We start from the raw sequence: 57,671 nt of genomic DNA on the forward strand, positions 1-57,671 counted from the left end.
GCCATCTTTCAACATGGTTTCATGCGAAACCATGTATTATCCGGTATTAGCCCCGGTTTCCCGGGGTTATCCCAGTCTTACAGGCAGGTTGCCCACGTGTTACTCACCCGTCCGCCGCTCGTTCCACGAACTTCCTCCCGAAGGATTCCGTTCGCTTCCCGCGCTCGACTTGCATGTATTAGGCACGCCGCCAGCGTTCGTCCTGAGCCAAGATCAAACTCTCAATAAAAGTTGTCTTGCGCACAGTTGTTAAACTGGCTTGTTTCATGTTTTTATCATACTGGTTGTTTTGTTCAGTTTTCAAAGATCAATGTCATTAAAGCGACAAATGAATTATATCAAATTCATCTATTATTGTCAATAACAATTCAACTCGTATAACGAGTCAACTTTTCATATGTTACAGACTTTTTTATAAAAAGTCAAGATAAAATTAAATTTTCATAATTCAATTAGTATTGTTCTTCAAACTTATATATTCTATACACTACTATAATTAACAAAAGCCATCCTATTCACGGATGGCTTTTGTAGGCTTTTAGTTAGCTACAACATTCACTAGTTTCCCAGGAACAACGATTATCTTTCGAACCGTTTTCCCTTCAATGCGTTCTTTTATAGCATCTAACTCTAAAGCTTTTTGTTCTATTTGATCTTTCGAAGCATTTTTATCAATCATCATTTTAGCACGGACTTTCCCCATAATTTGAATGACAATTTCCACTTCATCTTGTACTAATTTAGTTTCATCATATATCGGCCAAGGTTCATAGGATAGTGTTCCGTCATGACCTAGTAACTGCCAAATCTCTTCTGTTAAGTGTGGAGCTACTGGAGATAATAACTTCACAAAACCTTCCACATAATTTCTAGGTATCTCTTTTGCTTTGTATGCTTCATTAATAAACACCATCATTTGTGAAATACCTGTATTAAAACGTAAATCCTCAAAATTTTGCGTTACTACTTTTACAGTTTCATGATAGACTTTTTCTAAATCATCTGATCGATCCTGCTCAGTAACTTTCTCTGTTAATTGATTAATATCTGTTACAAGCAATCTCCATACTCGATCCAAAAACCTTCTAGCGCCATCCAATCCGTTTGTTGACCATGCAACAGAAGCATCTAATGGTCCCATAAACATTTCATATAAACGTAGAGTATCTGCACCATGAGTTTCTACAATTTCATCGGGATTCACTACATTACCTTTTGATTTACTCATTTTTTCATTATTTTCACCAAGGATCATTCCTTGGTTATACAATTTTTGGAATGGTTCCTTTGTTGGTACTACACCGATATCATACAAAAACTTATGCCAAAATCTAGCATATAGCAAGTGTAATACCGCATGCTCGGCTCCGCCAATATATACATCAATCGGTAACCATTCTTTTAATGTGTCAAAATCCGCTAGTTCTTCCGAGTTATCCGGATCGACATAACGCAAGAAATACCAGCAACTTCCTGCCCACTGTGGCATGGTGTTGGTTTCACGACGTCCAGCCATTCCAGTCTTGGGGTCAGTTACGTTTACCCAATCTTCAATATTGGCTAACGGTGATTCACCGGTTCCTGAAGGTTTAATCTCATCTGTTTTCGGAAGAACGATTGGTAAATCACTTTCAGGAACAGCAGACATTGAACCATCTTCCCAATGGATAACCGGGATTGGTTCACCCCAATATCGTTGGCGACTAAATAACCAGTCGCGTAGTCGATAGGTTACTTTACGTTCACCAACTCCATTTGACTCAAGCCATTCAATCGCTTTTGCAATACCGTCCTCTTTGTTTAGTCCGTTCAAGAAGTCTGAATTAATATGGGGACCATCACCTGTAAAAGCTTCTTTCTCTACATTGCCACCTTCTAAGACAGGCACAATTTCTAATTGAAACTTTTGAGCAAATTCATAATCTCGTTCATCATGTGCAGGTACTGCCATAATAGCTCCTGATCCATAAGTCATTAACACATAGTCCGCTACCCAAATAGGCAGTTTTTTCCCATTAATTGGATTAATGGCATATGCACCAGTGAAGACACCTGATTTATCTTTAGCTAAATCGGTTCTTTCTAGATCACTCTTTGTTTTTACATTATCAATATAGTCTTCCACTATTTGTTGTTGTTCATTGGTAACAACTTTTTCTACTAATGGATGTTCCGGAGCTAAAACAGCATATGTCGCCCCAAACAGTGTATCAGGTCTAGTAGTAAATACCGTAAAAGAGTCTGAATGGCTTTCAATCTTAAAAGTTACTTCTGCACCTTCTGATCGTCCAATCCAATTACGTTGCATATCCTTAATGCTCTCTGGCCAATCTAACTCATTTAAATCTTCTAGTAAGCGATCTGCATATGCAGTAATTTTTAACATCCATTGTTTCATAGGCTTTCTTTCAACCGGGTGTCCGCCTCTCTCACTTTTTCCATCAATAACCTCTTCATTGGCTAAAACTGTCCCTAAGGCAGGACACCAGTTGACAGGTACTTCGTCAATATAAGCTAAGCCCTTCTCATATAACTTTAAAAATATCCATTGCGTCCATTTGTAATAATCAGGATCCGTTGTATTTACTTCGCGGTCCCAGTCATAAGAGAAACCTAAGTCTTGAATCTGACGTCGAAAAGTGTTGATATTTTTTTCAGTGAATGCTGCTGGATCATTTCCAGTATCTAAAGCATACTGTTCAGCTGGTAAACCGAAAGCATCCCACCCAATCGGATGCAATACTTCATAGCCTTGCATTCTTTTCATTCTTGATAAGATATCTGTAGCTGTATACCCTTCTGGGTGCCCAACATGTAAACCAGCACCTGATGGATAAGGAAACATGTCTAGTGCATAAAATTTTTCCTTATCCGATTGAGTATTTGTTTTAAATGTTTTATTTTCTATCCAATATTTGCGCCATTTTTCTTCAATTTTAATATGATCAAACGACATTTCTCGCATCCTCCTTCAAACCAATAAATAAGCTTTATATTACGCAAAACTGAAACATATGTTCTTGAACGCAAAAAAATCCCCCTAATCCCATAATGGGACGAGAGAGATTCCCGCGGTACCACCCAACATTAGTGTTATCAGACTAACACTCACTTCATTTCCTTAACGCGGAAAACGACAAAAGCTACTAGATTTCACTTCTATAACATCTGAGGCGAGTTCGTAATGTATAGGAGTGACTCTCACCAACCGTCACCTCTCTTCACCTATACCATTTACTACTATTCCTCTTCATCGTTATTTATATAATGTATATAGTTAATCGGCTTTACTTTCTGATAGTGTAAAGAATAGTCTCGAATTTGTCAAGAAGACGCCTTACCATTCCATATCAAGCAAAGTTCGCTTAACATCCCGCAGGAGTGAAAGTGGTCGCGCTCGCTCTAAATGGATTCTACAACTGCTGTTACAGCTATCATTTTGATCTTTTTATAAGTATTTCGTTTACATAATACGGTAGTAACCTTTATTTAAGCTCTTGCATCTATTGTAGATTTTTAACTAGCGTAGACATTCGCATCCACTCCTATGGAATTCGTTTTTCCTGAAGATCCACTTTTCCATGCCATGTAAATAAATAAACCGACACCCTATGAAAAGGTGTCGACAGATTGTCGAGAATGCTTTTTTACTGTAAAAAAACCATTCCTAGTGCTCACATCTTAATAGAGAACCCCTATTCTGACACTACTCTCTATTGTAACGAACATAATGATGCATTAATCATCTTCATTATTTTCCTAAAAACTAATTAACCCAGGGAACCACACAAATATAAAACACAGAATGAAACATACACCTAAAATGATCATCGTGTACCTCTTTATCTTTTTATCGAGTGAATTAGTATTATATTTGTACAAAACAGGTACTAATGCTACACCTATAATAGAAGAAAGAACGATACCAAAACCAATAATGCCATAGGTCATCCCTTCCCAACCATTATCTGTGCTTAGTAACCCATACCCAGTACAAAGGATCGCTAACAAAAAGACGATGATGGGGGGTATAAATAAAAAATTTGTTTTATTGATTTTCAGATAACTGTAAAACAAAACATTTAACCCCAGAAAAAAACCAAATAAAATATAAACGAACAACATATACGTACCCTCCTTATATGAAATAAGAAATAAATTGACTACCAAACAAAAGAACGCCAACGTCAAACACTAGAAAGCCTACAAAGATTTTGGGTTTTAAAAAAATATACGTGAGTAGCAACAGAAAAATGGCGGACGGAAGATAAAATATCGTAATGCTCGCTTGTAACACATCTTCAAATAAAGAAGGATACGTTTCAAAAGAATTTCCAAAGACGATATACAAAAGAACACCGATCCTTACAAGTATCGTAAAGACCAATACCCCTATATTTAATTTTCTTAAACTTTTCAAAGGCGTAATATGGGCCTTACTCGAACTGTTATCAATAGTTGGTATTTCGGTTTTTTTAATGTCTGTGCGTAAATGACGGCATTCCTCACAAGTATTCACATGGTCATGAATAATACCTTTTACGGTCTCATCTACCTCTTCCTCCAAAAACAGTAATTCTTGAACAAGTGTATGAATTTTTTCTTCACCGTTCATTTTTTCACCTCCATTTTTACCAGTCGCTTTTTGATACGAAATACTTTTGATTTAAGGTTTGGTGTCGTTAAATTGAAAAGGTGTTCCATTTCTAAATAACTATAACCATAATATTCTTTCGCCAATATAATCGCCTTGTCAATCGGATCTAATGTATTCAATAATGTCTCTAATTGATGGTTCACTAATACTTCTTTTTCTGTCGATGTTGGTTCTATAAGTAATTGCTCGATTAATTCTTCATCGTTTAATAAAACGGATTTCTTTTTTTTGTGATAATCGAGGAATGCATTTTTAGCACATGTGAGCAACCAGCTTCTGGTATACGTCACCTTAAAAATATTTTCAGGATTAAATAGAATACGAGTGAATAGATCTTGAAGAATATCTTCTGCAACATTTTCATTTTTGGTTAAACCTATAAGAAAATTCCGTAAAAATAAATAATTTTCGTGATAAACTTTCTCAATATAATCGAATGGTTTTTCCCATCGCATAATGAAACCCCTCTATTCTCCCTCTAATAATAAGACGATTAACTCCAATTAACGTTGCAATTTTTTAAAAACATCAAATATAATTTAAGTATAACAGTTAATTTTTTACATAAAACATGTTTTCTGTTTATTGCATTTTAATACAAAAAAAAGAGGTATTCGCTTGAATACCTCTTTCCGATCTAACAGTTATTCACATTTCCAAACCTTCCAATTACAGCAGACGCATTGGTTGGATAGGTCGATCGGAGAAGGAGATCCAGGCATATTTTCATTTGACGCACTAGTATTCTCTGCATCGCTATATGCAATACACAATGGCATTTCATGATTAAATATAATCAACAAAACGATTACAATCCTTGCTATCACAGTAATTCATAATAAAAAACAAAGGAGATAAACGGTAATATATGGTATAATAGAGAATAGGTACTCATTCGACAACTTGTACCAAACGAATAGGGTGGTTGGTGTTATCCCCAAAGGGGGTGATGCCATGACGACGTTTCAGGCTTTGACACTCATGATCTCGTTTACGACGATGATCATTGCGCTAATTGCTGTCGTTGTCGCTATTTTAAACGCAAAAAAATAGCCCCCTATTCTAGTCAAATGGGTAAGGGCTATTTTCTAGTCACATACTAGATAACGCCAATCCCCTATTCAAAGGATGGGTATCTAGGGACCGCAGTTACCGCTGCGGCCTTTTTTAATATGTCTTTTCTTATTACTTAGTATACCACATTTCCACGAAAAAGAAACCCGTTATTTATCACGCACAGATAACGTCCGGTATTCATCGATGTGCTTTGCATGATGGTGTAGCAATGTCTTAAAGTCTTTTGCTAAATGTCCCCGAATCGACACATGGGCCATCTCCGGTGTACCGAGATGAAACGCATGCCGGTGATAAACGTCGGTGCGCCTTCGAAGATAATTTCTGTGATCGGATTATCACTATACGCTTCGACTTGTGATTCTTGGGTGTTTACTTGAAAAATTAATCTTGTGAGATTATTGTGACAAAATCCCACATGTAGAATCGAAAACAGATTCTTCCCGATTCTTAATACTTCAATAAACGTAGCAACTCCTTATACGCAGAAAAATCCAAACGGTTCAATGTCAATTCGTTTGGATTTTTTACTTAAAAGTTGTTTTTATACCAGCTTCTTATGCTTTTTGTTTATCTTTTTTAATTTGTTTACTACGAAGTTGACCACAGGCAGCATCTATGTCTGTTCCGTGTTCAACTCTAACACCACAATTGATACCATTTTCTAATAGTACTTGATAAAAGTCTAAAATCGCTTTTTTCTCACTTCGATCATATTGATTATGTTCATCTACGGGATTATAAGGAATCAAATTCACATAAGATAAATGTCTCTTATCCTTTAACAAAGTTACAAGTTGCTTTGCCTCTTCCTTATGGTCATTAACATCTTTCAATAAAATATATTCAAACGTAATTCGACGATTTGTTTTTTCCAAATAGTAATCAATAGCTGGCATCAGTTTCTCCAATGGAAAAGCCTTATTAATTTTCATGATTCTAGTCCGCAACTCATTATTGGGTGCATGTAACGATAAAGCTAGGTTCACTTGTAAATTCTCATCGGCAAAATCATATATTCGTTTAGCTAGTCCGCTAGTAGAAACGGTTATATGACGCGCGCCAATCGATAAACCATTCTGATCATTGACAATTCGCAAAAAGTCCATCGTATTATCATAGTTATCAAACGGTTCTCCTATTCCCATAACTACAATATGACTGACACGTTCTTCTTTACCTTTTGTATCAAGATGCTTCTGGACATTCATAATTTGCTCGACAATTTCTCCAGCATCCAGATCTCTATTTTTGGTAAGTAACCCACTAGCACAGAATGAACAACCTATATTACATCCAACTTGAGTTGTTACACAAACAGAGTAACCATAACTAAACTTCATTAAGACCGTCTCAATTAAGTTCCCGTCTGTTAACTTAAATAGAAACTTTATCGTGCCGTCTTTGGATTCCTGTTTTATTTCTTCTGTTAAAGACCCTAAATGAAAGTTTTCTTCTAATACTAGTTGACAATCTTTATTTAAATTATACATTTCTTCAAATCTGTCTACTCTTTTCTTATATAACCAATCCCAAACTTGCTTAGCACGAAATTTTTTTTGTCCATGTGTTACAAGCCAGTCTTTTAATTGATCGAATGTTAATGAATAAATAGAGCTTTTCATGTAAAATCCCTCATTTCAAATAGCTCGTTTTTTCCATCATATCATAATACTAAAAATCCAAATAACACGCAAGTTATTTTTTCAAAAGAAGGAAAGTAAAAGATTAAACCAATAGTAAGATTCGTGATAAAAATCACTGCTGAATACTCTAAATCACCTTACAATAAGTAAGGCATCAACAGTGACGACGATTACACCGTGCCAAAGAAGGAGAATGTACAAAGGGGGATGATTTATAGTGCAAAGAGTACAAAATACTTTTCAAAACCAATGCGGTCAGCTATTTATTGAATCATTCAAGAACGAAAATTGTGACACCGTGTTTGGCTCTGTTTACCAATCGATATTTCTGAACAAAGAAAAAGGTTTTCATCATCAACAACTAACACATGAACAATCTATAATACATGCGGCAGATGGATATGCTCGTGCGACTGGAAAAGCAGGAGTGGCTTTTGTTACCACTGATTTCGGAATTACTAACGCTGTGACAGGTATTTCAACTGCCCAAATAGATGGGATACCTCTGCTTGTTTTTATCCAAAAAAATCAATACACAGATGAATCTTTGGATGTTGAGACAATTACTAAACCTATTTGCAAGCATTATTTTCATCTTAAACGTCCTGAAAATATTTCTAGTATCATTGAAGAAGCAAACAAATTAGCCTTAAGTGGTCGTAAAGGCGTTGTTATTATTGAGTTCTCAAGTAGTTTATTTATGGAGGAAAGTGTAATTACCATTCAGTCTAAACAGCTTTCATCTATAGAGAGAGTGGAAGCACAAATTCCAATAAAACAGCTTGATAACATCATCCACCAAGTACACGAGGCAAAAAAACCTATTCTTTTAATTGGAGGAGGAGTCATCCGTTCAGGAGCGAGCAGTATTGTAAATGATTTTATTAAAAAAACACAAATACCTTTTACAAGTACATTAATGGGTTTAGGTGCCATCGGTGTTGAGAATCCGTTGCATTTAGGCATGGTTGGTATGCACGGAACATATGCTGCGAATAGAGCAGTCCATCAATGTGACTTACTAATTTGTCTGGGTATCCGCTTTAGTGATCGAATTACTGGAAAAACAAAAGGCTTTTCTCCTAATTCAATCAAGATACAGATAGAGATCGATCCGGCGGAAGTTAATAAAAATGTAACTGTGGACTTACCAGTTATTGGAGACATTCAGAAAGTCCTAACAATGGTTGTGGATAGACTAGCTGATTTTCATGCAAATCATTGGGGAAAGCAAGTTATCAAATGGAAAAAAACTTCTCCTCAATTTTCGAATTCTACCAATTTACTAAAACCAGATGAAATCATACGCGAAGTTCATCGTTTTTCTCCTGAAAATACAGTTATCGCAACAGATGTTGGACAGCACCAAATGTGGACTGCGCTTCATTATCCATTTAACCGTCCTCGTCAATTGTTAACCTCTGGTGGGTTTGGGACCATGGGGTACGGTTTACCTGCAGCAATAGGAGCAGCTGTTAGTGGTAAAAATCACCCGGTTGTTTGTTTTACAGGAGACGGCAGCATTCAGATGAATATTCAAGAGTTATATCATGTCGCTAAAAATAAATTAAATGTAAAAGTAATCATATTGCGTAATGGTTATCTTGGAATGGTTAGACAATGGCAACAGTTATTTTACAAAAACAAATATTCACAAGTCAAAATAACTTCACCCGATTTTCTTTCAGTTGCTGAAAGCTTTGGCATCAGTGGTTATCGTGCTACTAGTTATGAAGAAACGATAAAAATTATTCGAAAAGCTTTCTCTAACGATCAACCAGCACTATTAGATTTCGTTATCGAAGAAGAAGTAAATGTATATCCGATCGTTCCACCTGGCGGGAATAACACTGATGCCTTACAGAGTGAAGATCTTTCAACATTAAAATAAAGCTTTTCATATTCGGACGAGGTATATTGTAACGTTAAAAAGTTCTTCTATCGTATACATGAAGACAAATTTCAATAAAATAGTTTCATGAAATACAACAATTTTATGAATTTTTTTGTGCCTGCCCTTGCAATTTCATTATTCACTTGCTATAATAAATGTAGCTATTTTGTTCGATGACACCTTCAAGTATCGTAACGTTAAGTTTTCGTTTTGAGGCAAGAGCAAGAATAGTAATACATTTGTGTGATCGGTTCACACTAGGAGGAAAAGAATTATGGTACAAGGTACAGTAAAATGGTTTAACGCAGACAAAGGTTTTGGATTTATCGAAGTTGAAGGACAAGACGATGTATTCGTTCACTTCTCTGCTATCCAAGGCGAAGGCTTTAAAACACTTGAAGAAGGTCAAAGCGTAACTTTCGACATCGAAGAAGGTAACCGTGGACCACAAGCAGCTAACGTAGAAAAAAACTAATTTAGCTCTTTATAGAAAAGACGCTTATGCTTAGGCATAAGCGTTTTTTATTTAGTCAATAATTCCTTTAAGATAACTACATGATTATACTTTAACTCTTTCGTTGCAAATACTAACGTAATATCTCCATTTTGCTTTTGATAATAGTTCTTCAGCTGTTCTAAGGCTTCTTTTTTTTCTGAATCTGTTTGTAATTCTTCTACATACGCTTGCTTAAAGCTTTGAAATTTATCTGGATCATGGCCAAACCATTTTCTTAACTTTGTAGATGGACCAATCTCCTTTAACCATACATCTAATTGTGCATTCTCTTTGTAAACACCTCTTGGCCAAACACGATCCACCAAAATTCTACAACCATCTTTACTGCTTACTTCCTCATAGATTCTTTTTAATTGAATAATATCCCACCTTTAGAGAAGATTTTTACTTCATCGTGTTACTACAGTGCTGAAATTAAATGTTTTCCTTGCGCTCGAGCAAATTAGTAGACCTTTCTTATCTTGAAGCGTATCATTTCTTACATGCTCAAGTAAATTAAGGAGTGATTTTATGTCGAAACCATTTTCAAATGTAAAATTTTCTATATTAGATTTAGCACCTGTTTTAGCTAAAAAAAGTGCTTCGTTATCCTTTCAAAACAGTGCAGATTTAGCAATCCATGCTGAACACCTAGGTTATCACCGGTATTGGTTGGCTGAACATCATAATATGCCTGGGATTGCCAGTTCTGCTACATCACTTGTCATAAGTCATATCGCCAGTCATACAAAAAAAATACGAGTTGGTGCTGGTGGTATTATGTTACCCAACCATGCTCCCTTAGTTATCGCAGAACAATTTGGTACATTAGATGCGCTTTATCCAGACCGTATTGATCTAGGCTTAGGACGTGCTCCCGGAAGCGATCAGGCAACAGCATTTGCATTAAGACGAACATTAAATAGCAGTCCAGATGATTTTCCTAATCAAGTCGAAGAGTTAGAAACCTACTTCGAGGGAACTGCTAGAGTAAAAGCGGTACCTGGTAAAGGAGCTAATGTCCCTTTATGGTTGCTTGGATCTAGTGATTTTAGTGCACGTTTAGCTGCGGAAAAAGGTCTACCTTTTGCCTTTGCTAGTCACTTTTCACCAGATTATACGATACCTGCACTTCGAATTTACCGTGAACGTTTCACGCCATCAAATCAACTTAGTAAACCACTTGCAATGGTTGGTGTCAACATTATTGCCGCTGAATCTACCGAGAAAGCTAAATGGTTAGCAACGTCACAACAACAACAATTCTTGTCATTGATTCGTGGTGCACCGTCCGAACTGCAGCCACCAATCGACGATATTGATAACGAGTGGTCCATCTACGAAAAAGCCTCCGTTGAGAAGTCGGTTAATAGTAAAACTACGATCATTGGAGATAAAGATGCTGTACGTGAAAAATTAGCGGCCTTTATCGAAGAAACCGAAGCAGATGAAGTCATCATTAATTCGCAAATTTATGATCACGAGGCAAGAAAGAAATCGTATCAGATTGTTTCTGATATTGTGAACGAATAATTTTATGAAGAAAGAGGACAAACGCAATGAAAGAATTTGCATTTGTCCTCCTGCTTATTTTTACCGACTTCTTATCGGGAGCCAAGCAAGTACCTCTTGAATTTTTTCGTCCCAATAGCCCCACTCATGTGTTCCTTTTGTAAAAGTATGAGCTAATGGCAAGTCCATTTCTTCCGCATATTGATGAAACTTTTTATTATCTTCCCATAAAAAGTCTTCCGTTCCACAAGCCTGAAATAACTTAGGAATCGATTCACCAGTTTTTCGCAACTGACGGATTAAATAAAATAGATCTTCTTCCGTATTTTTTAAAGATGAATCACCATACACATGGAATAACGCTGCATTAACTGGGTTTTCTTCCTGTTGAACTGAATTCACATGATTAGCGATATCTAATACTCCAGATAAACTTGCTGCTGCTGCGAAATCCTGTGGCTTTCTTAGCGCCCATTTAAATGCACCATATCCTCCCATCGATAGACCTGCAACAAAATTGTCTTCTCTATTTGATGATAACGGAAAAAAAGACCTTGCAATTCTAGGGAGTTCTTCTGAAATAAATGTCCAATACTTCTTACCATATTCCATATCCGCATAAAAACTATGATCAACTTGTGGCATTACCACTGCAATTCCATACTCTGCTGCATACCTTTCAATCGAGGTTCTTCTTGTCCAGATCGTATGGTCATCACTAAAACCATGCAACAAGTATAGAGTGGGGATTTTACCTTCATTTCGATTGTTTTTTAGTCCGATCTGTGTAGATGTCTCTTCAGGTAAAATAACTGTCATTGATGTGCTAATTGTTAATACTTCAGAAAAAAAGTCGCATTTTATTAAAGCCATATTATCTCCCTCCCTTTTAGTTTAAACTTCCATAAATAATGTTGCGGATTCTAGGCTGATGATACGTCTCGAAATTTGGTAACATCTGCTGCATATAAACTGCTGATAATTGTTTTTTAGGATCGATAAAGACATAGGTGCCTGCTAAACCAGACCAGCCAAACTCTCCTAATGTACTGTTACTTCCACCTTTCGCTTGATCGATCATCACTCTAACACCTAATCCGTATCCATAGCCATTATCGTAATTCCAGCCTAACTCGGGTATCATTTCTTCAGGTAAATGGTTTTGAGCCATTAATTGAATGGTGTTGTTACTTAGTAACGTAACACCTTCACTGGTACCACCTTGTGCAAGACAATGGGCAAATTTCTGATAATCTTCCAAAGTAGAGTGCAAACCTGCACCACCACTTTCAAAAACAGTAAGTGGTTCTGCATCACTATCTATCCAAGTATTCTCAACTAATTGTCCATTATCCTGTCGATCATATATCTTTGCTAGTCGGTTTTTCTTAGCAATAGGTATCTTAAAGAAGGTATCATTCATTTTAAGTGGCTGAAAAATCTTTTGGTGCAAATATGCTCCTAATGACATTCCTGTAATTACCTCTATTAATGCTCCGATAACATCATGACTAAGACCATATTTCCAGTGAGATCCAGGATGAAATTCCAATGGATTATTAGCCAAAGCGATCGATAACTCTCTTAGTTTCGACGTGTGTTCTTTTACTTCTTTTTCTTTTATCTCAGCCATCACTTGCCTAGTCAATTTTTCCACTTCTGTTGCTTCCCCACCATATGTAATACCTGATGTCATTGTAAAAAGGTCTTTGATTAAAATATCCCTTTCAGCTTCTATTACTTTTCCATTTTCTAATACTTTCATATTTTTAAATTCTGGTAAATAATCGGATAAAGGATCTGTTAATAAAAAGTCACCGCTTTCTAATAACTGCAAGCCAGCAACACAAGTGACTAACTTTGACATCGAATAAATCCGATAAATCGTATTATCTTTTATTGTTTTTTCCTTTTGTAGGTCTGCATAACCGAAGTAATTTTCGTATAAAGTTTGATTTTCTTTTCTGACAGATAGGGCTACACCTGCAGCACCCTTCTCAGTAAATTTCGTTAATACTTTATCTAGTCGATGTTCCAACATATTAAACCTCCTTATGATATCGCTTTCTTTATTTTACCATAAAGTGTGATTTGAATGGGTGTTTTAGACTTCCACTCTGCTCAACGATACTTATTAGGAAATTAGCTTCCGTTTATACCTATTACGAACAGTACGTCTTGAAAAAAGGTACTTTCCAATACATTCCATTTGTTTTTTCTGATACAATAAAGTGAGACTTAATAATAGAAAAAACAAAAAAGGGCTGAGTTTAACATGGTAGATCAAAAAACCAACCGTCCACTCGTTTTAGTAGCACTTGTACTATCCATGTTTATGGCAGCAATTGAAGGAACTATTGTCGCCACTGCAATGCCTAATATCGTAGCAGACTTAGGTGGGTTTTCTTTATATAGTTGGGTGTTTTCAAGCTTCTTATTAATGCAAGCAGTAACTACTATAATATATGGAAAATTAGCTGATCTATTTGGCAGAAAACCTGTTTTTATTATTGGTGTCATTATATTTCTTATCGGCTCCATTTTGTGTGGTATCGCACCAACAATGGGAGCACTTATCATTTTCAGACTGATTCAGGGGCTTGGCGCAGGAGCAATACAGCCTATCGTAACAACGATAGTTGGTGATATGTATACAGTCGAAGAACGTGCCAAAGTACAAGGCTACCTGGCAAGTGTTTGGGGAGTATCATCTGTAATAGGTCCTCTCTTAGGTGGAATAATCGTTCAGTTTATCGATTGGGCTTGGATTTTTTGGATGAATATTCCTATCGGCATCTTAGGACTGATCGGTGTCATCATCTATTTTCATGAGAAAGTGGACAAAGAAAAAAAATCGATTGATTATCTCGGTTCAAGTTTATTCTTTATTGCAATTTCAGCGTTAATTGTAGTTTTTGTACAAGCAGGAACGAATTGGGCATGGCTCTCCATAGAAGCAATTAGTCTATTATTGCTTTTCTTTATTAGCATTAGTATCTTTATCTGGCAGGAAAAACGAGCACCATCACCAATGATGCCACTTTATTTATGGAACAACAAACTAATTGTAATCGCTAACCTTGCTACACTGCTTTCAGGGATGATCATTTTAGGGTTATCGAGCTTTCTTCCAACATATGTACAAGCTGTTATGGGGGAATCTGCCATAGTGGCTGGTTTTACCTTGAGTACTCTTTCGATTGGCTGGCCGATTTCAGCAACAATTGCAGGTCATCTTGTTTTAAAGATAGGATTTCGTTGGACAGCTTTCACTGGCGGCTTCGCATTATTTGTTGGAACATTTTTATTTTTTATGCTTGATGCAGATAAAGGACCGGTTTACGCAGGAATTAGCTCATGTATCGTAGGTATCGGTATGGGGCTTACTTCAACAACATTTATTGTTGCTATTCAAAACACCGTAACTTGGCATGAACGAGGAGCCGCTACCTCACTTAATATGTTTATGAGAATCATTGGTAGTGCTTTAGGGGCTTCTTTTTTAGGTGGTCTACTTAATATGCAGTTACAAAATTATTATCAAAAAAAAGGGGAAGATATCGAGATAGCCGGCACGGATATGTTATTAGACGAGGGAATGCGAGAAACCATTCCCACGGAAACACTTGCTTCCATGCAAGATGGTCTCACCTTTGCTCTACATACTGTTTATACAGGGTTATTTGTTATCGGTTCACTCACTTTTGTGTTACTTTGGTTTTTCCAAAAAGTTCAACTCAAAAAAGGGACTGAAAAATAACCGGTAAAACCAATTCATAGCGTTGGCCGCCACTGCATAGAAAACAATAGAAAAGCTTTCTTTAATAGATGTTGCACATGTGCCGTGGTAAAAGTGAAGTGGGGAGACGGGCGATTTCCTTGCAAACTCTCATAATAAATAACATAACTAGTTAACTATATCTTCATTTATTTCACCTTTGAACTTGCTTATAAAAAAGAAGGATTATGTGACGACATGAAATTAGGTCACATAATCCTTCTTTCATCCTTATTAGTTTTCTGCATTCTCTTAAAAGGTTTCAAATACGCTTTGGCATTCAGATTCTGTGGGTGTGAAGAAACAATGACTTTTAAATCTACCCGTGTTCCATTGACCAAACCATTGCTCAGGACAGCTTCCTTCTGGACGGAAAAACCAAAGTGCATAACTAGCGGGGTGATTTCGTTCTCCACCAATTGATCTTCGAGCCAACCGGATTTCTTTTTCTCGTGCTCGTTGATAAAAATAACCTTTTTGGGTTGCTTCAAATCCACCTGGGCTCTGAAATACCATACGATTTATTGTATTAATATCTTCAAAATCTAAACAACGTGCTTTCACACGATTCACTCCAACATTCCCTACCATTAACATACCCAGCTTCCCATCGCCTTCTGCTTCTGCTCTCATTAAACGTGCTAATAACCTCACATCTGCTTCATTAGCTTTAATAACTGCCATATCGATACCTCCTCTAGTTCCTTTATATTCAAACAGACCAAAATAATGAATGTCCGAATCCGAATACAGCGCTGTAATCCCTTTCATGGTATGCTATAATACAAGTAGGAGGTGTGGCTGATGCAACTTAGCAATTTTATCTTACACAAGGATATTTTGTTGATCCATGCTGATATTAATGGGAATGATTATGTCTTCACAGTTAAGTGGACAACGATTGAAAATAAAAAAGGTGGAACATGGGAATTGAAATCCTATTTAAATAATTCTAATGGTAAAAAAGACTTAACAGATAACCAGATAGAGGAATTTTTAGAACGTATAAACCCAAATTGGGACTGGGAAAAGGACCAACAGCAAATTTTAAATATCATAAAAGATGAGTCTGAAAACTAACCTATTTTGTTAACATCACATACCAACGATACAATAAAGATTGTTGCGCATTATAAGGAAACTGCGCAATAAATGATGTTGTAATTTTGACATGATGTGTGAGCTTAGCAATCGCTTAGGCTTGTCCGCTTCTCTTTCCATGGGTTTTTCTCCTCAGCTAACTTTGGTAAGTAAAGACCACTTACCAAAGTGGATCTTCGGAGAAAAATATCCCATAGGAGTAGAAGCGGACGCCTACGCTAATTTGATATTTTACAACGCTAGTATGAGGTAGCATTATGCTATTCCTCACATAAAAAATTTGTTGATTGCAGTAACAGCGCAAAATGCTAACTGTTGCAACAATTGTAGAATATTATTATAGCGCAGGCCGCCCACTTTCACTCCTGTGGGAATGTTTTACCTGAAGATCCACTTTTTCAAGTGCTCTTTGCTTGAAAAAGTTAGCTGAAGGGAAAACCCCACGGAAAGGGAAGTGGGCAGCCGGAGCGATTTACTAGTCCATAACACATTTCAAAATTACCACTTCGGCAATGAAATATACATCCAGTTTTACGTAGTTCCTTCCTAATACGTATGAAATTCTAATTGATTCAAATTTGAATTGTTTTTATAAACTTTTTTTGTCTCAACCTCATCGCTCTCTTCTTATAATGAGATCGTTTCACATTGCTCTTTAAACCATTTGATCTTGTCATGTAACTTTACTACTTCTCCAATCACAATCATGGAAGGATTGCTTACCTCATCTAACCTTTCAACAATGGTTTGCAAATCTGCAACAATTGTTTTTTGATGAGATAGTGTACCCCAGTGAATAATCGCGACAGGTGTAGTACCCGATAATCCTGCTTCTTTTAATTTCTCACAAATAATTGGAAAATTTTTAATACCCATATAAAAGCATAGCGTTTCGGTACCGTGAGCAATATGACGCCATTCATCTATTGTTTTTGCTTGCGGATTGGCACCATTAATAAAACTAACGGACCCACTTATATGTCGATGGGTAAGAGGGATACCAGCATAAGCAGCAGCACTAATTCCTGATGTTATTCCTGGTACAACTTCATAACCGACCTTCCTTTCCTCTAAATATAGAGCTTCTTCCCCACCTCTTCCAAAAATAAAAGGATCTCCGCCTTTTAAACGTGTTACTACCTTCCCTTTCTGTGCATAGTAGATTAACTGTTCATTAATACGTTCTTGAATCACCCCGTGTTTGTTAGGTTCTTTCCCACAAAAAATCCTTACAGCATCTTCACGTGCATGTTCCAGAATGGTTTTATTTACTAATCGATCATATAAAATTACATCCGCTTCCTTAATCGCTCTTACTCCTTTTAACGTTATTAATTCTTCATCTCCTGGACCTGCTCCCACTATATATACTTTTCCCATGATGATCCCATCCTTTTCCTGGAATAATTTTTGTTGGTGTCTCTCGGAATCGCACTAATATATACGTCGCTAAAATAGCAAGGAAAAGTAGTATGACTTGATCAAATGAATATTGAACCAGAATCTCTGTTAAAGAAAACGCAGATATTAACGAGACAATTGGTGAAGTCACCCACACTTTTGCTATCTGATGAATAATCTTTTGTTTCCATACTAACGTTAGGTCATTACTTGCACTGATACCAACAATCGCTGATGTCGTAATTTGCGTCATTGGTATTGGGACTCCTAATAAGGAAGCTCCTACAACTAAACTTCCTGTAGCACTGGATATTACAATTCCATTCCCTAATGAAAGTGACGTGATTTTTCTTGCATTTGTTTCCAAGACTCTTCCACCAAAGAAAATACTGCCTAAGGCAACAATGACAGCCATAAATGGTAAGCCAAATTCCATCGAAGCAATCCCTGCACCTACCAATGGACCTAGAGCATTTGCAACATTATTCATTCCAGCAGCGATCGCTTCCACTATGCCAGTTATAAGCAATAAGATAGCTAATATTTTTCTGGGTGGCCTAAAATCAATATATTTCTGAAAAAGAAGTCTGAGCCTCTCAAGACAAAAGGTAAACAAAAACGCGACAACAGGTACAATCACCCAAAAAGAAATAATCCACAGCACCGTGTTAGTATTTAGTTGCTGGTAACTTAACCCTACACCTATAATTGCACCTACCGTTACCTCACTTGTCGATAAGGGTATTCCAATATAGTTTGTGATCAAAATTGTAAAAGCAGCAACCAATAAAATAATACAGGCTACCTTTACATCTAATATTTGTTCAGGAATGATTCCCTTACCTAAAGTATTTGTAACAAATTGTCCGCCAAACACAGCACCGATAACCGCTCCTATTCCAGCAATCAACAGTGCATTTATTCTTTTATTAACTACGTGACTACCGTAAACAATACTCATACTAGCAGCAGAACCACTTGCACCTATATTAAATGCAAAAATACATGCTGCTGCAAAAGCAATAACTGTGAACATCGGCGACTACCAACTCTCTCGCTTCAGCGTTTAAATATCTATAACTCTAATCTTCAAATAAATTTTACGAACACTATGATTAATTCAATAGGATAACTTGGAATTGGAGTATAGAAATCCTTTCACTTACTTAGTATTTATTTGTAATACTTTAATTGTTTTTCTAAAATCAAAAAAACTTCTACTTTGACGGATAAAGTAGAAGTTCGTTCTCTTATCTGCCAAGAATTTCTTGCTGGATGTAGCACAGTGCTTTCGCCTGTTGCTGAGAATTCTCAGGGCCAGTTCCCTCCTTCTCTCTGGATAAGTTTTATTTATTTTTCATTTTTTTCCATTTTTTGTTGCGATGTACATACTATAATTCATTATAAAAAAAAAGTCAATAGACAGTTTTTCTATATTTTTCATTGTAATTTTTTCCTTTTTATTGTATGATAAATGTATTAAATTTCCAAATATAATGTAAATCCTTATCAAGAGAGGTTTAGGGACTGGCCCGTTGACACCTCAGCAACCAGCATGAAATTGTATGGTGCTAAATCCAGAAAAGATAAGAAGATTGTATCCTTAACCAGAGGCCTTCTACTTATCGGAGGTCTCTTTTATTTGGATAGAAAGGGCGGATCGAAAATGGAATATATAGAAACAATACTTGCGCAAATTGGCAATAGAAAAGACAAACGTACTGGAGCTGTCGAAGCACCGATCTATCTATCGACAGCATTTCAACATCCGACACTTGGTCAATCTACCGGATATGATTACAGTCGGACCACTAATCCAACAAGAGAAATTGTTGAAGAAGCAATCACCAAACTGGAAAAAGGTGTTAAAGGATTTGCTTGCTCGTCAGGAATGGCAGCAATTCACCTTGTATTTTCCTTATTTAAGAAAAAAGATGAAATCTTAATCTCAGAGGATATATACGGTGGCACATATCGACTTTTTCAGCACTTTGAGCAATCATATCAGATAAAACCAATATATGCAGAAACCGATCAATTTGAGATTCATTTAACGAGCAACACAAAAGCAATATTTATCGAAACTCCAACAAATCCTTTACTGCTAGAAATTAATATAGAAGAAATAGCATCTTTTGCAAAAAAACATGAATTATTATTAATCGTAGACAACACCTTTTATACACCGTATCTGCAACAACCTTTAACAGAGGGAGCCGACATAGTTGTCCATTCTGCAACCAAGTACCTTGGTGGACATAATGATGTATTAGCAGGACTAGTTGTCGTCAACAACCAATCATTAGCTGACAAATTATTCTACCTACATAATGCCATTGGTGCTGTTCTTTCACCACTCGATTCCATGTTGCTAATTAGAGGTATGAAAACTTTATCTTTAAGAATGGAAAAACAACAAGAGAATGCCAAGCATCTAGCAGCGTTTTTATTAGGTATATCTGATGTTAAAGATGTTCTCTACCCTGAAAAAGGAGCAATGATCAGCTTCCGTGTTTCGAGTGCTGATATCATACCAACTTTCCTGGAAAACTTAAAGATTATCTCTTTTGCTGAAAGTTTAGGTGGGGTCGAGAGTTTTATTACCTACCCAGCTACTCAAACACATGGGGACATCCCGAAAGAAGAACGAGAAAGAAGAGGAATTTGTGACAGATTATTACGCTTCTCTGTCGGGATTGAACATGTGGAAGAACTTAAACAAGACATTCAGCAAGCATTAGGAGGAAGTAAAAATGACTTATAAAAAACAAACAACATTAGCACACGGCGGACATCATCAAGGTTACCATGAAGAAGCTACTGGTGCGGTTAATACACCGATATACTTGTCATCGACATTTCATCAAAAACAACTGAATGAAATGGGACCTTATGATTACACCAGATCCGGAAACCCTACCAGAACCCAATTGGAAAAAACAATCGCTTCTTTAGAAAATGGAACAGACGGTTTTGCTTTTTCATCTGGTATGGCTGCTATTTCATCCGCCTTTATGTTATTACATTCCAATGATCACATCGTTATTTCAAAAGATGTATACGGCGGCACATTTCGTTGTGTAACACAATTACTAAGTCAGTTTTCAATTAGTCATACCTTTGTCGATATGACAGATATTGATGAAGTAGCACGAGCTATTCAAAGTAACACTCGGGTTATTTATATGGAAACTCCCGCTAACCCTCTTTTACAAATTACAGATATTAGAGCTATTGTGGCATTAGCAAAAGAAAACAACTGCTACACTTATCTAGATAATACGTTTATGACGCCATTACACCAGCAACCATTAGACTTAGGAGTAGATATTGTATTACATAGTGCAACTAAATTCCTTTCAGGTCATAGTGACATTGTAGCTGGATTAGCTGTAACAAAAGATAACAGATTAGCAGAAAAGCTATCATTTGTGCAGAACACGTATGGTGCTGTGTTGAGTGTGCAAGATTGTTATCAATTGCTACAAGGAATGAAAACGTTGGAACCTCGTTTTAACAAAAGTACTAGGTCTGCTCAACAAATTGCAGAGCATTTATCCAATCATACTTCCATTGAAAATATTTATTACCCTGGATTAGCAAGTCATCCAGGTGCGGATGTTCATGCCTCCCAATCTACGAGTCCAGGAGCTGTTTTGTCTTTTGAATTAAAGAAGGGGATCGATGTTCAGCAATTTGCAAATCACGTAAGTTTGCCGGTAATTGCTGTTAGTTTAGGTGCAGTTGAATCGATTTTATCTTATCCTGCCACAATGTCACATGCAGCTATGCCAGTAGAGGAAAGAGAAGCGAGAGGAATCAGTGACCGTCTATTCCGTCTTTCAGTGGGCATTGAAGACGTAGAAGATTTACTAAACGACCTAGAAAACGCACTAAACCAAAGCACCGCAGTGAAATTGTAAACATAAAAAGAATGCTACGTAATAAAGATACCGGAACATAACTACTTCTTTTAATTTCAAACTCAAACGGTGAAATTCATAGTGTTAAGATACTTTTCAATAAATGGGGGTGGTAATTTTGAAATGTATTAATTACTAGATACCCGCTCCGTCTGCCCACTTCCCTTTCCATGGGGTTTTCCCTTCAGCTAACTTTTCCAAGCACAGATCGCTTGAAAAAGTGGATCTTCAGAGAAAACATTCCCACAGGAGTGAAAGTGGACGGCCTGCGCTAATATATTAGTTCTACAACTAGTATAACAGGTAGCATTTTGAGCTTTTACTCCAAATAATGTTTTTCAAATTATAGAAATACCAATAAGCTTCCTGATAATAGCGTTGTAGAATATCAAATTAGCGTAGGCGTCCACTTCCACTCCTGAGGGATTAGCATGATCTGAAGATCCACTTTGAAAAGTGTTTTTCTTTTCAAAGTTAGCTGAAGAGCATGCCCCTCGGAAAGCGAAGTGGGCAAGCCGGAGCGATTGGCACGCTCATATATACTGTCAAAATGACCACACCAATTATTGCGTAGTATCTTCTTAATACTTGTCTTAACTTCTATCTAATTTGTTAAGGCATTTAAAGCGATGATAACAGCTTGATCGATTGCTTGTTTAATTTGATCTGTGTGTGGATTGTAGTCTTCGGCTAGATTTGAGTCTGCATATCCATCTATTGCAACGATAGCCCCAGCTTTTACTTGACGTATGCTCGCAATCGAATATAATGCAGCGATTTCCATTTCAACTGCCAAGACGCCAGCTTCTTGGTATTGTTGATGTGGAAAAGGTACAACGCCTTGATAAAATACATCAAGTGTCAGTGTTATTCCTGAAAAGATAGGAAAGCTTACTTTCTTTGTTTCAGCTAACAGTTTATTTGAAACGGAAAGATCTGCTACAGCCGGAAATCCTTTTGGTACAATTTGACTGGAAAAGCCGTCCGTACTTACAGAGGCAGTACTTATTACAAGACTTCCCGGTCTTACTTCTTTCTGGTAAGAACCAGCCGTACCAACACGTATAATCTCCTCTACTCCGCCTTGTATGAGCTGTTCAAAACATACAGCTGCACCTGAAGCGCCTACCCCATGACTTACAACCGCAATATATTCATTATTAAAATAACCTACATAGGTGTAATACTCCCGGTTCTGAGCTAACAATTTATTCTCTTCTAAGCTTTTAGCAATCAATGTAGCCCTATCAGGATCCCCGCATACGATCACCTTTTTCGGCAATTGATCAGCTTCTACTTTAAGGTTTGATAAATACATCAATCATACTCCTTCTTTTGCCACTCATCTTCTGGCATATAAGCATCTTCGATAGAAAAACGCTCTTCCTTAAATGGATCGCCATAATTATGAAAGTCATTTCGTTCCCAAAAACCCTGTCGATCTTCTTTCATAAATTCGATGCCACGGATCCATTTAACACTTTTCCAAAAATAGAGATGTGGTACTACAAGTCGAAAAGGATAACCATGTTGTGGTGTCAGTGGCTTACCATCATAGCTATGTGCAATTAATATATCATTTTTCAGTAAATCTTCTAATGGAATATTACTGTCATAATCGTAATCGCCATAAACCATTACATATTTCGCTGTATCTTTCACACCAATTTCTTTCAAAAAGTCAGTGAATTTTACACCAGTAAAACTGTTATCAAACTTGGACCAACGTGTTACACAATGGATATCACGAACAATCGTTGTTTGAGGCAGACTCATTAAATCCTCATAATTAAATACTACTTCTTGCTCTACTTCACCAAAAACCTTTAATGACCACTTATCAAGATCATATTCAGGCACTTCACCTTCATGTAAAATCGGAAATTTCTTTGTTAGTGTTTGTCCAGGTGGCAGACGATCACCATATTTTTCATTTCTCGGTGGTACTTTTGCTTTTTTTAAACGATCTGCTTTTTTCATCTTATTCCCCTCCTATGCTTATCTTGAGCTTCCTTGGCTATTTTTCATCGCATTTAATTGGGTACGATCTTTAAAGATAAACATCGCTAAAATGGTTATTACGTATGGAAGCATTAAGGTAAAGTTTGTCGGTATATTTAACCCTTGAAATCTAATACTAATAGCTTCTGTGAAGCCAAATAAACTGCTTGATAAAAACACTCCGATTGGATTAGATTGACCTAGCATCGTAGCAACTAATGCAATAAAACCACGACCTCCTGTCATATTTTCACTAAACATCGTTACTTGGCCTAAAGACAGTTGCACGCCTCCGAGAGCACATAATATCCCAGAAATAATCACCGCTTGGTATTGAATTTTTTTGATTTTAATTCCTTGGCTTTTGGCTGCGACAGGATTTATTCCTACAGCATCAAAGTGAGAACCAAGCACACTTTTTTTCAAGAAGATATACATTGCTATCGTAATTAAAATCCCCAAGTATACGACTGGCGATTGACCTGATAAAAGATTACCTAGTAGTGGTATATCATCAATAACCGGAATTCGCCATGTCGGTAAACCTACCATTTCATTATTGTAATATGCCCCTTGCACATCAAATATCGTTCGTAATGCAAAAGTAGTTGCCCCAATTGATAGAAAGTTTATAGCTATTCCAGTTACGATCATATTTGCTTGCAGGTGAATCACCATGTATCCAAATAATAAAGAGAATATTAATGTACCAACAACTGCGATCAGAATGGAAAGCCATATATTGTTAGTAAATGCGTTAGCTGCAACACCTATAAAAGCACCCATTAACATTAATCCATCTAGACCAACATTAAAAATGCCCACCCGAGCACATATTGCACCACCTAATCCTGCTAATAAAAGAGGGGCCATCATTCGAAGTGTAGAATCTATTAAAGATAAATCAAATAAACTACTCATTTATTTTGCCCCCCTCTTTCTTTTTGATTTGATAAATGCCATTGTAAACTTGGCTGAAATAAATAAGATAAGGACCGCTTGAATAATATCAGATATTGCATTAGGTACATCTGTATTTCGTTCAACTCCTAATGCCCCTGTATCCAATGCAGCTAAAAAGATAGCTATGATAGCTGTCCCCACTGGATTCGAGTTCGCTAACAAGGCTGCCATAAGTCCGGTCCATGCAAATTGAGGTGTCGTTAAAGCTCCTTCTATAAAGCGATAATGCATACCCATTACTTCCACACTTCCAGCTAGTCCGGCTAACATTCCACTTATTAACATGCTAATAAACATTACTTTCTTACGATTAATACCACCATATTGCGCGAAGAACATATTTTGTCCTAACATTCTCACTTCATATCCAAAAGTGGTTCGCTTAATTATAAAAGCAAGCAATATAGTGATAATAATCGCTAGCACAAAACCATAGTGTACATTCATACCGGTTAGTAATTTCGGAAGCTTACTAGCATCTTCTACCATGACAGAATGTGCCACTCCACCTGAGCTAGTTGTGTCGCGGAATGGTTCACTTACTAAATATCCGGCAAAAAGAACCGCAATATAATTTAGTAACAAGGTAGAAATAAGCAAATTAATTTGAAATTTTTGTTCCATCCACCCAGCAAAAAATGATAATAACCCCGCAATCAGCATACCTGCTCCAATTGAAATGACTAAATTCAGAAAACCTTGAAAAGGTAAATATACGGTTACGATAGCTGTAGTGACGGCTCCCATCACAAGTTGTCCTTCAGCACCTAAATTGAAAAAACCAGCGCGAAAAGCAAAGGCGACACCTAAACCTGCTAATATGATTGGTATCGAACGTTCTAATGTATTCGATAAGAAATATAAGCTTCCAAATGCACCCTCCCACATTTCACGGTACGTTAAAAAAACTGATTCTCCAGCTAAAAGAATAGCAATCGTTCCTACAGCTAGTCCTACAAATATCGCAAAAACAGGTTGGATGATATTTGAGATATGTCCTTTCATTTTACTCATATGTACCACCTGCCATCAGTAAGCTCAGCTTTTCTTCGCTTACATTTTCTCTGTCAAATTCACCAACAATTTTTCCTTCGAACATTACTAAGACACGATCAGATAATGCTAATATTTCTGATAATTCCGATGAAATAAGTAATACTGCATCACCATTGTTACGTTTCTCGATGATTTGCTCATGAATAAACTCCATTGCACCAATATCAACTCCACGAGTAGGCTCGGCTGCAAGTAGTAACGGTGTATCTTTTTGAATTTCTCGTGCGGCAATTAATTTTTGTAAATTACCACCAGATAAATATTGTGCACTAGTATTAATAGAGGATGCTTTCACATCAAATCGCTTAATACTGTTATTTACATAAGAATGAATTTTCCCTTTGTTTAAGATACCTCTTTGGGCTAAAGGAGATTTTCGATAATCTGTCATGATCAGATTATCAAGAATACTAGCTGATTTAGCTGCCCCCCACAAATAACGGTCTTCTGGAATATGTGATAAACCTCTATCTCTTATCTGTCGAACGGAATGATTGGTGACATCATGATCATTTATGCGAATCTTTCCAGCACTAGTTTTTACCAAACCAGTTATTGCTTGAATTAACTCAGATTGTCCATTACCAGATACCCCTGCAACACCTACAATTTCTCCTTGATGTACTTGAACTGAAATGTTTTCAACAGCAGCTTTATTTTTTGAATCATTCACATATACTTGGTTAACATCTAATACTGCTTTACCACTTGTTACTTTAGGCAATTGTTTTTTTTGTAACTCTCTTCCAACCATTAACCGCGACAATTCTTCTGTATCTGTTGCTTCTTTTTTTAATGATCCTGATACTTTTCCATCTCTTAGTACGGTTATCCGATCGGCCACTTCCATGACTTCATTTAATTTGTGGGTTATCAGAATAATACTTTTCCCCATTTTTACTAACTCTCTTAAGCTATTTAGTAAATCCTTTACTTCTAATGGTGTTAGAACCGCAGTAGGTTCATCTAATATAATGATCTCTGCACCTTGGTATAATACTTTTAAAATTTCTACACGTTGTTGGACACCAACCGGTGCATCTGAAATTTTTTGATTAGGATTTATCTCCATTCCAAATTTCTTAGCTAACTGTTCGACTTCCTGATTCGCTTTTTTTCGATCATAACGCCATTTTTTTCTTGGTTCATGATGAAAAACAACATTTTCAGCAATTGTGAAAGATGGAAACAGCATAAAATGTTGATGAACCATTCCAATTCCTAATCCAATAGCATCATTTGGGCTTTGAATCTTTCTTTTTTTGTCATGAACAAAGATGTCGCCACTTGTTGGTTCTTCCATACCATACAACATTCTCATCAGTGTTGTTTTTCCAGCACCATTTTCACCAACAATCGCATGTATCTCTTGTTTTACTAATGAAAAGTCAATCTGATCATTAGCCGTAAATTCCCCATATTTTTTGGTAATCCCACGAAGTTCTAACAAATCCTCACCTTCTTTGCAAAGCATTATAAAGTCATTTTCAAAATTTTTACTACCTGTATGTAAAACAATGGGCTGCTTGTAGAAGCAGCCCTATCACCTTATTGCTCAAGAGGATTCTTTACTTCAATCTCACCTGATATAATTTGATCTTTAATTTCAATCACTTGATCGATGGTATCCTGTCCAATAAAATCATTCAGAGGCGATTCAGATTCTGCCGTAACATATGTTAACCCAACACCATCTTCAGCCAAACCAAATGATTGGACACCTGTTGAAAATTCACCATTCCCATATTCTTTGACAAAATCATATGCAACTACATCAGTGTTTTTAAGTTGTGACAACACAACGTGCTCCGGATCTTCGACAGTTCGATCAATATCCTGCCCTGACGTATAGAATCCAGCCTCTGCTGCTGCTTCAAATACACCCAAGTCACTAACAGCTGCCGCTGCTGCTATAAAATCAGCACCATTTGAATTTTGTTGTAATGCAATTTCTTTAGCTTTGGCAGGATCTTCAAAACTACCAACATAGTTAACTAGTACTTCAGCATTTTCATTAACATGTGCGACACCTTCTTGAAAACCAACAATATATTTATCTAATAATGCGATGTCCTGTGCTGGTATAATTCCAACTGTGTCTGTTTCAGTTGCTAGTCCCGCTGCAGCACCTAGTAAAAAGCTTGCCTCATATTCTTTAAATTCTGCACTTTTAACATTTGGTAAATCTACAATTGCATCTATAATCGCAAAATCTCGATCAGGATTAGCCTCTGCTACTGTAGTTAATGGATCTACTGCATCAAAAGTAGCGGTTAGAATCAGGTCATAACCTTCGGCAACGGCCACTTCTAAGTTTTGTTTTGTCTCTGTAGTGTCAGAAGATTCTATCACATTAATCTCCAAACCGGTTTCTTCTGCTGCTTGTTTGGCTCCATCAGCAATTTGTTGAAAAAAAGGATTTACACCAATCTGATCTGTTAATACCACTGCCACTGATTTTGCCTCTTCTTTAGATTCACTGTTTTCTGCATTACCTTCGTCATTTTCTCCGTTACTTGACTCATCTTCACTTTCTGTTCCACATGCTACTAGAACAAAAGCTAAAAAACCTAAAACAAGTAAAAACAATAAATTCTTTCTCATTTTTTTTGCCCCCTTTTTAACATTATGATTTTGTGATTTCGTTTTATCATAACTACCGTGATTATAATGAAGTTTATAAATAAAATCAATCAATTTTCGATAAATTCTGACAATTACATTTCAGCTGATCGAAAATCATCTGGATCAATTCTTTGCAAGATTTGTAGTTGTTTTCTTGTTGGGCTTTTTGTATACCGAACTTCATCATAAACAAGTGGAAATCCTGTCTGTTTCTGAACCTCTTCAATTGTTGTATGTGGATGTATCGTATCTAATTCTAATTGACCATTTTGAAAAACAAATACACACAATGGCGTAATGATTTTCCAGAGGTTTCCCCTTGTTGTCACAAAGTCCACTTTCTCCAGAAACGTTCGTGGATCATGTTTCGTTCGCCAAATAATAGCTTTTTTAGCAGTCGGAATCAAGACAGCACTTCCTGCACCACCAGGTAAACGTACTTTTGGTTTATCATAGTCACCTATCACCGAAGCATTGATATTCCCGTGCCTATCAAATTGGACACCGCCTAGAAATGCAACATCTAATTTTCCACGCATGGAAAGATCAAAGATTTCATCTAACCCAAAATTGGATTCACCAGCCTCTACCAGATCTGCTCCTGCAGAAGAGTATGATGCTTTTTTAATAGATTCAGGATTGACACCACCGGGGATATTTAAATGGACTAGATTTGGTGCATGTGAGTGTCTGGCTAAGTGCATAGCGACCATAGGCATTTGTGAGGACACACCGTGGAATACCGTTTCACCATCTTCAAGCATATCAGCAATCGTACATGTCATTAAGTCACTGATCCGATAATTATTTACCAACGGATATTCCCCCTTTCTGCACCATAATCTAATTTCTTATAACTATCTATAAAACTTTTAAACTCCTGTTTTTCCTTTAATGATAAAAACGTTCGTAATGCTTTGTCGTCCACGTCATATTTTTGATGGCACGATGTCGGCTGAGCACCTTTTGGCACATGAACAACAGCCTCTACTAGAAATCCTGGAATTGCAATTCGATCACGTTGTTGCTTCATTTTGTATTTAGATACAACCTGTTCCGTTGTAATGATGACTTTGTCTGCGGCTCTCGACATCAGAACATCCTCATATTTAGGTCCAATAATAACTGCATTTCCATCTTCATCACATTCTTGAACATGTATGACGGCTACATCTGGAACAATCGCACGTACTAGTGTAACCGGTTCTTTTGTAAATGGATCTTCCACCACCACAAAATAATCATTTCGATCAATTAAATCTCCAAATTTCAAACCATTTACCGGCATAAAGGGAACATTTGTAGATGCTGCTCTTAAAGCACTAATAACTGTATAACAAGCATGTTCATTTGTCTTAACTCTTCCAGTTTGCACGGCAGCCCGGTAATGTGGTGGTAAACCATATACCGTTTCGTAACTAACAAACCCTGCATCTACTACTTTGACCGCGTCAACTGCACATAGTAAATCGATGTCATGGGCACCAGCTGTTTTTACCAGACGCAAACCAGACTTCTGCTGGCGAGCTAACTCACGAACAAAAGCCATCGGTGCACGATGTAAGACATTTCCGCCTAAAGCCAATGTTGCATGATCCTTAATACCAGAGACTGCCGTTTGTAATGTTGTTAATTTTTTCATTCAGCTCACCTCCATTGCCATTTAATTATTTAATGGCATTGCTAGCAATATGTACAGCATCCCACACACCTGCAAAAGGTGGAGCGTAACATAAGTCAGTCATTCCTAATTCATCAGCAGGCATTTGATTCTGAATTGCAATTGCGAACATGTCAATTCTTAATACTGCCCCAGATTGTCCGATTGCTTGAGCACCTATAATTCTCCTCGTTCTGCTCTCGCAAATGAGCTTGATCCAAAGTGGCGTTTGACCAGGATAATAGCCTGGGTGGTTTGCTGCTTTAACAAATTCAACCTTATAGTCGATGGATAAGTCTTTTGCTTCGGCTTCTGAGAGACCTGTACGCGCCAACTCCAAATCAATGATTTTTACAGCCGCACTCCCCAAGGTACCAATATATTTACGGTGAGCACCGGCTATATTTTCACCGGCAATTCGACCACATTTATTTGCATTTGTGCCTAATGGTAAGTATGCATTCTCTTGTTTCACAAAATGGTAAACTTCTGCACAATCACCTGCTGCATAAATATCTTCAATATTAGTCCGCATTTCCCGATCTATTTTGATCGCACCGTTAGCAGCTAATTGAATACCAGTTCCATCCAGGAATTTGGTAGCAGGTCTAACACCAATTGATAAAATTACCAAATCTGCTTCATAGGTTCCCTTGCTCGTTATCACTTGTTGAACAGATTGATAACCATTAAAGGACTCCACTCTTTCGTTCAAATGTACGTCGACATTATTTTCCTGCAGATGTTCCATTGCTATGTCCGTTATTTCGCGGTCAAATGGGAGTAAAATCTTCTCTGCTTGCTCGATGATACGAACATCCTTACCTAAACCATGCATCGCTTCAGCAAGCTCCATTCCAATATAACCGCCACCAACAATAACCACGTTCTTAATATGTGGCTGGTGAGCAATTTCTTTTAATGCCAGACCATCTTCCATTGTTTTCAAGATATGAATATTATCCAGCTCCAAGCCATCAAATGGTGGGACAATCGCAGAAGTTCCTGTTGCGACCAATAATTTATCATAGTGGTCCAAAAACATTTGCCCCGTATTAACATTACGAACCATTATTTGCTTTCTTTCAGGTGCTACCTTTATCACTTCATGAAAGATATTGACACTGATTCCCTTTTGTTCAAACTGCTGTTTCGTTCGCGCTATCATTTTAGTATGATCATCATTTTCACCAGATACATAATAAGGAAGACCACACGCTCCATATGAAACGTATTCTCCCTTTTCATAAACAGTTATTTCAGCATTTTGATCGATTCTTTTCAGCTTTGAAGCAGCAGACATGCCTGCTGCTACGCCACCGATAACGATTAGTTTCATGACACAGGTCTCCTATTCGTATAATGTTGCTTTTTATAGACCATCTGGTGCTTGATCAACAATACCTACCACAACGGCATCAATTGGTGCATGTTGATGAAGTGCATGTTGAACAGCACTTCCAAAACTAACTAATACGAGTTCACCTTCGCCTGCACCGATTGTATCTGCAGCTACAAACCATTCTTTATTTTCACCATTATAAGGCTCAATAACTAATAGTTTATAACCTTGTAATGTATCATATTTCCGTGTTGAAATTACACGATTAATTACTTTACCTATTACCATTTGTTAAACCTCCAAAGTTGGATAGGTCTTACTTGATTAATCTTAAGTATTCCTTACCCGTAATAGCAAAAGCATTGGCATCATCTGTGTCGATATGCATGTCCAGCGCATATCGCTCACTGACACGGATGGTTACATTCCCCATAATGCCCGCTTTTTCTCCATCTACTTGAATCTGAACTTTTTGATGATTCTCTACTCCGAAAGTTTGCGCATCCATCGGAGACATATGAATATGACGGTCTGCGATAATGCATCCTTCCTCTAAATCAATACGACCTTTGGGACCAATAATAGAGATCGGCGAAGATCCTGAAACATCACCTGAATGTCTAACAGGTGGCTTCAATCCTAGTGTAAAGCCATCGGTCCTTGATACCTCAACTTGTGTCTGTTTTCTGAGCGGTGCAACAATACGTACCCGTTCAATCTCTGACTTTGGCCCAACAATCGTTACTTGTTCTTCACATGCATATTGTCCTGGCTGAGATATATCACGATATTTTTGAAACGTGTAATCTTTACCAAACAAAATGTCAGCATGTGCTTTTTCTAAGTGAACGTGTCGCGCCGAAATACTGACAGGTACACGTGAATTTCTATCGTTTACTACTTCAATTTGATTCGCTTTAATTTCCTCCATCACAGCTTGTGTAATAGCAAGATATATTGCTGATTTTCGCTCTTCATTCATGCATGATCAGCCCTTTATTATTTAAATTGAGGTAACAATTTACTGATGTCGCTGTGCGGACGTGGAATAACATGGACTGCTACTACTTCTCCTACACGTCCTGCTGCTTCGGCGCCTACCTCTGTTGCTGCTTTTACTGCTCCAACATCACCTTTAATAATTACAGATACTAGCCCTGATCCAATCTTTTCACTGCCTACCACTTCTACATTTGCAGCCTTTAACATCGCATCTGCTGCCTCAATTGATGCTGTTAAACCTCTCGTTTCAATTACTCCTAATGAATCACTCATGTGAATACCTCCATTTTTTTTATTATTTTTAACTAAGTGTATACCTTATTTTGAAAGCTTTAATAATTTATTAACATCCGTATGCGGGCGTGGGATTACATGTACTGCTACTACTTCCCCAACTCGTCCTGCTGCCTCTGCTCCTACTTCTGTTGCTGCTTTTACTGCGCCAACATCACCTTTAATGATCACAGATACTAAACCTGAACCTATCTTTTCACTTCCTACCACTTCTACATTTGCCGCCTTTAACATCGCGTCTGCTGCCTCAATTGATGCTGTTAAACCTCTCGTTTCGATTACTCCTAGTGAATCACTCATTATTTTCGTCCTCCTCTATTGTTTTTGTTGCTTGTTTTTTTGTTGTTCTCGTTTTTCGGGTTGCTTGTTTCTTAGCTGTTTGTTGTTTTTCAGCTTTTTTAGTGCTTGGAATTGCGTATTTCAAAATTTCAGGATGTGGATTAGTAATGACAACTGCATTTTTTAATGGTTGATCCGGTTTTGTCTGGTCAACTCGTTTGGCAGTTTCGATTGCTAACGTTACATCAGAAATGGAACCACCAATAATAAGTGATACTAACTTACCACCTAGTTGATTATGACTGGTCAAGAATTCTACGTCAGCAGTTTTGGTCACCTGATCCAACATTTCCATCGCAACAGGAAAATACTTTGTTTCGATAATACCGATTGCTTCATGCTGTATCATGAAGATTCACCTTCTTTATTCGGAATCAGTTTACCATATAATTGTTGATCCGGTTTCGGAATTACTTTTACCGCTACTACTTGTCCGTGCATGGAAGCTTGATCTGCACCGACTTCTAAAGCTGCTTGAACAGAAGCTAAATCCCCTTCAATCATAATCGTTAACAAACCTGAGCCAGCTTGGTCAAACTTCGTTACTTCAACAAAAGCATGTTTACTCATAGCATCGATAGCAATCGTGGCTGTTACAGTGCCTATCACTTCTATTAATCCTAATGATTTCTTCATGATTATTCCCCTAACTTAACTGCTATGGACGCGTTACTTTGCCAATACCTAATAATTTTTCAAGTCCTGGAGCCTGATTTGGTATAAAGCTAGTGACAATATCTTGTTCCTCAATATATTGTTTTGCTGTATGTCTTGCTGTTTCTAATGCAATTTTCACGTCGGAAACATTTCCAGTAAATTTGACTTGTACAACAACTGGAATCTTTGCATGATTACCTGAAGATGGATTATTGCAATCCATTGCTTGAATTTCAACGTCAGCTGTCTTACATGCTTGGTCCATTGCTGTCATTGCTACACTAAAACCTAACACTTCTAATAGTCCAACTGCGTTACCCATCAGCTTCACCTACCCTCTAATGTTAAAACCACCATTTGCAATAACGGTCCGTCTTTGTCTTGTAAAGGTTCTTGCTGATGTTACCCCTTCACCAGTTGGTCCAGCAATCGTCATAGTGGTAAAGCCTTCTCCACGGTATCCTACACCAGAAAGAGAGGAGCCATTATTAACGAAGATAGTAGTACCGATTGCTTTAGCAAATTTTGTTACGTTTTTAATGTGATTGGAATGCATCACAGCTGTATGGCGGTTGCCATGTTCAGCTTTGACTGCTTTTTCAATAGCTTCATCGACTGATTTCACTCTCACTATAGGTAATATCGGCATTAATTGTTCCAACTGTACATAAGGATGTTCAGCATCCACTTCACAAATTAACAGTTTTGTTTGGACATTAGAAACTCCGATTTGTTCTAAAATTTGTGTGGCGTCTTTACCAACCCAGTCTTTTGAAACTAAATAATCTCTGGATAAGTAGGAACAGCCTCCTGGTATACCCTCGGTATTTTCTTTTAAGGTTAGTTTCATTACTTTCTCTAATTGCTGATGATCTAGCATGTGAACCTGCTGATTTAACAACTCAAAAATTAAATCATCTGCTACTTGATCTAATACAAAAACTTCTTTTTCTGCAATACATAAAAGATTATTATCAAAGGAAGCTCCTTCAATGATATCTTTCGCAGCTTGTTTAAGGTCAGCCGTTTCATCAACAATAACTGGTGGATTTCCAGCACCGGCACCAATTGCTTTTTTACCTGATTTCAATAAACTTTTCACCATCCCTGGTCCACCGGTTCCGACTAATAGCTTCACAGATGGATGGTTGGCAATTTCCTGGACGGTTTCAATTGTTGGCTCTTGCACCATCGTTAGCAGGTTTTCTGGACCGCCTGCATTTACAATCGTTTGATTTAAAAGTTGAATCATCTCACGTGATGTTTTTTTAGCAGATGGATGTACATTAAACACGACTGCATTACCGGCAGCGATCATGCCGATCCCATTATTTACGATCGTATCAATTGGGTTGGTGACTGGTGTTACAGCACCAATCACGCCAAATGGTGTCTGTTCGACAAAAGATAAGCCGTCATCACCAGAAAAGGTCTCTGTTTGTAATAGCTCAGTACCTGGTGTTTTTTCAACCGTAAGTGACAGTTTCAAAACTTTATCCTCGTAATTGCCAAGCCCAGTCTCTTCCAAAGCAGACTTCGCAAAGTGATTAACTTGTTGAGCAACTGCCTGACGAATCGAATTTATAAGATTTTCTTTCTCTTCTAACGTGTATTGCTTCATCCACACTTCTTGAGCTTTTGAAGCAGCTTCGATTGCATCTGTTACTCGTTCAAATACACCATCTTTATTACTACTCATATTAAAAGTGTTTGAAGGTGCAGAAGGTGAGAGTTGTTTCATCTTTATTGGTTGTTGTTCAGAACTTTGACCACTAGCTTGCGTTGGTTGTCTATTCTCTACTGCTGCTTCCACATTCTTTAATACGGAATCAATAATTGTTTGGATATCTTTTTCATTTAATTGCAACTACAAGGCGCCTCCTTTCTGAAGTTGTTCGATGACTCGTTTTGTCACTTTTTCGACAATGTCTTGAAGAACCTGTTCTTTTGATTTACTTGCTGCCGGTGTCGAGCTTTGTTCCTCGACATTGCATGGCGGTACACCACCTGTTTTTATTCCCATTTTATTTCGCATTTCAACTAAATCTGATATTTGATTACAATTTAATTCATTCGCTTTATTCAAAATGTTCGTCGAATAGGTCAACATTAAAGCGTAATGCTCTAGTGATTCCATCCGATAATAAGCCTCAAATAAGTCACGCCCCCATGTTAAAGCCCCATGGTTTGCGAGTAAAACCGCATGATGCTCCTTAATCAATGGTGTAATCGAGTCAGGAACTTCTTCCGTACTCGGTGTTGCATATGGTGCAACAGGAACTCTACCTAACAAAACAACTGCTTCAGGAGAGACAGGTTTTTCAAGATCAATGCCTGCAATCGCATAAGATGTCGCCATTGGCGGATGGGCATGAACCACAGCATTTGTATCTTCGCTTTCCCGGTAAACTCTTAAGTGCATTTTCACCTCTGATGAGGGCTTTCGATTTCCAGCAATGATCGTACCATCCAAACGCATTTTTACCATCATATCTGGCGTCAAATAACCTTTACTTACTCCAGTTGGTGTAGTCCAGATTGTGTCAGGGCCAACTCTAACCGATATATTTCCGTCATTTGCAGCCACAAAGTTCTTTTGATAAATACGTTTACCTATTTCGACCATCCATTTTTTAGCTTCAAAATCACTATAATATTTTTTCTGGTACAACGGGTATCCCCCCTTTCCTAAATATGGATTCAAATTAATCAAATAATTTAGCTAAGTTTTCTTTATAAGATGGGGACACAATACCTTTTTCGGTAATAATTCCGGTTATTAATGTATGGTCTGTTACATCGAATGCTGGATTATAGGTCTTTACTTGTTCTGGTGCCATCGATTCACTATACCATTTTGTTTTAATTTCTTCCTCTGGACGTAATTCGATTTCAATATCATTACCAGTCTCAGTATTGAGGTCGATCGTTGACATCGGAGCACAGACATAAACCGGAATACCATAGTGCTTGGCTAATATCGCTACACCTGAGGTACCGATTTTATTCGCTGCATCTCCGTTCGCTGCCACACGATCACATCCAACTAAGACTGCTTGAATTTTCTTTTGACTCATTACAATCGAAGCCATATTATCACATATTAGTGTAACATCTACTCCTGCTTCATTTAATTCCCAGGCAGTTAAACGTGCTCCTTGCAACAACGGTCTTGTTTCATCAGCAAATACTTTAAAATCGTAACCTTTTTCCTCGCCTAAATAAATAGGCGCTAAGGCTGTTCCATATTTTGCTGTAGCTATCGTACCTGCATTACAGTGAGTTAATATCCCCCAGCCTGGTTCTAAAACCTCTAAGGCATGACGTCCAATTGCTTCACACACCTCTTGATCTTCTTTTTTAATTAAATTTGCTTCATTTTTTAAAGCACGTATTATTTCAGAAATAGTTGCTTCTTTTTCTTTCATTAGTCTTGCTTCCATTCGGTCGAGTGCCCAAAATAGATTGACTGCTGTTGGACGCGACGAAGCTAATTTTTCTTTTGCTTTTTTAAATTCCTGGTAAAATGCTTCAAAATCGCTTGCAGTACTATTTTTAGTAACAATGTAAATCCCATATGCTGCGGCAATTCCAATTGCTGGTGCGCCTCTTACTTTTAATTGATAAATAGCATCCCAAACATCATCTACCGTTTTAAGTTGTAAAAACTCTTTCTTATTTGGCAGCTTTGTTTGATCTAATAGAATAATGGCATCATTTGCATCATCCAATTTGACCGATTCAATCACTGTTACATGGTCTGCCATGTTTGCTACCTCCTTTTAATCCAAAGCTTTTTTTATCTGAAAGACAAAGTTATCACCAGTTTTAAAGGTTTCTCTGTTTAAAATAAATTGCTTAGCGGCAGTAAGGCAATTTATTTCTGCCTTTTGCCTTGCTTCTTCCTGTTTAATCGAGGTAATATCTGCTACTTTTGCTAGTCCAATAATACGACGTGTTAGCTCCAACCCAACAACCGCTGCCGTATCTTTTAAAATACTGTTAAGATAATAGTTTTGGAAACCTTCATAATTTGCGACAAATTCCTTATCGGTTTCCTGCCACAGCTTATTGAACTTCACTTTAAATAGATCAATTACATCTCTGATTGTAGTGGTAATATATTTTTGAAATTGATCGCGTTCTTCAGCATCTGAAATAGTTGCTTGTCCGTTCGCATATGCAAATATTAAATTTGCAACAACATTACCTATGTCATAACCAGCTGGCCCGTAAAAAGCAAATTCAGGATCTATTACTTTCGTGCTATCCTTTTTTATAAAGACGGAACCTGTATGCAAATCGCCATGAATCAAAGATTGTGCGTTTGTCATAAACTCAAATTTTAATTTTGCTGTTTCTAATTGTAATTGTTTGTCGCCCCAGATTTCTTTTTCAATAAAGGGACGTGTTGCAGGAAATACTTCATTTCTTTCACAATCATAAAATGGTTCTGTATACACTAAGTCTTCCGTTATTTCACACAATTCCGGGTTTATAAAACTTTTCACTAACGCTTTTTTCTCTTTAGCGTTCGTCGCTACATCTGAAGTTAACAACAATGTCTTTACCATAAAAGTAGTAATATGATCGGCGAATTCTGGAAATGTTTGATGCTTGATTAATGCAGACCGCATAATCTCATATTCTGATAAATCTTCCATTGCAAAACAATTCATAACAGGGTCATATCGGTAAGTTTTCGGTGTATGCTCTGGCACATATTCATACTGAATCTTTAGGATATCGCTCTCGATACGATTGCGATCAGGAGATACTTTGAATTCATCAGAAATTCTTGCCACCGGACCTGCTTGTTTTAAAATAATCGAATTTTTATTTTTTTCATCTACGATCTGAAATACATAATTGAGATTCCCATCACCAATTTCCTTACAAGTTAGTTCTGCATCACTTTTAAAATAATCTAATTTCTTTTTGGCATATTCCATTGCTTGTTCTTCATTCATTGTAAAATATTCGGTTGAAAAATCAGTCATCCTTAATACCTCCTATTTTAATTTGTAGTAGGTTACCGCTAATGCTAAAGCAAATACTCCACCTTTTACGATGTCCATCGCATAATACGGAACAGACATCATTACCAGTCCATTTGCTAAAATACCTATTAATACTGCTCCAACGAAAGTTCCAAGTGCATTTGGTTTACCAGCGCCTAGAACCGATAAGCCAATAAATGCTGCAGCTACAGCATCCATGAGGTAATTCTCTCCAGCATTGATCTCAGCTTGCATTACACGAGAAGCGAGCACAATTCCACCTATTGCCGCCAAAAGAGCGGATAGTACATAGGCAAGTACTTTATATTTATTTACAGGAATACCTGATAACCTTGCTGCTTCCTCATTGCCACCAATCACATACATATACCTTCCGTGCTTTGTATAAGTTAAAAATATGTGTACTATAAACACGATTACCAACATGAGAATAATAATATACGGTGCTTTACCTAATAAGGAAAACACATCTGTAATCATACCTTCAGAGTAGCTGCCATCAGGCATAATCATATTCTCTGATATAGTGGCACTTCGAGTATAAGTTAATGCTACCCCTTGTATGACAAACATAGTTGCTAGTGTTAAAAGCATATCTGGTATTCTCATTTTTACGATCAAAAATGAGTTTAATAGTCCTACTAAAATGGCCGCCACCAGAGCTACTAATATAGCAATCAGCGTCGACTGTCCATACCAGACAAACATCGATATTACGACAGCATTTGCTAAAGAAGCTACGGAACCAATCGATAAATCAAAACCATTTACAGATAAGGAAATCGTAAGTCCGATAGCAATAATTGTAACAATAGAAATTGATCGTAAAATATTCTCAATATTGCTCCACTGTAAAAAAGCAGGATTGGCGATCGAAAATATAACAATTAATAAAATAATGGTGATGATGGTCCCATATTTATAAAGAAACTGAAAAAAATCGAATGACTGCTTATTTTGCTTTGGAGAAGATGATGAATTAGACGTATTGGAACTTGCACTCATGAATCCCTTCCCCCTGTCGAATAAAATAATAATTGCTCTTCTGTTGTTTTGTTTGTTTGTAATTCTTTGACAACTTTCCCATCATAAATCACATAGGATCGATCCGTAATACCTACGATTTCAGTCAATTCACTCGAAGCATAGATAATCGACTTCCCTCTTTTAGCTAATTCAAGAATCAAGGTGAAAATATCTTTTTTAGATCCAACATCCACACCCTTTGTTGGCTCATCAAAAATATACACATCCGCATCTGCAATTAACCATTTACCGATGGCTATTTTCTGTTGGTTTCCACCCGAAAGATTAGATAGTTTCGTTTCAATCGATGGTGTTTTGACTCCTAACTTCTCTACCATTTCCGCAGAAACTGTACGCTCTTTTTTGAAATTCAAAAAAGAAAAACGACGTACAAATGATGATAAATGAGCAGAGGTTAAATTGGTACTGACTTTTTCCTCTACCAATACCCCCTCTTTGCGACGTTCTTCTGGAACAAGGGCTATACCATAATTAACAGCCTGGTTAGAGTTACGGATATTTAATGTTTTTCCATGCATTTTCACAATGCCTTCCAGGTGTGAAGACTCTCCAAATAATGCTTTGCAAATCTCTGTCTTTCCTGCCCCAACTAAGCCTGCTAGTCCAATTACTTCTCCTGCGCAAACATGAAAAGAAACGTCTTCTACCTTTTCATCATCACGCAAGTGTTTCACTTCGAAAACTTTCTCCTTTACTTCACGTTCCATTGTTGGAAATTGTTCTTCCATTTGTTTTCCTAACATCTTTTCTACAACGGAATCGATCGTAACCTCATTTATTTGATTGTGACTGATAAAATTCCCATTACGCATAACCGTTATCTCATCACATATTTCAAATAATTCTTGAAGTCGGTGTGAAATAAAGATGACGCCAACATTACTTGAACGCAATTGACGTACGATTTCAAATAATTGGTCAGTTTCTGTATTACTAAGAGGTGCAGTCGGTTCATCCAATATTAAATAACGACAATCTCTCGATATCGCTCGAGCAATTAATACCATTTGTTTTTCTGCTAATGTTAATGTTCGTACGAGTCGTCGAGAAGATACATGTATGTTTAATCTCTCTAGTAAGCTAGAAGCCTCTTTATGAATTTGGGAATATTGAATAAATTGTCTCTTCCCCATACCATTTACCATTTTGTTTAGCATAATATTTTCGCCTACCGTCAGATATGGAATTAATGCTGTATCCACTTCTTGATAAACGATTTGAATACCTAATTCTTTCGCATCCTGTGGTGAGCGTATTTCAATTTTCTTATCATTTAAAATAATGTCACCAGTATAATGTGTATATGCACCAGAGAGCACTTTCATCAGCGTTGACTTACCAGCACCATTGGCACCTATTAAAGCGTGTACCTGCCCCGTATGCATCAGAAATTGTGCATCATCTAAAGCTCGAACTCCAGGAAAATCTATTGTTATATTTTTCATTTTCAATATTGATTGTGGCATTGTAATCACCCGCCTTTTTTTACGGATACTTATAGTATGTAGAAGATAGAAAGCCATGTAGAGGCTTTCTATCCATTTTATTCTTAATTAGAGTGATGTTCTTTTAAAGTGGCCATCCAATCTTCTTTAAATTGATCAGACTCTCCCCATCCTTCAACAACATCTGCTAAGGTTTCCATGTTTACTTCTTCATCCGAGGCATTTAACTCTTCTTGAGAAATCATCGATGGTTCAAGAGATGCTTCTTGTGGCGTTTCTTCACCTGCGAATTTTTTAGCTAGTAATCTTACATTTACAGCACCAATTAATTTCGGGTCGACTGCAGCTGTATATTTCCAAGGACTGTTTTCCTCTTGCATTAGTTGAAGATCTGCATTGGAAACATCAATACCATATACATCAATTTCTTCTCTTCCAGCTTCTTGAATTGCTCGAGTCGCTCCAACAGCAAATGCATCCCATGTTGCAAAGATTGCGTCAATTTCACCTTCTGGTAATTCTGTCAACCAAGCTCCAACAGCTTCTTGCGTTTTTGTTTGTGGATCCGTAGCATCTCCAAATCGTTTCACTTCTTTAATACCAGGATTTTCTTCTAAGACTGTTTCATACACATTATTTCTTCTCACCATTGGTGGAAAACCATCTACCCAAAGATAACCAATATTTGCTTCGGGATGTTCTTCTACTAACTTATCAAGAGCTAATGTAGCTAGTTCTTCATCATTTTGAGATGTAAGCGTAACTCCATCAATCTCCAATGCACCTTCATTTGTATCAAATGCTACAACTTCAATCCCTTTATCTCTGGCTTCCTGAATTAATTCCACCGTAGTGTCATCATCACCATGAGAGATAATTAAACCGTCATATTCTTGGTTAATCGCTTGTGAAATTGTGTCATGAAAGCTTGTAGTATCCCCATTTGCTGAGAATGTATCTACCTTCATTCCTAATGCTTGACCTTCTTGTTGTGTACCTGCTAAAAATTGCTGTGTATGATCATCCCCACCAATTTTACGGATAACCATAATTTCCAGTTGTTCACCAGATTGTAATGCCTCGGGTACACCTTCTAAGTCTGTTGTTTCTGCTGACTCATTACTGTTTCCTTCATCTGTACTACTTTCATCATCTTGACCACATGCGGTAAGTATACTTAGTAAAGTAATAACAATCGCAAATAACCACATTTTACTGTTTTTCACTATTAAAACCCCCTAAAATTTTTTATGATAACATACCGTGTTTTTATTTTTTGGTATGTAGTATCCACTAAATACGTTTATTTTGTAACCTTTTTATTACTTCTTTTGTTAGTTGATTAACAATATCTTCAGAATTGTTATCGAGCTCTGGTTCTCCCGATGTGGACGGAGACAAATTAGTCGCTTTTCTTAACGATTGATCTAAATCAGAAAATAAATCATCTATATTTTCTAGTCCGACAGACAGACGAACCATATCTTCTGATACTCCTGAAGCTTTCAGCTCTTCACCTGATAATTGCAAATGAGTCGTCGTTGCTGGATGAATAATTAAACTTTTTGCATCACCTACATTTGCAAGGTGAGACCATAATTCCATGTTATTTATTAGTTTACTGCCTGCTTCTCTTCCGCCTTTAATTCCGAAAACAAGTACAGAACCAAACCCATTTTCTAATTTTTGTTTGGCATACTCATGTGATGAGTGTGATGTTAAGCCCGGATATGTAACCCAACTTACGGCAGGATGACTCTCCAATTTTTTTGCTAGTGCTAACGCATTATCATTATGACGTTGCACTCGTAAATTTAGTGTTTCTAAACCTTGTAATAATTGAAAAGCATTGAAAGGACTTAAACATGCACCTAAATCTCGTAATAATTGCACCCTTAACTTGGTTGCAAAAGCGATATCACCAAAATCTTTGGCATATACGATGCCATTGTAACTGCGATCTGGTTCAATGAAACCTGGATATTTATTGGAATTCCAATCGAAATGACCACCATCTATCACAATACCACCTATGGAAGTCCCGTGACCCCCAATCCATTTTGTAGCAGAATGAACCACTATGTCTGCACCTTGCTCAATCGGGCGACACACGTAAGGTGTAGCAAATGTGTTATCGACGATTAATGGAACTCCTGCCTCATGTGCAATTTTCGATACAGATGGTATATCGAGTACGTGTAAACTTGGATTACCTATCGTTTCAGCAAAAACTGCTTTCGTTTTATGATTTATTGCCTTCTTAAAATTTGTTGGATCTGTAGGATCAACAAAGTGAACCTTTATACCATATCGAGGTAAGGTTATTGAAAATAGATTATACGTACCCCCATAAATATTGGTAGCTGCAACAATCTCATCACCCGCAGAAGCAATATTTAATATTGACATCGATATACCTGCCATACCTGATGCTGTAGCTACTGCGGCAACGCCACCTTCAAGTAATGCCATTCTTTTTTCAAAAACGTCTAACGTTGGATTCATCAAACGACTATAAATATTGCCATTTTCCTGTAATGAGAATAATTTCTCAGCGTGCTCTGTATCTTCAAACACGTAGGATGTGGTTTGATATATTGGAACTGCTCTTGAACCTGTCGTCGGATCAGGTGTTTGTCCACCATGTAATAATAATGTTTCTATGTGCTTATCACCCATTTTGTAACCCCCAATTATCTTTAAGGTGAAATAATTAAAATAATCATAACATATTACTTTCGAAATTTGTCGAAAATATCATTAATTCAGAAAATTCAAAAAATTATCAATTGATTATTAACCAATAATTAATCGAATTGCCCCGAGTGCAGCAAATACTAATACTAATATTTGAAATACTTTTTGGGGCATTATTTTTATAACTTTCACCCCAATTAACGCCCCAATTAGAATCGCAGGAATTAACCATGCATTAAATTTAATAGATTCCACTGTGATAATACCTAAGGAAATATAGAAGGGTATTTTAATGACATTTACAAATAAGAAAAACCATGCACCAGTCCCAACAAATTCTTTCTTCGGTAAACCTTTGACCAATAAGTAGATAGCCATGACACCACCTGCTGCATTTCCTATCATTGTAGTAAACCCTGCTAATATTCCCATACTAATAGTAAAAACTTTAGATTCTGGCAACATTTCTACAAACTTTTCTCCTAATTTTTCACGACTAATATGTAATACAATTAATGCTAGCACTAAAATACCTACCATTGGTTTCAATTGCTCACTGGTTACAACATCCAAGACGAAATAACCAAGCACAATTCCGATTAAAACCCATGGGACAAGTGAAAATAAATAACGCCAGACAACGTCTCTACGATAATAGGTAACAGCAAATAAATCCCCGATGATCAATAAAGGTAATAGTATTCCCACAGATTCGCGAGCAGGAAAAATCATCATAAAAATTGTGACAACTAATATCCCCATACTTGCTACGCCTGCTTTAGCAAAACCTATTAACAATCCACAACATACGATTATTATCCATTCAATTATTGATAAGTCAAAAATAACAAACACCTCATATCCAGTTGTTTACCACGATGTAATTGTCCACTTTACCGAAACGGTTCGAATCCTAACAAAAAAAGCTATGTAGAGAATGAACGGACGACTAACTACGTGATATGTTTTGTTACTACTTTAAAAATCTTGCAATCTCAAAAATCGATAATCTTGATTTTTTGTTTGAGATGCTTTTTTGTTCAGTTCTTCCAAAATATCGTAAACAGTAATAATTCTTCCTTGAAAAGCCTTAAGTTTGCCTAATACAATGTTCTCTACCCAACTGGGAGCTTGGTCTTGTGAAACATCGATATTATCTTCAAACAACTTCTCAATATTTGCTAAATATTTTTTTCCTACATCACTTGTTCTTTGGTATTTTGTCATATCTGTATCATTTAAACCTGGATCAAGTGCATATATTTCGATTGGATCCTCGCTCAATTCTACTGATAGATTTTCAGTGAACCTCGCTATAGCTGTTTTGGACGTACCATACCCATTTCCATAAGGGAAGGCATCTAATGTACCACCACCAACCAAGTTGATTAGTTTTCCATGATTTTGTGACAACATAATCGGAATAACACTTGCAGCGCATTGATAGGTACCGATAACATTGGTTTCAATATCCTGTTTAAATAATTCCGGTGCGACTTCCCACGTCTTTCCAATCGCTTGGAAGGAACCAGCATTATTCACCCACACATCAATCTTACTGTATGTATCGATCACATATTTTAGTGTCGATTGCACTTCCTCCAGGTTTGTCACATCCATTGTAACCATGCGATGATCTCCTGAATATTGAAGTAATTCTTCTCTTACTTCATCCACCTTCTTCATATTTCTTCCTGAACCAATGACTGTATATCCTCTTTTGGCAAAATAGATTGCCATATTGCGTCCAATTCCTCTTGAAGCCCCTGTTATAAAGATAACCTGTTGATCCATTTTATCACCTCATAATTTTTTTGAATGTCTTCATTCTAATTGAAAGATGACTATAATAAAAATAGTTTGCTAGACAACAATATTTACCATGATCCATATTAGAATAAAGCTTGTTATCATCGTTAAATTGGATGCTGTTCCGACCAAGCGTTGATTATAGCCAAACATAATGGCATACGGTAAAACAGATGCTGGTGTTGGTAAAATGAAGCCGATTAATAAGGTGAATTTGAACATATCTTCGACAGGCAGCCACAAGTAACAGGCAATACCTGCAAATAATCCGATCCCATATTTCGTAGCTAAAAATTTCAAGATAAGTGTGCCATACCCTTTGGCAAAAGAAAAATTCAAATACAGGCCGAGCAGTAATAATGAAAGTGGCATATTAGCTACAGAAATCGTATCTGAGACAGTGATTATTATGTTTGGCAGACTAATTCCGATTATGCTTAATAGCCCCATGATCAAATAGGTTTGTAAGGGAATTGACTTCGATAATTTCACTATAATCGAACGTGTTTCTAACATCCCACCACTTCCAGCATACATACCTGCAATAATATAACTTAGACCAAATACGATAAAGGCATTCCCTATATCGAACATACCAAAATATTTTAGCCCTTCAAAGCCAAATAGACCTTCTACTAATGGATAAGCAAACAAGCCAATATTTAACCCAGGTACCATCATACTAAAAGTCCCCTTAATATCCTTTGTATGATTCCTGAATATGTATATTGCCATAAAACCGTTTACTAGACCATAAACAAAGGCGATAACGATTAAATAAAATAAGGAAGCTGTAAACTCAATATCACTAAACGTAACAATAATTAAGCAAGGAAGGGTTAAATTAAACACAATCCTTGCGATAGCTTCACCATCTTTTTCTTTTACAAGATTATTTCTTTTTAATAAATATCCGATTGTAATAATAACAATCGATATCAAAAATTGTTCATTAAATCCACTCATTTGCTGACTGTCTCCCTACTGAAAAAATCCTAATTCCTTGTACTACTATACCATATCTTGCAATAGTAATAATCCCACCAATTTTTTTGACAGAAAGATATCCAAGTTGTACCATTAATAGAGTAATTGCATGAATTTTTTGAATTGTATTTCAATTACATTTAAAGGAGGAATAGTACTCTTTTTTGAAGAGACTAATATTATATGACAGAGACTTGGTACTTTTTAGACACGAACAAACAGACACCGGCTTATAATATGGCTGTAGATGAATGTTTATTAAATTGGCACAGCAACCAGCAAATACCACCGATTATTCGCTTTTATGAATGGTTACCAGCTGGATTGTCAGTAGGATACTTTCAAAAAACCAAAAACAAGATTAACATGGAAGCAGTCCAAAAAAACAATATTGAACTAGTTAGAAGATTAACTGGTGGTCGCGCAGTCTTACACGATCAGGAATTAACGTATAGTGTGATCGTTTCGGAAAACCACCCGAAAATGCCTCGTTCTGTTAAGGAAGCATATCTCGTCTTATCTAAGGGTTTATTAGAAGGTTTTCAATCCTTAGGAATTAATGCATCCTTTGCTATACCTGAGGGTAAGTTAAATACAAGTCAATCTGCCGTTTGTTTTGAAGAGCCTTCATGGTATGAGCTTGTGATTGATGATAAAAAAGCAGCAGGCAGTGCACAAACAAGAAAAAAAGGTGTCATACTGCAACATGGATCTATTCCTTTAGAAGTTGACGATCACAAACTCTATGACTTATTTATTTATAAGAATGAAAAAGTGAAGGAAAGAGCAAGGGCTGCATTTAGCGACAAGGCTATTTCTATTGCACAGGCCGCAAACCGTGATATTACACTGAATGAAGTGAAAAAAGCCTTCAAAAAGGGATTTGAAAAAGGACTAGACATTGATTTACAACCACTTGAATTAAATGAGGAGCAGAAGTTAGAAATTAATGACCTTATGCACAGCAAGTATTTAAATAATGAATGGAATTTTTCGAGATAGGAGACGATACAAATGGCAAAAAAAGAGGAACATTTACGTAAACCCGAATGGCTGAAAATTAAAATTAATACAAATAAATCGTACAATCGTCTAAAACATTTGATGCGAGACAAACGTTTAAATACGGTATGCGAAGAAGCAAAATGCCCTAATATTCACGAATGCTGGAGTGAAAGAAAAACAGCTACTTTTATGATTTTAGGTGATACTTGTACAAGAGGTTGCCGTTTCTGCGCTGTTAAAACTGGGCTTCCTAATGAGTTAGACTGGGATGAACCACAACGAGTTGCTGAGTCTGTTGAGATCATGGGCTTAAAACATGTTGTTGTGACCGCAGTGGCGAGAGATGATTTAAATGATGGTGGAGCAGCAGTGTTTGCTGAAACTGTACGACAAATACGTGAAAAAGTTCCTGGATGTACGATTGAGATTTTACCTTCTGATATGAAAGGTGATTATGAGAGCCTACATACTTTAATGGACAGTGGTCCTGATATTTTTAATCATAATATCGAAACAGTCAGAAGACTTACAAAAAAAGTTCGCGCCATTGCAATGTATGATCGTTCGCTTGAATTATTGCGCAGAGTGAAAGAAATTGCTCCTAATACGCCAACCAAATCAAGTATTATGGTTGGACTTGGTGAAACGAAAGAAGAATTAGTGGAAGCAATGGATGACCTTCGCGCAAACAATGTTGACATTGTCACGATCGGTCAATACTTACAACCAACCACACGACATTTAAATGTCGAACGTTATTATCATCCCGATGAATTTAATGAATTAAAACAAATTGCTTTATCCAAAGGTTTTAAACACTGTGAAGCTGGACCTCTTGTTCGATCATCTTACCATGCAGATGAACAAGTTAATCAATCCGCAGCACAACGTCGGATAAAGTATATGAAGGGGTATGAAGAAACAAGTGGTCAGGAATTAAATAATATCACTTTTTAATAATGTACGTGAGACATACTCGGAAGTTAATATGAGTAATCATAAGGAGCTAATTAAAATAAATGAAAACTCATTATCAAGCATTATTTTTAGATATTGATGGTACGATCTTAAGACGTGATCATACCATTGAAGATACTACCAAGGTTGCGGTAAACCAGGCACAAGCTAAAGGCATAGAAGTATTTTTAGCAACTGGTCGGCCGCTTCATGAAATCAGCGATATTGCAGAAGAACTAAATATTAACTCTTTGATCGGTTATAATGGTGCATATGCTAAATATAAAGGTAAAACTTTAGTGGATGAACCAATGTCTGCATCTGTTATTGATCAATATTTAGGGATAGCGAAGGCCAACAACCATGAGATGATTTTATATACAGACAAATTAAATTTACTTACTTCTGTTTCAAATCCTATTGTTCAGAATTTTGTTGACTTCTTTCATCTAAACAGCTATCAACCATACGAAACTAGGTTCCGTAAAGATATTTTGGGTGTTACGTTAATGAATGTGAGACCGGATGAACCAATATTATATGACCTTGAAAGTGAGAACATATATTTTTCCCAAGTGAATGTCTCTGGACTAGAGCACTGCTATGATGTGATCAGAGAGAATGTCAATAAAGGATTTGCGATAAAAGCGATTCTTGATCGATTGAACATTTCTTCTAAGAATGCCATTGCTTTTGGTGATGGGATGAATGATAAGCAAATGCTTCAATATGTTGGTGAAAGTTTCGCAATGGGAAATGCCACTCCGAAATTGTTTCAATACGCAAAACACCGCACAACCTCAGTAGAAGACTCAGGAATATATAACGGATTAAAACAACTAGGCATAGTCGAATAATTTTTACAATTATTCGGCTTAATTCTTTGAATACTAGGAACAACTACAAAGTTCACTGTTTTGCTTAGTAGTAATTTTGAAATAAGTGATGTGCTTACATACCGCTCCGGCCGATCGCTTCGCTGTATAATAAGTTCTACAATGCTTGTGACAGTTAAATTTTTGACCTCTTACTCCTATCTACGAGTTTTTCTCTTGACAAAAATAGGATAATGCCTCTTCTTGCTAGCGTTGTAGAATATTAAATTAGCGAAGGCGTCCGCTTCCACTCCTACGGGATGTTTTTATCCGAAGATCCACTTTGGCAAGCGGTTTTTGCTTTCCAAAGTTAGCTGAGGAGAAAAACCCGTGGAAAGGGAAGCGGACAAGCCGTAGCGATTGCAAAGCAGTATTATTCTCTCAAAATTACTACAATGGAAATATAATTACTGCTTAGTATTCTTAAAATACACAACATTACGTCTTGCCTCGATCGTGTTTGAGGGTGAGAAAATTGGTCATGTCTCATGCGCACAAAAGAGCCAACTTTTTTAGAAGTTGGCTTTTTTGTGTTTTGTGAAAACAGACACCTTAAATGGATAGGGGAGCAACAAGCTATCATACATATAAGCAGGCTAAAGTGGACTAATTATTCAGCTTACATGTATTTTATCAATTAATGAACTTTCCACATTCACTAATTAATAGGTTACGTATAATATAACAAAGGGAAAACATCCCTACATTAAACTTGTTAAAAAATCTAACACTAAAATTTCGAAAATCACACACGCCCATTTTTATCAAAACTAGACATTTACCCTAACTTATTCTTGACTCCAACATACATTATATAGTGATAATACACAAGGAGGTTGATTAAATGAGCTATTACGGTGGCTGTAATCCATGTGGTGGATATGGTAGCGGATATGGTGGCGGTGGTTATGGCAGCGGATTTGCCTTAATCGTTGTACTTTTCATCTTGTTAATAATTGTTGGTGCTTCTTTCTATAGTTAATCAAAAGAATTGGATACACTAACCCACCCCCAATAAAACGCTCGGGCAATGCTATTTAAAACGAAATCCGGACGATCTACAAATTCACAAATAGAATTTGTAATCGTTCGGATTTTTCAATTATGACACATTATAATGTTGGCTCGTTTAAGACTCTTAGATGATAGACCCCTCCCGCGATTTTTCCTTGACCTGCTGAGAATGTTACCGTTACTTTCTCTTTACCTTCTACAAATTGAGTCGGAATAGAATAGCTTTTTGTGTATAGCTCTCCAATATCAGGCTGATTAAAATGTTCCCTCGCTATAAAATGATCATCCACACGAATCGTAAAATCTCTTTCCATCTTGAGGCCATCTAGTTCTAGACTAGCATCATTTTTATTATAAGTAACTACCAAGTACATCGGTTGCTCAGGATTCACTGCCAATTCGTAACTGAAATAACCACCATCACGTGCATCCCGCCATCCACTATGCACATCATTCCTGTAACCAGAGAACGAATTTATCACTTTTAAATGGTGATCAACTTCTGGTTGTTGTTCATTTGGGGTTACTTCATCTATTATAACGTTCTGTTCTCTTGCTCGTTTCTTTTTCTCCTCGTCTCCAACTTGCTGATATGTCGTTTCACTCATAATATTCCAATAAATCGTATAGCGCTCATGATGGACGTTGAAAAATGGCTTTAATGTTACTTTCTGATTACCTGGTTGACCGATAGCTTTCGTCTCAAAGATTAGCTCTTTTTCATCTTTTAAAGTAATCCAATTCGACAAATCTTCTTCTGTTACCAGTGTTGGCACCTCTATTAATGGATGGTTATTTAATGATTGGTGATCGTCTAATATGTCTGTATTTGGAAAATTCTCACGCCCCAGTGCGCCTGCTAAAACTAACGGTCCATACATGATAACCTGTTTCTTGTCATCATCTTTTGCAAGATATCGAAATAGCTCCATTGATAAATCAAATGAAATTTCGTCGCCATTTTGCCATTCACGTTTTATTGTGAAATAGCCATCTTCCTCTTCCACTTTTTGATGCTTCCCATTTACTGAAACTTGACTATCATCCTTTAACCAAATAGGCTTTCGAATTCGTATCTCCGTTATATCATCTGTCACTTTTTCTAATTTTAAAGAACTACTCTGCTGAAACGGAAAATCTGTTTGTTGTTTGATCATGATACGGTCATCATGGAAGGAAGCTTTTGCTGACAAAAATAAATGAACGTATAACGTATCCTCTCTCATTTCAAATATCCGACGATTATAACGCGCAGGATTTTCCATTCCTGTCCCTGTACAACACCAAAATGAATTATCATGAGAATGATAGACTTTAAAATGACCGGGTTCTGTTGAAACAAAGTATGTTTTCATTCCCGAATCAGGATCCTGTGATGCTAAAATATGATTATATAGGGCACGTTCATAATAATCAAAATAATAGGAGCTTGGTTGCCAATCAAATAAAAATTCTGTCAATTTTAACATGTTATATGTATTACATGTTTCTGTCGTTAAAATACCTAATTCCTCTGAATTTTCAGGTCCAAAGTGTTCCCTAATACTATTTCCACCTATCGCATATGTTCGATAGCTTACGACTTGCTCCCAAAAAAAGGTGGCGATTTGCTTATATTTATCATTACCTGTAATGTTATATAACTTAGCTGCTCCAATCACTTTTGGAATTTGTGTATTGGCATGCCTTCCTTCTAAATCGTCTTGTTTGTTTGCCAAAGGGGCTAAAACTGCTTTATGGTAAAACCTCTCAGCTAATTCTAAATAACGCTTATCATTTGTAATGAGATATAAGTCTGCAAACACCTCATTCATGCCTCCATGTTCACACCTTAACATCTCTTGAAATTGGTTTTCCGTTAAATCCTTTAAACCGTTATATGCCCAATCTGATAATCGGATTACCACCTGTAGTGCCTTTTCAGAACCGATAATTTGGCAAACGTCGATTAAACCAGCATAAATTTTGTGGATAGAATACCATGGGACCCAAGAACCGCCTAAACTAAAATTGCTGACTTCGAATTCACCGGTAAAAACTTGATCAAAGCAATCTCTTGGAAATCCACTAAGATAACCATCAAGCTCTATCGATTGAATTTTCTCTAATTCCGATAAAGCATATTCTAGCTTTTTCTTTAATTTAATATCACCAGTGGCTTGATACATAGTTGCAGATGCCGACAACCAGTGACCAACCGAATGACCAGCAATTTGGGTTGATTCCCAACCTCCATACCTTTCTTTTTTCGCCTTCACACCAACTGCTTCATAACATGGCGCCACAAGGCGATCCACATCTAAATTAAGTAGATATTCTTTCCCTTTTTGCTGTGAATCATAGAATAGCCCGTCTAATAGTTGAATCTTTCCCATACTTTCCACCTCCGTATTCCGTTCATATACAAGTATGAAAGAAATTCAACGAATTGTACATTCAAAAAAAGTAAAATTACATATCTTTTTTTTGTATTATGTTATAATTCTATTACTATTAAACTAAAGGCGGATTAATATTGAATAATAAAATTGAAATTATAAACAGCAATATAGCATTAATCCATGAAATTGGAATAATGGATGACTGTGAAGGTATTTTAAAACATCCAAATCGAATTATGCCGGATTTAAATGTCTTTGTATATGTCATAAATGGCAAACTTCAAATAAATGAAGATGGAAAATCGTACATTTTAGAAAAGGGCTCCTATCTTTTTCTCAGAAAAAATGCCCATCATTGGGGAGAGGATTATTACCAGCCTGGTTCTGAATGGTATTATATTCATTTTTTTAATCACTCTCTTCCTAGTGAAACTTCAGAATACAGTCCATATGGTAAAACTTCATTAATTAATCAAGATGAATACCAATCAAAAATTACATTGCCGAAGTTTGGAACGGTTAGCCAAAGGAAATATATTATTTCTCAACTTGATAAACTATTAGAAATGTTCGAATCTTCCCATCCACTCCGCCCAATGTTAACGAGTATGCAATTGCATCAATTTTTTTTAGAATTATACCTTGAAAACCTGGAATCTTTCGCTAACAAGAAATCAAATCGAATGATCATTCGGATGATTAACTACATTGATGGAGCAAATAAAAAAGTGACAAGTCAAGAAATTGCCGATCATTTAGGAATGAACTATGCCTACTTATCAACTTTGTTCAAAGAATACACTGGAAAAAGTGTCACACAATATCAAAATGAAAAAATGATCGAAAAAGCAATTCAGCTATTCAGAAAAGAAAACGTAAACGTTGCCGAGGTAAGTGAACAGCTAGGCTTTTCCAATCCATTTTATTTTAGCCGTGTATTTAAAAAAGTCACTGGACTATCTCCTTCCGCATATTTACAGCAAATCTATCGTTACTAATATTTATGTATACAATTTGAGTCAAAGAGAAGGTATGTTTAACAAAGAAAATTTCTATAATGGGAGGATTATTTATGCCATTCATTAATAAGAAAAAAATTTGGTTATTGTCTTTTGTATTTATTATTGGTATTTTATTTATTTTAGTTCCAAATATTAGAGGTCCCTATAATCTACAAAGTGTAGAAATAGATGGTTTAAAAGAAGTTGGTGAATATAAATCGGAGATAAACAACTATTCGGTAAAAGTTTTTTTGAAGAAGGGGCCAACTCTACATTTCGAATATAGCTATGTTGGAGCCCTTTTTGAAAAAAATAAATTCATTCGAAATATCTTTTGGATTGGACCAAGTGGAAATGATTTTGCTGTAGAATGGAAAGAATCAAATATAATTGACATTAAAAATTTAACTTCATCAAATCCTAATATTACGTTAGATGTTCAAAAAGATAAATATGATTTTAGGAAAGACCCTTTTCTTCAACCAAAGGAGACTTTAGTTGAACATGACAAATTCACAAAGAAACGCTTGGATTAACACCAAGCGTTTTTTGTATGCTGTTTATTTATTATTTATAGTCTGTCTTGGGTCTTTTTCACCTGTTATTTTTGCTTTTCCCCAAGGTCTCAGACTGTTTAGGAAAAGTTCCGTGTCTTTTTTTTACGTTATTTCCCTTTTGCTCCTCCGCCCTTACTATGGAGTGCAAATAGGTTCGTATCTATAGAGAATTGAATGGATTGACGTTCTCTTTCTCGTTTTATTGCTAATTGAATTAATTGATCTGTTAATTGCTGAAAATCCTTGCCTGTAGGTTCCCATAAATAAAAGGATAATGAACCCGGAATCGTATTAATTTCGTTTACGAAAACTTCACCTTCCGGATTTAATAAAAAGTCAATACGTGAGACACCACTTGCATTTAACAGTCGAAATGTTTTCTCTGCTAATCCCTTTACTTTGGTAGTTGCCTCATCAGAAATCTCAGCTGGAATAATGCGATTGACGCTTTCCATTCCTTTCGTATCTCCTGATTTTCCGCCACTTTGATACTTATCAGCATATGATAAAATCTCGTCAGAACTTAGCACTTGTTCACAAAGGGAACTCTCGACTTCTTCATAGTCGCCGATCACGGAACAATTCACTTCTGTTAAATCAGTCACCATTTTTTCAATAATTACTTTAAAACTATAGGAAACAGCTAGTTCAATCGCTTCTTCTAGCTCTTCTTCATTGTTCGCTTTTGAAATACCAACACTTGAGCCTAAATTAGCAGGTTTCACGATTACTGGATAGCCAACTGATTCTGCTAACTGCTTAACTGCCGTCTGATCCTGGTGCCACTGACTAGCATAAAACCACTCGTAATCAACGATGGGAACATTGGCATCCCGTAAAATTTGTTTCATCATTACCTTATCCATACCTGCAGCAGAAGAGGCGACATCGCATCCGACATATGGCAGACCTAATAATTCAAGATAGCCTTGCAAAGAGCCATCTTCTCCATTTGTACCATGTATAACCGGGAATACCACATCAATGGTAGTTATCACACCTTTGGAGAAAAGCGTTCGCTCCTTCTTCTTTAAAACGATGGTATCTTCATTTTCCTGTTCTAAAACGACCTTTTCTACTTGTTTAAACAATTGATCAAGGTCTTTATAATTATCAATATCGGTTAAAACATCACCGGTATACCATTCTTTCGATTTACTTATATAAATAGGTATTGCTTGATATTTCGAGTCATCCATTGCACTCATTGCTTGCAGTGCAGAGATAACTGATACTTCATGTTCAACAGATACGCCACCAAAAATAACGGCTACTTTCGTTTTCACAGCCTATTCCTCCTCGTAAAAAACTAGACCTTTCACCAGATATAACTAAAGTAAAAGCAACACTAGTCTTACTCATTGTATGTGTCTGGTAAATCATTCTCTAATAAAATTATCGCGTCTTGACGATTTAACGCCTGAATTTGTGAAATCGCATGATTTAAATCTTTAGCAATAAATAATTGTTCCTCTGGATAATCTTTTTCCCGCAGACCATCCTGAAGAGGTTTTGTTTGCTTCTCTCCAACTAAAATCACGTAATCACATGCATCTGCTGCATATTCACCAAATGCTTTGTTGTATTGGTATTCTTTATCACCTAATTCTACCATACCTGGTGTCACCAGCACTTTATAACCATCCATTGATGAAAGTACTTCCAAAGCCATACGCGATCCGGTCGGATTGGAGTTAAAACTATCATCAATTACCGTTAAATTACCAAAACCTTTTTTGATTTCCATTCGATGCTTGACAGCCTGGATTTTCTTTACACCTTGTTGCAGTTTATTTAACGGTACATTCATTTCCCATGCCACACTGATTGCCGCTAAAATGTTATAAACATTATGCTTACCTAAAATTTTGGTTTCAAAATCAGCATCCAATGTCCCAGCTTTATTGGTGACTCTAAATGTTGTCCCTTTGTTATGAAAGCGGATATTAGAAGCAACATAATCTGCCTCCTGATCATCAATGGCAAAATAGACTTTTCTACATTGATTTTTCGGCGTATATGCCATAATATTCGAATCATCCCGATTCAAAAAGGCAACACCATCTTCAGGCAATGTTTCCACTATCTCATATTTTGTTTTTTGAATATTCTCTAGAGTTTTAAATGTTTCCAAATGTTGCTCACCAATTGCAGTTAATATCGCATATTTATGGCCAACTAATTCACAAATTTCCTGAATATTCCCCGGCTCTTTTGCACCCATTTCTGCGATAAACACATCATGATAGGGTTTTAGTGAATTACGAATTGTAATGGTTACACCGATCTTCGTATTAAAGCTATTAGGTGTTTTCAAGGTATTAAAATGAGACGATAAAATGGTATCAAGTACAAATTTAGTACTAGTCTTCCCAAAACTGCCGGTAATACCGATGGTAGTGGTATTCTGGGCACTTGAGATAATGTTTTTTGCATCTTTATAATAGTGTTCTTTAATCCCATTTTCGATCGGTTTATTAATAAGATTAGCAAGAAGTATAATGGCGTAAGTCAACAACGATCCAAATACTATAACAAATACAGCATAACTAAGTGGATAATCATTCCAAATGAAATGCAAACTTGTCGCTATTAAGAAAAGATAAATCACAGCGACCGTCGTGATCAATCGCTTTACACGGGCGGTCACGACAAGTTTCTTTTTCTCTTGTTTGTTTTTAGGTACAATCAAACCTAATAAAACAATAAGAAACACAGTCCAGTTTTGATTGAAGTAATAAAGAATGGCTAATGCAAGTGCTACCCACTCATTAAACGGAAATACTTTTATCCAGTGGTCTTTCATCCAACGTATCAGTCTGTTATTAAAATAACTATTTAATTGCAACATATGGAGTCCCTGTTTCACTCGGAAGAAAAGATAGGCGATCCATAATATACTTATAATCGATAAAATGATTTGCATCACTCAACTGCTCCTTTGTCATCTTCTAAAAAAGTGTCCACTATTACGGCCACTCTGCGTTTTTGTTCTAAGAATACGTAATGTCCTGCATTTTCGATCAATGCTAATCCTGCATTGGGTATTAATTTTTCCATAATTTTCGCGTCTTCCACCGGTGTTGACGTATCATTTGCTCCCCAAATTAATAAAGTAGGGGCTTTAATGTTTGGCATATGGTGCTGCAGGTCTTCATTGACGACTTTACTTAGTGTTTGCTGCATCACTCTCGATGCACTTTGGTAATCAGATGAACCAGCCTTACCACGATATTTCTGAATAATATCCTCTTTGTATCGGTTTAAAACGGGTAAATTTAATACTTTTTTTAGTGTCTTGTAGCTGTAAACTTTCAGATAATAATCCAATTTACGTTTTGGCTTTACACCAGCACTGCCTATTAAAATTATTTTATGTACTCCTGATTGGTGTCTATCCGCATACTTAATAGACACTCTTCCACCAAAAGAATGTCCAATTAAAATTGGATTT

Annotated in this window: 55 protein-coding genes, 1 rRNA gene, 1 pseudogene, 2 riboswitches and 1 other annotated feature (1 of these 60 running past the window's edge); of the genes and pseudogenes, 14 read left to right on the forward strand and 43 right to left on the reverse strand. The window is 36.7% G+C overall.

The genetic code is table 11. The annotated features are described in order from the left end of the window. The 5 genes from BUC25_RS17695 to BUC25_RS17715 all read right to left on the reverse strand — a co-directional run. Positions 1-229, reverse strand: a 16S ribosomal RNA gene (locus BUC25_RS17695); the annotation flags it as partial. Positions 230-538: 309 nt separating this feature from the next. Beyond that, positions 539-2,956, reverse strand: a complete 2,418-nt coding sequence (gene leuS / locus BUC25_RS17700) for a leucine--tRNA ligase (protein ID WP_073203207.1) — start codon at positions 2,954-2,956, stop codon at positions 539-541. Between the two features lie 93 nt (positions 2,957-3,049). Beyond that, positions 3,050-3,263 (reverse strand) — a binding site (T-box leader). 496 nt (positions 3,264-3,759) lie between these two features. Beyond that, positions 3,760-4,125: a hypothetical protein gene (locus BUC25_RS17705; protein WP_073203208.1), complete on the reverse strand. Its 366-nt coding sequence runs from the start codon at positions 4,123-4,125 to the stop codon at positions 3,760-3,762. 13 nt (positions 4,126-4,138) lie between these two features. Further along, entirely contained in the window at positions 4,139-4,615 is a 477-nt protein-coding gene (locus tag BUC25_RS17710) for a hypothetical protein (RefSeq protein WP_073203209.1), read from the reverse strand. After that, the gene (locus BUC25_RS17715; protein ID WP_073203210.1) at positions 4,612-5,112 is read right to left on the reverse strand and encodes an RNA polymerase sigma factor; all 501 of its coding nucleotides are present in this window, start codon (positions 5,110-5,112) and stop codon (positions 4,612-4,614) included. The genes BUC25_RS17710 and BUC25_RS17715 overlap by 4 nt, the downstream gene beginning before the upstream one ends. 499 nt (positions 5,113-5,611) lie before the next feature. Between BUC25_RS17715 and BUC25_RS19640 the strand changes: the two genes are divergently transcribed. Further along, positions 5,612-5,710 carry a putative holin-like toxin gene (locus BUC25_RS19640; RefSeq protein ID WP_244535212.1) on the forward strand — a complete coding sequence of 33 codons (99 nt, stop codon included), beginning with the start codon at positions 5,612-5,614 and terminating at the stop codon, positions 5,708-5,710. 578 nt (positions 5,711-6,288) lie between these two features. On the opposite strand, the gene rlmN is transcribed toward BUC25_RS19640, so the two are convergent. Further along, positions 6,289-7,356 (reverse strand): dual-specificity RNA methyltransferase RlmN, encoded by a 1,068-nt coding sequence (gene rlmN / locus BUC25_RS17720; RefSeq protein ID WP_073203211.1) that lies wholly within the window; start codon positions 7,354-7,356, stop codon positions 6,289-6,291. A 238-nt stretch (positions 7,357-7,594) separates the two neighbouring features. Here rlmN and ilvB point away from each other — a divergent pair, with 238 nt between their 5' ends. Together ilvB and BUC25_RS17730 are read left to right on the forward strand one after the other, a co-directional pair. Then, positions 7,595-9,268 carry a biosynthetic-type acetolactate synthase large subunit gene (gene ilvB / locus BUC25_RS17725; RefSeq protein WP_073203212.1) on the forward strand — a complete coding sequence of 558 codons (1,674 nt, stop codon included), beginning with the start codon at positions 7,595-7,597 and terminating at the stop codon, positions 9,266-9,268. A 277-nt stretch (positions 9,269-9,545) separates the two neighbouring features. Next, on the forward strand, positions 9,546-9,746 hold the full coding sequence (locus BUC25_RS17730) for a cold-shock protein (RefSeq protein ID WP_035726336.1): 201 nt from the start codon (positions 9,546-9,548) through the stop codon (positions 9,744-9,746). A gap of 47 nt (positions 9,747-9,793) precedes the next feature. Here the strand turns inward: BUC25_RS17730 and BUC25_RS17735 are convergent, their stop codons facing one another. Further along, positions 9,794-10,090: a DUF488 domain-containing protein gene (locus BUC25_RS17735; protein ID WP_425292881.1), complete on the reverse strand. Its 297-nt coding sequence runs from the start codon at positions 10,088-10,090 to the stop codon at positions 9,794-9,796. A 208-nt stretch (positions 10,091-10,298) separates the two neighbouring features. On the opposite strand from BUC25_RS17735, the gene BUC25_RS17740 reads away from it, so the two are divergent. Beyond that, on the forward strand, positions 10,299-11,300 hold the full coding sequence (locus tag BUC25_RS17740; protein WP_073203214.1) for an LLM class flavin-dependent oxidoreductase: 1,002 nt from the start codon (positions 10,299-10,301) through the stop codon (positions 11,298-11,300). A gap of 60 nt (positions 11,301-11,360) precedes the next feature. Here the strand turns inward: BUC25_RS17740 and BUC25_RS17745 are convergent, their stop codons facing one another. Beyond that, a complete protein-coding gene (locus BUC25_RS17745; RefSeq protein WP_073203215.1) occupies positions 11,361-12,152 on the reverse strand; it encodes an alpha/beta hydrolase in 792 nt (263 codons plus the stop codon). A 16-nt stretch (positions 12,153-12,168) separates the two neighbouring features. Next, entirely contained in the window at positions 12,169-13,320 is a 1,152-nt protein-coding gene (locus BUC25_RS17750; RefSeq protein WP_139251861.1) for a serine hydrolase domain-containing protein, read from the reverse strand. A gap of 234 nt (positions 13,321-13,554) precedes the next feature. Here BUC25_RS17750 and BUC25_RS17755 point away from each other — a divergent pair, with 234 nt between their 5' ends. Further along, positions 13,555-15,039 (forward strand): MDR family MFS transporter, encoded by a 1,485-nt coding sequence (locus BUC25_RS17755; protein ID WP_073203217.1) that lies wholly within the window; start codon positions 13,555-13,557, stop codon positions 15,037-15,039. A gap of 270 nt (positions 15,040-15,309) precedes the next feature. Here BUC25_RS17755 and BUC25_RS17760 read toward each other — a convergent pair whose 3' ends face one another. Further along, positions 15,310-15,741: a cell wall hydrolase gene (locus BUC25_RS17760; RefSeq protein ID WP_073203218.1), complete on the reverse strand. Its 432-nt coding sequence runs from the start codon at positions 15,739-15,741 to the stop codon at positions 15,310-15,312. Between the two features lie 120 nt (positions 15,742-15,861). Here BUC25_RS17760 and BUC25_RS17765 point away from each other — a divergent pair, with 120 nt between their 5' ends. Continuing rightward, the gene (locus BUC25_RS17765; protein ID WP_073203219.1) at positions 15,862-16,137 is read left to right on the forward strand and encodes a hypothetical protein; all 276 of its coding nucleotides are present in this window, start codon (positions 15,862-15,864) and stop codon (positions 16,135-16,137) included. Positions 16,138-16,785: 648 nt separating this feature from the next. On the opposite strand, the gene cobA is transcribed toward BUC25_RS17765, so the two are convergent. Both cobA and BUC25_RS17775 read right to left on the reverse strand, forming a co-directional pair. After that, positions 16,786-17,538: a uroporphyrinogen-III C-methyltransferase gene (gene cobA, locus BUC25_RS17770; protein ID WP_073203220.1), complete on the reverse strand. Its 753-nt coding sequence runs from the start codon at positions 17,536-17,538 to the stop codon at positions 16,786-16,788. Next, complete coding sequence (locus tag BUC25_RS17775; protein WP_073203221.1) at positions 17,498-18,595, reverse strand: inorganic phosphate transporter; 1,098 nt, start codon at positions 18,593-18,595, stop codon at positions 17,498-17,500. Before BUC25_RS17775 ends, cobA begins: the two co-directional genes overlap by 41 nt. 211 nt (positions 18,596-18,806) lie before the next feature. Further along, positions 18,807-18,905: riboswitch (SAM riboswitch) on the reverse strand. A gap of 157 nt (positions 18,906-19,062) precedes the next feature. Beyond that, positions 19,063-19,152: riboswitch (SAM riboswitch) on the forward strand. Positions 19,153-19,225: 73 nt separating this feature from the next. Here BUC25_RS17775 and BUC25_RS17780 point away from each other — a divergent pair. Both BUC25_RS17780 and BUC25_RS17785 read left to right on the forward strand, forming a co-directional pair. Then, complete coding sequence (locus tag BUC25_RS17780) at positions 19,226-20,323, forward strand: methionine biosynthesis PLP-dependent protein (RefSeq protein WP_073203276.1); 1,098 nt, start codon at positions 19,226-19,228, stop codon at positions 20,321-20,323. Further along, positions 20,313-21,482, forward strand: a complete 1,170-nt coding sequence (locus BUC25_RS17785; protein WP_073203222.1) for an aminotransferase class I/II-fold pyridoxal phosphate-dependent enzyme — start codon at positions 20,313-20,315, stop codon at positions 21,480-21,482. The genes BUC25_RS17780 and BUC25_RS17785 overlap by 11 nt, the downstream gene beginning before the upstream one ends. Before the next feature lie 604 nt (positions 21,483-22,086). On the opposite strand, the gene BUC25_RS17790 is transcribed toward BUC25_RS17785, so the two are convergent. The 27 genes and pseudogenes from BUC25_RS17790 to BUC25_RS17920 form a co-directional block, all read right to left on the reverse strand. Then, positions 22,087-22,800 carry a nucleoside phosphorylase gene (locus BUC25_RS17790; RefSeq protein ID WP_073203223.1) on the reverse strand — a complete coding sequence of 238 codons (714 nt, stop codon included), beginning with the start codon at positions 22,798-22,800 and terminating at the stop codon, positions 22,087-22,089. Then, on the reverse strand, positions 22,800-23,462 hold the full coding sequence (locus BUC25_RS17795; protein ID WP_073203224.1) for a sulfite oxidase-like oxidoreductase: 663 nt from the start codon (positions 23,460-23,462) through the stop codon (positions 22,800-22,802). The genes BUC25_RS17790 and BUC25_RS17795 overlap by 1 nt, the downstream gene beginning before the upstream one ends. Positions 23,463-23,480: 18 nt before the next feature. Then, complete coding sequence (locus BUC25_RS17800) at positions 23,481-24,404, reverse strand: ABC transporter permease (protein WP_073203225.1); 924 nt, start codon at positions 24,402-24,404, stop codon at positions 23,481-23,483. Further along, on the reverse strand, positions 24,405-25,460 hold the full coding sequence (locus BUC25_RS17805; protein ID WP_073203226.1) for an ABC transporter permease: 1,056 nt from the start codon (positions 25,458-25,460) through the stop codon (positions 24,405-24,407). Continuing rightward, positions 25,453-26,976, reverse strand: coding sequence for an ABC transporter ATP-binding protein (locus BUC25_RS17810; protein ID WP_073203227.1), 1,524 nt, complete (start codon positions 26,974-26,976; stop codon positions 25,453-25,455). The genes BUC25_RS17805 and BUC25_RS17810 overlap by 8 nt, the downstream gene beginning before the upstream one ends. Before the next feature lie 74 nt (positions 26,977-27,050). Beyond that, complete coding sequence (locus tag BUC25_RS17815) at positions 27,051-28,106, reverse strand: BMP family lipoprotein (protein ID WP_073203228.1); 1,056 nt, start codon at positions 28,104-28,106, stop codon at positions 27,051-27,053. 113 nt (positions 28,107-28,219) lie between these two features. Next, positions 28,220-28,942, reverse strand: coding sequence for a CoA-transferase subunit beta (locus BUC25_RS17820; protein WP_211619602.1), 723 nt, complete (start codon positions 28,940-28,942; stop codon positions 28,220-28,222). After that, positions 28,936-29,769: a CoA transferase subunit A gene (locus BUC25_RS17825; RefSeq protein WP_073203229.1), complete on the reverse strand. Its 834-nt coding sequence runs from the start codon at positions 29,767-29,769 to the stop codon at positions 28,936-28,938. The genes BUC25_RS17820 and BUC25_RS17825 overlap by 7 nt, the downstream gene beginning before the upstream one ends. Positions 29,770-29,794: 25 nt before the next feature. Then, entirely contained in the window at positions 29,795-31,126 is a 1,332-nt protein-coding gene (locus tag BUC25_RS17830; RefSeq protein ID WP_073203230.1) for a CoA-disulfide reductase, read from the reverse strand. Positions 31,127-31,159: 33 nt separating this feature from the next. Then, positions 31,160-31,417: a EutN/CcmL family microcompartment protein gene (locus BUC25_RS17835; protein WP_058307995.1), complete on the reverse strand. Its 258-nt coding sequence runs from the start codon at positions 31,415-31,417 to the stop codon at positions 31,160-31,162. A 28-nt stretch (positions 31,418-31,445) separates the two neighbouring features. Further along, positions 31,446-32,111 (reverse strand): phosphate propanoyltransferase, encoded by a 666-nt coding sequence (gene pduL, locus BUC25_RS17840; RefSeq protein ID WP_073203231.1) that lies wholly within the window; start codon positions 32,109-32,111, stop codon positions 31,446-31,448. Positions 32,112-32,128: 17 nt separating this feature from the next. Next, positions 32,129-32,404, reverse strand: coding sequence for a BMC domain-containing protein (locus BUC25_RS17845; protein ID WP_058307996.1), 276 nt, complete (start codon positions 32,402-32,404; stop codon positions 32,129-32,131). Between the two features lie 45 nt (positions 32,405-32,449). After that, positions 32,450-32,725 carry a BMC domain-containing protein gene (locus tag BUC25_RS17850; protein ID WP_073203232.1) on the reverse strand — a complete coding sequence of 92 codons (276 nt, stop codon included), beginning with the start codon at positions 32,723-32,725 and terminating at the stop codon, positions 32,450-32,452. Continuing rightward, a complete protein-coding gene (locus BUC25_RS17855; protein ID WP_073203233.1) occupies positions 32,718-33,113 on the reverse strand; it encodes a BMC domain-containing protein in 396 nt (131 codons plus the stop codon). Before BUC25_RS17855 ends, BUC25_RS17850 begins: the two co-directional genes overlap by 8 nt. Continuing rightward, positions 33,110-33,400, reverse strand: coding sequence for a BMC domain-containing protein (locus BUC25_RS17860; RefSeq protein ID WP_073203234.1), 291 nt, complete (start codon positions 33,398-33,400; stop codon positions 33,110-33,112). The genes BUC25_RS17855 and BUC25_RS17860 overlap by 4 nt, the downstream gene beginning before the upstream one ends. 22 nt (positions 33,401-33,422) lie before the next feature. Further along, the gene (locus BUC25_RS17865; protein WP_073203235.1) at positions 33,423-33,743 is read right to left on the reverse strand and encodes a BMC domain-containing protein; all 321 of its coding nucleotides are present in this window, start codon (positions 33,741-33,743) and stop codon (positions 33,423-33,425) included. Positions 33,744-33,752: 9 nt separating this feature from the next. After that, positions 33,753-35,288: an aldehyde dehydrogenase family protein gene (locus BUC25_RS17870; protein ID WP_073203236.1), complete on the reverse strand. Its 1,536-nt coding sequence runs from the start codon at positions 35,286-35,288 to the stop codon at positions 33,753-33,755. After that, positions 35,289-36,092: a class II aldolase/adducin family protein gene (locus BUC25_RS17875; protein WP_483188994.1), complete on the reverse strand. Its 804-nt coding sequence runs from the start codon at positions 36,090-36,092 to the stop codon at positions 35,289-35,291. Between the two features lie 34 nt (positions 36,093-36,126). Beyond that, entirely contained in the window at positions 36,127-37,188 is a 1,062-nt protein-coding gene (mtnA, locus tag BUC25_RS17880) for an S-methyl-5-thioribose-1-phosphate isomerase (RefSeq protein ID WP_073203237.1), read from the reverse strand. 15 nt (positions 37,189-37,203) lie between these two features. After that, positions 37,204-38,421 (reverse strand): S-methyl-5-thioribose kinase, encoded by a 1,218-nt coding sequence (mtnK, locus tag BUC25_RS17885; protein WP_073203238.1) that lies wholly within the window; start codon positions 38,419-38,421, stop codon positions 37,204-37,206. 12 nt (positions 38,422-38,433) lie between these two features. Next, positions 38,434-39,447, reverse strand: a complete 1,014-nt coding sequence (locus BUC25_RS17890) for an ABC transporter permease (protein ID WP_073203239.1) — start codon at positions 39,445-39,447, stop codon at positions 38,434-38,436. Next, positions 39,444-40,955, reverse strand: coding sequence for a sugar ABC transporter ATP-binding protein (locus BUC25_RS17895; protein ID WP_073203240.1), 1,512 nt, complete (start codon positions 40,953-40,955; stop codon positions 39,444-39,446). Before BUC25_RS17895 ends, BUC25_RS17890 begins: the two co-directional genes overlap by 4 nt. Positions 40,956-41,038: 83 nt before the next feature. Next, positions 41,039-42,145: a sugar ABC transporter substrate-binding protein gene (locus tag BUC25_RS17900; protein WP_073203279.1), complete on the reverse strand. Its 1,107-nt coding sequence runs from the start codon at positions 42,143-42,145 to the stop codon at positions 41,039-41,041. A 187-nt stretch (positions 42,146-42,332) separates the two neighbouring features. Continuing rightward, a pseudogene (locus BUC25_RS17905) lies at positions 42,333-43,613 on the reverse strand (O-acetylhomoserine aminocarboxypropyltransferase/cysteine synthase family protein); the annotation flags it as partial. Between the two features lie 117 nt (positions 43,614-43,730). After that, a complete protein-coding gene (locus tag BUC25_RS17910) occupies positions 43,731-44,429 on the reverse strand; it encodes a sulfite exporter TauE/SafE family protein (RefSeq protein WP_280174070.1) in 699 nt (232 codons plus the stop codon). Between the two features lie 180 nt (positions 44,430-44,609). Continuing rightward, positions 44,610-45,425, reverse strand: a complete 816-nt coding sequence (locus BUC25_RS17915) for an SDR family NAD(P)-dependent oxidoreductase (protein ID WP_073203241.1) — start codon at positions 45,423-45,425, stop codon at positions 44,610-44,612. A 69-nt stretch (positions 45,426-45,494) separates the two neighbouring features. Beyond that, positions 45,495-46,406, reverse strand: a complete 912-nt coding sequence (locus BUC25_RS17920) for an AEC family transporter (protein WP_073203242.1) — start codon at positions 46,404-46,406, stop codon at positions 45,495-45,497. 204 nt (positions 46,407-46,610) lie between these two features. Here BUC25_RS17920 and BUC25_RS17925 point away from each other — a divergent pair, with 204 nt between their 5' ends. From BUC25_RS17925 to BUC25_RS17940, 4 genes are all read left to right on the forward strand, one after another. Continuing rightward, on the forward strand, positions 46,611-47,429 hold the full coding sequence (locus tag BUC25_RS17925) for a lipoate--protein ligase family protein (protein ID WP_073203243.1): 819 nt from the start codon (positions 46,611-46,613) through the stop codon (positions 47,427-47,429). A gap of 12 nt (positions 47,430-47,441) precedes the next feature. After that, a complete protein-coding gene (lipA, locus tag BUC25_RS17930) occupies positions 47,442-48,389 on the forward strand; it encodes a lipoyl synthase (protein WP_073203244.1) in 948 nt (315 codons plus the stop codon). A gap of 62 nt (positions 48,390-48,451) precedes the next feature. After that, positions 48,452-49,246 carry a Cof-type HAD-IIB family hydrolase gene (locus BUC25_RS17935; RefSeq protein ID WP_073203245.1) on the forward strand — a complete coding sequence of 265 codons (795 nt, stop codon included), beginning with the start codon at positions 48,452-48,454 and terminating at the stop codon, positions 49,244-49,246. A gap of 862 nt (positions 49,247-50,108) precedes the next feature. Further along, positions 50,109-50,246, forward strand: a complete 138-nt coding sequence (locus BUC25_RS17940) for a YjcZ family sporulation protein (protein ID WP_073203246.1) — start codon at positions 50,109-50,111, stop codon at positions 50,244-50,246. Positions 50,247-50,376: 130 nt separating this feature from the next. Here BUC25_RS17940 and BUC25_RS17945 read toward each other — a convergent pair whose 3' ends face one another. Then, entirely contained in the window at positions 50,377-52,653 is a 2,277-nt protein-coding gene (locus tag BUC25_RS17945; RefSeq protein ID WP_073203247.1) for a glycoside hydrolase family 127 protein, read from the reverse strand. Positions 52,654-52,793: 140 nt separating this feature from the next. Here BUC25_RS17945 and BUC25_RS17950 point away from each other — a divergent pair, with 140 nt between their 5' ends. Together BUC25_RS17950 and BUC25_RS17955 are read left to right on the forward strand one after the other, a co-directional pair. Next, a complete protein-coding gene (locus BUC25_RS17950) occupies positions 52,794-53,657 on the forward strand; it encodes an AraC family transcriptional regulator (protein WP_084543528.1) in 864 nt (287 codons plus the stop codon). Positions 53,658-53,731: 74 nt separating this feature from the next. Continuing rightward, complete coding sequence (locus BUC25_RS17955; RefSeq protein WP_073203248.1) at positions 53,732-54,196, forward strand: DUF5412 family protein; 465 nt, start codon at positions 53,732-53,734, stop codon at positions 54,194-54,196. Between the two features lie 128 nt (positions 54,197-54,324). Here BUC25_RS17955 and BUC25_RS17960 read toward each other — a convergent pair whose 3' ends face one another. From BUC25_RS17960 to BUC25_RS17970, 3 genes are all read right to left on the reverse strand, one after another. Then, a complete protein-coding gene (locus tag BUC25_RS17960; protein ID WP_073203249.1) occupies positions 54,325-55,503 on the reverse strand; it encodes a D-alanine--D-alanine ligase family protein in 1,179 nt (392 codons plus the stop codon). A 68-nt stretch (positions 55,504-55,571) separates the two neighbouring features. Further along, entirely contained in the window at positions 55,572-57,143 is a 1,572-nt protein-coding gene (locus tag BUC25_RS17965; protein ID WP_073203250.1) for a UDP-N-acetylmuramoyl-tripeptide--D-alanyl-D-alanine ligase, read from the reverse strand. Further along, positions 57,143-57,671 carry the 3' portion of an alpha/beta fold hydrolase gene (locus BUC25_RS17970; protein WP_073203251.1) on the reverse strand. It continues 251 nt past the right edge of the window, so the window shows 529 of its 780 coding nt (coding positions 252-780); its start codon lies beyond the right edge, outside the window — the gene reads right to left on this strand; it ends in the stop codon at positions 57,143-57,145. Before BUC25_RS17970 ends, BUC25_RS17965 begins: the two co-directional genes overlap by 1 nt.

The sequence above is a fragment of the Gracilibacillus kekensis genome, from assembly GCF_900143085.1.
Classification (GTDB): domain Bacteria; phylum Bacillota; class Bacilli; order Bacillales; family Amphibacillaceae; genus Gracilibacillus; species Gracilibacillus kekensis.

What these genes read in the sequence shown, in the direction of transcription:
- leuS (WP_073203207.1), bottom strand. Translation starts at nt 2,956, where the DNA reads ATGTCGTTTGATCATATTAAAATTGAAGAAAAATGGCGCAAATATTGG.
- BUC25_RS17705 (WP_073203208.1), bottom strand. Translation starts at nt 4,125, where the DNA reads ATGTTGTTCGTTTATATTTTATTTGGTTTTTTTCTGGGGTTAAATGTT.
- BUC25_RS17710 (WP_073203209.1), bottom strand. Translation starts at nt 4,615, where the DNA reads ATGAACGGTGAAGAAAAAATTCATACACTTGTTCAAGAATTACTGTTT.
- BUC25_RS17715 (WP_073203210.1), bottom strand. Translation starts at nt 5,112, where the DNA reads ATGCGATGGGAAAAACCATTCGATTATATTGAGAAAGTTTATCACGAA.
- BUC25_RS19640 (WP_244535212.1), top strand. Translation starts at nt 5,612, where the DNA reads ATGACGACGTTTCAGGCTTTGACACTCATGATCTCGTTTACGACGATG.
- rlmN (WP_073203211.1), bottom strand. Translation starts at nt 7,356, where the DNA reads ATGAAAAGCTCTATTTATTCATTAACATTCGATCAATTAAAAGACTGG.
- BUC25_RS17730 (WP_035726336.1), top strand. Translation starts at nt 9,546, where the DNA reads ATGGTACAAGGTACAGTAAAATGGTTTAACGCAGACAAAGGTTTTGGA.
- BUC25_RS17740 (WP_073203214.1), top strand. Translation starts at nt 10,299, where the DNA reads ATGTCGAAACCATTTTCAAATGTAAAATTTTCTATATTAGATTTAGCA.
- BUC25_RS17745 (WP_073203215.1), bottom strand. Translation starts at nt 12,152, where the DNA reads ATGGCTTTAATAAAATGCGACTTTTTTTCTGAAGTATTAACAATTAGC.
- BUC25_RS17750 (WP_139251861.1), bottom strand. Translation starts at nt 13,320, where the DNA reads ATGTTGGAACATCGACTAGATAAAGTATTAACGAAATTTACTGAGAAG.
- BUC25_RS17755 (WP_073203217.1), top strand. Translation starts at nt 13,555, where the DNA reads ATGGTAGATCAAAAAACCAACCGTCCACTCGTTTTAGTAGCACTTGTA.
- BUC25_RS17760 (WP_073203218.1), bottom strand. Translation starts at nt 15,741, where the DNA reads ATGGCAGTTATTAAAGCTAATGAAGCAGATGTGAGGTTATTAGCACGT.
- BUC25_RS17765 (WP_073203219.1), top strand. Translation starts at nt 15,862, where the DNA reads ATGCAACTTAGCAATTTTATCTTACACAAGGATATTTTGTTGATCCAT.
- cobA (WP_073203220.1), bottom strand. Translation starts at nt 17,538, where the DNA reads ATGGGAAAAGTATATATAGTGGGAGCAGGTCCAGGAGATGAAGAATTA.
- BUC25_RS17775 (WP_073203221.1), bottom strand. Translation starts at nt 18,595, where the DNA reads ATGTTCACAGTTATTGCTTTTGCAGCAGCATGTATTTTTGCATTTAAT.
- BUC25_RS17780 (WP_073203276.1), top strand. Translation starts at nt 19,226, where the DNA reads ATGGAATATATAGAAACAATACTTGCGCAAATTGGCAATAGAAAAGAC.
- BUC25_RS17785 (WP_073203222.1), top strand. Translation starts at nt 20,313, where the DNA reads ATGACTTATAAAAAACAAACAACATTAGCACACGGCGGACATCATCAA.
- BUC25_RS17790 (WP_073203223.1), bottom strand. Translation starts at nt 22,800, where the DNA reads ATGTATTTATCAAACCTTAAAGTAGAAGCTGATCAATTGCCGAAAAAG.
- BUC25_RS17795 (WP_073203224.1), bottom strand. Translation starts at nt 23,462, where the DNA reads ATGAAAAAAGCAGATCGTTTAAAAAAAGCAAAAGTACCACCGAGAAAT.
- BUC25_RS17800 (WP_073203225.1), bottom strand. Translation starts at nt 24,404, where the DNA reads ATGAGTAGTTTATTTGATTTATCTTTAATAGATTCTACACTTCGAATG.
- BUC25_RS17805 (WP_073203226.1), bottom strand. Translation starts at nt 25,460, where the DNA reads ATGAGTAAAATGAAAGGACATATCTCAAATATCATCCAACCTGTTTTT.
- BUC25_RS17810 (WP_073203227.1), bottom strand. Translation starts at nt 26,976, where the DNA reads ATGCTTTGCAAAGAAGGTGAGGATTTGTTAGAACTTCGTGGGATTACC.
- BUC25_RS17815 (WP_073203228.1), bottom strand. Translation starts at nt 28,106, where the DNA reads ATGAGAAAGAATTTATTGTTTTTACTTGTTTTAGGTTTTTTAGCTTTT.
- BUC25_RS17825 (WP_073203229.1), bottom strand. Translation starts at nt 29,769, where the DNA reads ATGAAAAAATTAACAACATTACAAACGGCAGTCTCTGGTATTAAGGAT.
- BUC25_RS17830 (WP_073203230.1), bottom strand. Translation starts at nt 31,126, where the DNA reads ATGAAACTAATCGTTATCGGTGGCGTAGCAGCAGGCATGTCTGCTGCT.
- BUC25_RS17835 (WP_058307995.1), bottom strand. Translation starts at nt 31,417, where the DNA reads ATGGTAATAGGTAAAGTAATTAATCGTGTAATTTCAACACGGAAATAT.
- pduL (WP_073203231.1), bottom strand. Translation starts at nt 32,111, where the DNA reads ATGAATGAAGAGCGAAAATCAGCAATATATCTTGCTATTACACAAGCT.
- BUC25_RS17845 (WP_058307996.1), bottom strand. Translation starts at nt 32,404, where the DNA reads ATGAGTGATTCATTAGGAGTAATTGAAACGAGAGGTTTAACAGCATCA.
- BUC25_RS17850 (WP_073203232.1), bottom strand. Translation starts at nt 32,725, where the DNA reads ATGAGTGATTCACTAGGAGTAATCGAAACGAGAGGTTTAACAGCATCA.
- BUC25_RS17855 (WP_073203233.1), bottom strand. Translation starts at nt 33,113, where the DNA reads ATGATACAGCATGAAGCAATCGGTATTATCGAAACAAAGTATTTTCCT.
- BUC25_RS17860 (WP_073203234.1), bottom strand. Translation starts at nt 33,400, where the DNA reads ATGAAGAAATCATTAGGATTAATAGAAGTGATAGGCACTGTAACAGCC.
- BUC25_RS17865 (WP_073203235.1), bottom strand. Translation starts at nt 33,743, where the DNA reads ATGGGTAACGCAGTTGGACTATTAGAAGTGTTAGGTTTTAGTGTAGCA.
- mtnA (WP_073203237.1), bottom strand. Translation starts at nt 37,188, where the DNA reads ATGGCAGACCATGTAACAGTGATTGAATCGGTCAAATTGGATGATGCA.
- mtnK (WP_073203238.1), bottom strand. Translation starts at nt 38,421, where the DNA reads ATGACTGATTTTTCAACCGAATATTTTACAATGAATGAAGAACAAGCA.
- BUC25_RS17890 (WP_073203239.1), bottom strand. Translation starts at nt 39,447, where the DNA reads ATGAGTGCAAGTTCCAATACGTCTAATTCATCATCTTCTCCAAAGCAA.
- BUC25_RS17895 (WP_073203240.1), bottom strand. Translation starts at nt 40,955, where the DNA reads ATGCCACAATCAATATTGAAAATGAAAAATATAACAATAGATTTTCCT.
- BUC25_RS17900 (WP_073203279.1), bottom strand. Translation starts at nt 42,145, where the DNA reads ATGTGGTTATTTGCGATTGTTATTACTTTACTAAGTATACTTACCGCA.
- BUC25_RS17915 (WP_073203241.1), bottom strand. Translation starts at nt 45,425, where the DNA reads ATGGATCAACAGGTTATCTTTATAACAGGGGCTTCAAGAGGAATTGGA.
- BUC25_RS17920 (WP_073203242.1), bottom strand. Translation starts at nt 46,406, where the DNA reads ATGAGTGGATTTAATGAACAATTTTTGATATCGATTGTTATTATTACA.
- BUC25_RS17925 (WP_073203243.1), top strand. Translation starts at nt 46,611, where the DNA reads ATGACAGAGACTTGGTACTTTTTAGACACGAACAAACAGACACCGGCT.
- lipA (WP_073203244.1), top strand. Translation starts at nt 47,442, where the DNA reads ATGGCAAAAAAAGAGGAACATTTACGTAAACCCGAATGGCTGAAAATT.
- BUC25_RS17935 (WP_073203245.1), top strand. Translation starts at nt 48,452, where the DNA reads ATGAAAACTCATTATCAAGCATTATTTTTAGATATTGATGGTACGATC.
- BUC25_RS17940 (WP_073203246.1), top strand. Translation starts at nt 50,109, where the DNA reads ATGAGCTATTACGGTGGCTGTAATCCATGTGGTGGATATGGTAGCGGA.
- BUC25_RS17945 (WP_073203247.1), bottom strand. Translation starts at nt 52,653, where the DNA reads ATGGGAAAGATTCAACTATTAGACGGGCTATTCTATGATTCACAGCAA.
- BUC25_RS17955 (WP_073203248.1), top strand. Translation starts at nt 53,732, where the DNA reads ATGCCATTCATTAATAAGAAAAAAATTTGGTTATTGTCTTTTGTATTT.
- BUC25_RS17965 (WP_073203250.1), bottom strand. Translation starts at nt 57,143, where the DNA reads ATGCAAATCATTTTATCGATTATAAGTATATTATGGATCGCCTATCTT.